The organism is uncultured Microbulbifer sp. (assembly GCF_913055755.1).
Classification (GTDB): domain Bacteria; phylum Pseudomonadota; class Gammaproteobacteria; order Pseudomonadales; family Cellvibrionaceae; genus Microbulbifer.
Genome location: NZ_CAJXKH010000011.1, coordinates 1 through 52732 on the forward strand (window position 1 = coordinate 1; position 52732 = coordinate 52732).

At 60.6% G+C, this 52732-nt stretch carries 49 protein-coding genes and 1 pseudogene; 32 read left to right on the forward strand and 18 right to left on the reverse strand.

Annotation, left to right across the window (positions count from 1 at the left end; translation table 11 throughout):
• Positions 1-1955 (forward strand): DUF6537 domain-containing protein (locus tag QZ511_RS03775; protein WP_295799170.1); only part of this gene is annotated, 1955 nt, incomplete at its 5' end.
• A gap of 96 nt (positions 1956-2051) precedes the next feature.
• On the opposite strand, the gene QZ511_RS03780 is transcribed toward QZ511_RS03775, so the two are convergent.
• The gene (locus tag QZ511_RS03780) at positions 2052-2738 is read right to left on the reverse strand and encodes a ChrR family anti-sigma-E factor (protein ID WP_295799173.1); all 687 of its coding nucleotides are present in this window, start codon (positions 2736-2738) and stop codon (positions 2052-2054) included.
• An 11-nt stretch (positions 2739-2749) separates the two neighbouring features.
• Positions 2750-3364 carry a sigma-70 family RNA polymerase sigma factor gene (locus tag QZ511_RS03785; RefSeq protein WP_295799175.1) on the reverse strand — a complete coding sequence of 205 codons (615 nt, stop codon included), beginning with the start codon at positions 3362-3364 and terminating at the stop codon, positions 2750-2752.
• 171 nt (positions 3365-3535) lie between these two features.
• On the opposite strand from QZ511_RS03785, the gene QZ511_RS03790 reads away from it, so the two are divergent.
• The 9 genes from QZ511_RS03790 to QZ511_RS03830 all read left to right on the forward strand — a co-directional run bounded on the left by QZ511_RS03790 (position 3536) and on the right by QZ511_RS03830 (position 10437).
• Positions 3536-4009: a nuclear transport factor 2 family protein gene (locus QZ511_RS03790; RefSeq protein ID WP_295799178.1), complete on the forward strand. Its 474-nt coding sequence runs from the start codon at positions 3536-3538 to the stop codon at positions 4007-4009.
• Positions 4010-4801 (forward strand): SDR family NAD(P)-dependent oxidoreductase, encoded by a 792-nt coding sequence (locus QZ511_RS03795; protein WP_295799181.1) that lies wholly within the window; start codon positions 4010-4012, stop codon positions 4799-4801. It abuts the gene before it with no gap.
• Positions 4801-6138, forward strand: a complete 1338-nt coding sequence (locus QZ511_RS03800; RefSeq protein ID WP_295799182.1) for an FAD-dependent oxidoreductase — start codon at positions 4801-4803, stop codon at positions 6136-6138. Before QZ511_RS03795 ends, QZ511_RS03800 begins: the two co-directional genes overlap by 1 nt.
• Positions 6101-6892 carry a DUF1365 domain-containing protein gene (locus tag QZ511_RS03805; RefSeq protein ID WP_295799184.1) on the forward strand — a complete coding sequence of 264 codons (792 nt, stop codon included), beginning with the start codon at positions 6101-6103 and terminating at the stop codon, positions 6890-6892. The genes QZ511_RS03800 and QZ511_RS03805 overlap by 38 nt, the downstream gene beginning before the upstream one ends.
• A complete protein-coding gene (locus QZ511_RS03810) occupies positions 6889-8154 on the forward strand; it encodes a cyclopropane-fatty-acyl-phospholipid synthase family protein (protein ID WP_295799186.1) in 1266 nt (421 codons plus the stop codon). The genes QZ511_RS03805 and QZ511_RS03810 overlap by 4 nt, the downstream gene beginning before the upstream one ends.
• A gap of 1 nt (position 8155) precedes the next feature.
• A complete protein-coding gene (locus QZ511_RS03815; RefSeq protein ID WP_295799189.1) occupies positions 8156-8674 on the forward strand; it encodes a DUF2878 domain-containing protein in 519 nt (172 codons plus the stop codon).
• Positions 8661-9353, forward strand: a complete 693-nt coding sequence (locus QZ511_RS03820; RefSeq protein ID WP_295799191.1) for a hypothetical protein — start codon at positions 8661-8663, stop codon at positions 9351-9353. The genes QZ511_RS03815 and QZ511_RS03820 overlap by 14 nt, the downstream gene beginning before the upstream one ends.
• 164 nt (positions 9354-9517) lie before the next feature.
• Positions 9518-9913, forward strand: a complete 396-nt coding sequence (locus tag QZ511_RS03825) for a glycine zipper family protein (RefSeq protein ID WP_295799195.1) — start codon at positions 9518-9520, stop codon at positions 9911-9913.
• An 83-nt stretch (positions 9914-9996) separates the two neighbouring features.
• Positions 9997-10437, forward strand: coding sequence for an OsmC family protein (locus QZ511_RS03830; RefSeq protein ID WP_295799198.1), 441 nt, complete (start codon positions 9997-9999; stop codon positions 10435-10437).
• 51 nt (positions 10438-10488) lie between these two features.
• On the opposite strand, the gene putA is transcribed toward QZ511_RS03830, so the two are convergent.
• A complete protein-coding gene (gene putA / locus QZ511_RS03835) occupies positions 10489-13635 on the reverse strand; it encodes a bifunctional proline dehydrogenase/L-glutamate gamma-semialdehyde dehydrogenase PutA (RefSeq protein WP_295799200.1) in 3147 nt (1048 codons plus the stop codon).
• A 149-nt stretch (positions 13636-13784) separates the two neighbouring features.
• Here putA and QZ511_RS03840 point away from each other — a divergent pair, with 149 nt between their 5' ends.
• The 3 genes from QZ511_RS03840 to QZ511_RS03850 are packed head-to-tail and all read left to right on the forward strand — an operon-like array spanning position 13785 to position 16443.
• Complete coding sequence (locus tag QZ511_RS03840) at positions 13785-14288, forward strand: Lrp/AsnC ligand binding domain-containing protein (protein ID WP_295799203.1); 504 nt, start codon at positions 13785-13787, stop codon at positions 14286-14288.
• A gap of 60 nt (positions 14289-14348) precedes the next feature.
• Entirely contained in the window at positions 14349-15257 is a 909-nt protein-coding gene (locus QZ511_RS03845) for a DMT family transporter (protein WP_295799207.1), read from the forward strand.
• 28 nt (positions 15258-15285) lie between these two features.
• The gene (locus tag QZ511_RS03850; RefSeq protein WP_295799210.1) at positions 15286-16443 is read left to right on the forward strand and encodes an acyl-CoA dehydrogenase family protein; all 1158 of its coding nucleotides are present in this window, start codon (positions 15286-15288) and stop codon (positions 16441-16443) included.
• A gap of 46 nt (positions 16444-16489) precedes the next feature.
• On the opposite strand, the gene greB is transcribed toward QZ511_RS03850, so the two are convergent.
• Entirely contained in the window at positions 16490-17005 is a 516-nt protein-coding gene (gene greB / locus QZ511_RS03855) for a transcription elongation factor GreB (RefSeq protein WP_295799213.1), read from the reverse strand.
• Positions 17005-18966, reverse strand: a complete 1962-nt coding sequence (locus QZ511_RS03860; protein WP_295799215.1) for a S9 family peptidase — start codon at positions 18964-18966, stop codon at positions 17005-17007. Before QZ511_RS03860 ends, greB begins: the two co-directional genes overlap by 1 nt.
• Before the next feature lie 292 nt (positions 18967-19258).
• Between QZ511_RS03860 and QZ511_RS03865 the strand changes: the two genes are divergently transcribed.
• Both QZ511_RS03865 and QZ511_RS03870 read left to right on the forward strand, forming a co-directional pair.
• On the forward strand, positions 19259-20137 hold the full coding sequence (locus tag QZ511_RS03865) for a 3-keto-5-aminohexanoate cleavage protein (RefSeq protein ID WP_295799218.1): 879 nt from the start codon (positions 19259-19261) through the stop codon (positions 20135-20137).
• 183 nt (positions 20138-20320) lie between these two features.
• Positions 20321-21826, forward strand: coding sequence for a sodium:alanine symporter family protein (locus QZ511_RS03870; protein ID WP_295799222.1), 1506 nt, complete (start codon positions 20321-20323; stop codon positions 21824-21826).
• A gap of 24 nt (positions 21827-21850) precedes the next feature.
• Here the strand turns inward: QZ511_RS03870 and QZ511_RS03875 are convergent, their stop codons facing one another.
• From QZ511_RS03875 to QZ511_RS03885, 3 genes are read right to left on the reverse strand one after another with little or no spacing between them, the layout of a single operon-like run.
• On the reverse strand, positions 21851-23920 hold the full coding sequence (locus QZ511_RS03875) for a biotin carboxylase N-terminal domain-containing protein (protein ID WP_295799225.1): 2070 nt from the start codon (positions 23918-23920) through the stop codon (positions 21851-21853).
• Positions 23917-25083 (reverse strand): acyl-CoA dehydrogenase family protein, encoded by a 1167-nt coding sequence (locus QZ511_RS03880; RefSeq protein WP_295799228.1) that lies wholly within the window; start codon positions 25081-25083, stop codon positions 23917-23919. The genes QZ511_RS03875 and QZ511_RS03880 overlap by 4 nt, the downstream gene beginning before the upstream one ends.
• A 31-nt stretch (positions 25084-25114) precedes the next feature.
• Entirely contained in the window at positions 25115-26722 is a 1608-nt protein-coding gene (locus tag QZ511_RS03885; protein ID WP_295799231.1) for an acyl-CoA carboxylase subunit beta, read from the reverse strand.
• A gap of 119 nt (positions 26723-26841) precedes the next feature.
• On the opposite strand from QZ511_RS03885, the gene QZ511_RS03890 reads away from it, so the two are divergent.
• Complete coding sequence (locus QZ511_RS03890; RefSeq protein ID WP_295799235.1) at positions 26842-27501, forward strand: TetR/AcrR family transcriptional regulator; 660 nt, start codon at positions 26842-26844, stop codon at positions 27499-27501.
• A gap of 219 nt (positions 27502-27720) precedes the next feature.
• Entirely contained in the window at positions 27721-30279 is a 2559-nt protein-coding gene (locus QZ511_RS03895; RefSeq protein ID WP_295799238.1) for a hypothetical protein, read from the forward strand.
• Positions 30280-30293: 14 nt separating this feature from the next.
• Here QZ511_RS03895 and yciH read toward each other — a convergent pair whose 3' ends face one another.
• Positions 30294-30617: a stress response translation initiation inhibitor YciH gene (yciH, locus tag QZ511_RS03900; RefSeq protein ID WP_295799240.1), complete on the reverse strand. Its 324-nt coding sequence runs from the start codon at positions 30615-30617 to the stop codon at positions 30294-30296.
• Positions 30618-30841: 224 nt separating this feature from the next.
• Between yciH and QZ511_RS03905 the strand changes: the two genes are divergently transcribed.
• From QZ511_RS03905 to QZ511_RS03940, 8 genes are all read left to right on the forward strand, one after another.
• Entirely contained in the window at positions 30842-31675 is an 834-nt protein-coding gene (locus QZ511_RS03905; RefSeq protein WP_295799243.1) for an ion transporter, read from the forward strand.
• A 91-nt stretch (positions 31676-31766) separates the two neighbouring features.
• Positions 31767-32912 (forward strand): serine hydrolase domain-containing protein, encoded by a 1146-nt coding sequence (locus QZ511_RS03910; RefSeq protein WP_295799245.1) that lies wholly within the window; start codon positions 31767-31769, stop codon positions 32910-32912.
• Between the two features lie 30 nt (positions 32913-32942).
• A complete protein-coding gene (locus QZ511_RS03915; protein ID WP_295799247.1) occupies positions 32943-33170 on the forward strand; it encodes a SlyX family protein in 228 nt (75 codons plus the stop codon).
• Between the two features lie 660 nt (positions 33171-33830).
• Positions 33831-34481 carry an OmpA family protein gene (locus tag QZ511_RS03920; protein WP_295799249.1) on the forward strand — a complete coding sequence of 217 codons (651 nt, stop codon included), beginning with the start codon at positions 33831-33833 and terminating at the stop codon, positions 34479-34481.
• A 65-nt stretch (positions 34482-34546) separates the two neighbouring features.
• A complete protein-coding gene (locus QZ511_RS03925; RefSeq protein ID WP_295799252.1) occupies positions 34547-35137 on the forward strand; it encodes a hypothetical protein in 591 nt (196 codons plus the stop codon).
• Between the two features lie 324 nt (positions 35138-35461).
• Positions 35462-35887, forward strand: a complete 426-nt coding sequence (locus tag QZ511_RS03930) for a hypothetical protein (protein ID WP_295799254.1) — start codon at positions 35462-35464, stop codon at positions 35885-35887.
• A gap of 109 nt (positions 35888-35996) precedes the next feature.
• Complete coding sequence (locus QZ511_RS03935) at positions 35997-36365, forward strand: STAS/SEC14 domain-containing protein (protein ID WP_295799258.1); 369 nt, start codon at positions 35997-35999, stop codon at positions 36363-36365.
• Positions 36366-36394: 29 nt separating this feature from the next.
• Complete coding sequence (locus QZ511_RS03940; RefSeq protein ID WP_295799261.1) at positions 36395-37192, forward strand: class I SAM-dependent methyltransferase; 798 nt, start codon at positions 36395-36397, stop codon at positions 37190-37192.
• Positions 37193-37204: 12 nt separating this feature from the next.
• Here the strand turns inward: QZ511_RS03940 and QZ511_RS03945 are convergent, their stop codons facing one another.
• The 4 genes from QZ511_RS03945 to QZ511_RS03960 form a co-directional block, all read right to left on the reverse strand.
• Complete coding sequence (locus QZ511_RS03945) at positions 37205-38590, reverse strand: L-serine ammonia-lyase (protein WP_295799264.1); 1386 nt, start codon at positions 38588-38590, stop codon at positions 37205-37207.
• A 281-nt stretch (positions 38591-38871) separates the two neighbouring features.
• Positions 38872-39849, reverse strand: coding sequence for a tRNA 5-methoxyuridine(34)/uridine 5-oxyacetic acid(34) synthase CmoB (gene cmoB / locus QZ511_RS03950; RefSeq protein ID WP_295799267.1), 978 nt, complete (start codon positions 39847-39849; stop codon positions 38872-38874).
• A gap of 18 nt (positions 39850-39867) precedes the next feature.
• Positions 39868-40608, reverse strand: coding sequence for a carboxy-S-adenosyl-L-methionine synthase CmoA (gene cmoA, locus QZ511_RS03955; protein ID WP_295799270.1), 741 nt, complete (start codon positions 40606-40608; stop codon positions 39868-39870).
• Between the two features lie 25 nt (positions 40609-40633).
• Positions 40634-43546 carry an insulinase family protein gene (locus tag QZ511_RS03960; RefSeq protein WP_295799272.1) on the reverse strand — a complete coding sequence of 971 codons (2913 nt, stop codon included), beginning with the start codon at positions 43544-43546 and terminating at the stop codon, positions 40634-40636.
• Between the two features lie 265 nt (positions 43547-43811).
• Between QZ511_RS03960 and QZ511_RS03965 the strand changes: the two genes are divergently transcribed.
• The 3 genes from QZ511_RS03965 to QZ511_RS03975 are packed head-to-tail and all read left to right on the forward strand — an operon-like array spanning position 43812 to position 45592.
• Positions 43812-44516 carry a DUF599 domain-containing protein gene (locus QZ511_RS03965; protein WP_295799331.1) on the forward strand — a complete coding sequence of 235 codons (705 nt, stop codon included), beginning with the start codon at positions 43812-43814 and terminating at the stop codon, positions 44514-44516.
• Between the two features lie 21 nt (positions 44517-44537).
• Positions 44538-44816 (forward strand): nucleotide pyrophosphohydrolase, encoded by a 279-nt coding sequence (locus QZ511_RS03970; protein WP_295799275.1) that lies wholly within the window; start codon positions 44538-44540, stop codon positions 44814-44816.
• A complete protein-coding gene (locus tag QZ511_RS03975; RefSeq protein WP_295799278.1) occupies positions 44813-45592 on the forward strand; it encodes a methyltransferase domain-containing protein in 780 nt (259 codons plus the stop codon). Before QZ511_RS03970 ends, QZ511_RS03975 begins: the two co-directional genes overlap by 4 nt.
• A 22-nt stretch (positions 45593-45614) precedes the next feature.
• Here QZ511_RS03975 and QZ511_RS03980 read toward each other — a convergent pair whose 3' ends face one another.
• Both QZ511_RS03980 and QZ511_RS03985 read right to left on the reverse strand, forming a co-directional pair.
• Positions 45615-46145 carry a molecular chaperone DnaJ gene (locus QZ511_RS03980; protein WP_295799332.1) on the reverse strand — a complete coding sequence of 177 codons (531 nt, stop codon included), beginning with the start codon at positions 46143-46145 and terminating at the stop codon, positions 45615-45617.
• Between the two features lie 64 nt (positions 46146-46209).
• On the reverse strand, positions 46210-47460 hold the full coding sequence (locus QZ511_RS03985; protein WP_295799281.1) for a hypothetical protein: 1251 nt from the start codon (positions 47458-47460) through the stop codon (positions 46210-46212).
• 348 nt (positions 47461-47808) lie between these two features.
• On the opposite strand from QZ511_RS03985, the gene QZ511_RS03990 reads away from it, so the two are divergent.
• Positions 47809-48285: a methyltransferase domain-containing protein gene (locus QZ511_RS03990; protein WP_295799334.1), complete on the forward strand. Its 477-nt coding sequence runs from the start codon at positions 47809-47811 to the stop codon at positions 48283-48285.
• Between the two features lie 213 nt (positions 48286-48498).
• Here the strand turns inward: QZ511_RS03990 and QZ511_RS03995 are convergent.
• From QZ511_RS03995 to QZ511_RS04005, 3 genes and pseudogenes are all read right to left on the reverse strand, one after another.
• Positions 48499-48735: pseudogene (locus QZ511_RS03995) on the reverse strand (SAM-dependent chlorinase/fluorinase); the annotation flags it as partial.
• Between the two features lie 44 nt (positions 48736-48779).
• Positions 48780-49835, reverse strand: coding sequence for a GGDEF domain-containing protein (locus QZ511_RS04000; protein ID WP_295799318.1), 1056 nt, complete (start codon positions 49833-49835; stop codon positions 48780-48782).
• A 110-nt stretch (positions 49836-49945) separates the two neighbouring features.
• Positions 49946-50110, reverse strand: a complete 165-nt coding sequence (locus tag QZ511_RS04005; protein ID WP_295799321.1) for a hypothetical protein — start codon at positions 50108-50110, stop codon at positions 49946-49948.
• A gap of 236 nt (positions 50111-50346) precedes the next feature.
• On the opposite strand from QZ511_RS04005, the gene QZ511_RS04010 reads away from it, so the two are divergent.
• From QZ511_RS04010 to QZ511_RS04020, 3 genes are all read left to right on the forward strand, one after another.
• Complete coding sequence (locus QZ511_RS04010) at positions 50347-50823, forward strand: MaoC family dehydratase (RefSeq protein ID WP_295799324.1); 477 nt, start codon at positions 50347-50349, stop codon at positions 50821-50823.
• Between the two features lie 47 nt (positions 50824-50870).
• Positions 50871-51875 (forward strand): bifunctional riboflavin kinase/FAD synthetase, encoded by a 1005-nt coding sequence (locus QZ511_RS04015; protein WP_295799326.1) that lies wholly within the window; start codon positions 50871-50873, stop codon positions 51873-51875.
• A gap of 18 nt (positions 51876-51893) precedes the next feature.
• A partial coding sequence (locus QZ511_RS04020; RefSeq protein WP_295799329.1) for a class I tRNA ligase family protein occupies positions 51894-52732 on the forward strand: 839 nt, incomplete at its 3' end.

Below are 52732 nucleotides of genomic sequence, written 5' to 3' on the forward strand. Positions count from 1 at the left end.
ATATTACCTACAAGATTCTGCTGAACGATGCGGTCGCCATGACCGGCGGCCAGCCTGCCGACGGCGAGGTTACCGTGCCGACCCTGTCGCGCCAGCTGCTGGCCGAAGGCGTCGGCCGCGTATGTCTGGTAAGCGAAAACCCGGATTTCTGGCGCAACAATCGCAGCGAATTACCCGCGGGTCTCGAGATCCACTCCCGTGACGATCTTGACGGAATCCAGCGCGAGCTGCGCGATACTGCCGGTGTGACTGCGATTATCTATGAGCAGGTGTGTGCCGCGGAAAAGCGCCGTCGCCGTAAAAAGGGCCTGATGGTAGATCCGGCCAAGCGCCTGCTGATCAACCACCGGGTCTGCGAAGGCTGTGGCGATTGCAGCGTGCAGTCCAGCTGTATCGCGGTAGAACCGCTGGAGACCGAATTTGGCCGCAAGCGCCAGGTCAACCAGTCCAGCTGTAACAAGGACATGCGCTGTGCCGACGGCTTCTGTCCGAGCTTTGTGACCGTCGAGGGTGGCGAACTGAAAAAGCCGGAACTGAACACCCTGGCTGCCGCCATCGACAGCGCCAGCAGTGACCTGCCGGCGGCGCCGTTGCCGCAGCTGGCGCAACCGCTGAATATTCTGGTGGCCGGTATCGGCGGCAGCGGTGTATTGACCGTCGCTGCGCTGCTGGGGATGGCCGCGCACCTGGAAGAGAAGGGCAGTACCACCCTGTACTTTACCGGTCTGTCGCAGAAGAACGGTGCCGTGGTCGCCCATGTGAAAGTTGCCAACGCGCCGGAAGAAATTACCACCGCCCGCATTCGCGACGGCGCTGCCGAACTGCTGCTGGGCTGTGACATGGTTACCGCGGCGGGGCAGCGCAACAAGTTTGCCACCGGTGAAATCCGCGCGCTGGTAAATACCGCGGAAGTGCCGGTGGCCGCGTTCGTGCGCAATAACGAACTGGCATTCCCGGCGGATGCCACCGCCGGCAGTATTGCATCCGTGGCCGGGGAGTACTTCGCGTTCGATGCCAACCGCTATGCGGAGGCGCTGTTTGGCGATTCTGTTGCTGCCAACCTGATGATACTGGGGTATGCCTGCCAGCGCGGTTTGCTGCCGGTGTCCCAGAGTGCACTGGAGCGCGCGGTGGAGCTGAATGGCGTTGCGGTGGAAAACAATCTGCGCGCGTTCCGCGCCGGCCGCCTGCTCGCGGTCAAGCCGCGAGCGGTAGAGCAGCTGCTGTCTCCCGCAGAGCCGGTAAAAATTGTCGAACCCGGCGTTTATGCGGGTTCGGTGGAGGGCGCCGAGGAAACCATCGCGCGTCTGGCGAAGGAGCTCACCGCCTACCAGAGCGCAAGGTATGCCAGGCAGTTTGTGCGCGCACTGCAGGCGCTGCTGCGGGCGGAACAAAAGCTCACCGGCGGTGATGGCAGCCTGACACGCGCTGCGGCGCAGAGCCTGTTCAAGGCGATGGCGTACAAGGACGAGTACGAAGTGGCGCGCCTCTACAGTGGGGAGGAATTCAGGAAGCAGCTGCGGGAAACCTTCAGTGGCGATTACCGGATCAAATTCCTGATGGCGCCACCGCTTATTGCGCGGCCGGATACCCGAGGCAAGGTGCGTAAAATTACCCTGGGCCCGTGGCTGGCAAAACTATTGCCGGTGCTGGCGAAGGGCAAGGCGCTGCGCGGAACGGTATTCGATATCTTCGGCTACACCAGCGAGCGCCGCGAAGAGCGCCGCTGGGCGCGCCAGGTCAGGGATGCAGTACTTCTGGTTGCCGCGGGCCTCGACGAAAGCAATCGTGAACAGGCCAGCATGCTGCTGTCTCTGCCACAACAGGTCCGTGGATACGGTCATGTTCGTGCAGAGAAGTACGCCCAGGTGCGCGGTGAGTGGTCGCGCCTGCTGGCCGGTTTTGGCGGCGGCGATAGCCGGCAGGGTGAAGGTGTTCTGGCCCTGGACGCCTGATAGGCCCTGCGCCGGAACCAAAGCTGGACTAACAAAAAGCCCGCTGGCAGCTTCTGTCAGCGGGCTTTTTCGTGCAGGTTGTATCCCGGGCTGGGGTTATCCGGGGCGGAATGACAGAAACGGGTTTACCAGCCAGCCCAGAACCCCGGTTACCGCTACCGGTGCTTCTACCACGGAGAAGCACAGGCACTCCTGATCTTCGGTGGCAATAGGGCGGTGGATTTCTCCCGGCCTGCGCACCAGGAAATCTCCCGGAACGTAGACGCCGTCGGCGTCGGAAAACCTGCCGTGCAGTACCAGTATCACTTCCTGCCCGCGGTGGTCGTGTTCCGCGGTGCGGCCGCCGCGCCGGATACGGTGGAAGGCCACTTCATATTGTTCCTGCCCGGTATTGAGGCGGGTCATTTTCAGCGCCGGAGATACCCGCTGCCATTTTAGCGGCAGGTTGTCTGCCACCAGCTTGCGAATAACCCTGGGCAGATTCACCAGTGCCGGATCGGCGGGCAGCCTGCTGTTGGCCTCGGACTGTTTCATTTCTGCCGGTGCGGATTCTGCCGCACTGCGATCAATCCGCTTCATCAGGCGCTCGAACGCCCCTTCATCGGGTTGTTCGCAGTCGCTGTCTTGCAGCAGGCTTCCACCGATGACGTTCAACTGCTCGTGCTGCTGGCGACAGCGCGGGCACAATTGCAGATGCGCAGCCACGGCGAGGCCCAGTGCCCACGGCAGTGTGCCGGCGGCATATTCGAGCATCATGTCTTTTTCAGGGTGGTGGCGAATCATACAGACCTCGTTCACTCGGGGCGCTTCAGCGCGCCCTGCAGCTTCTTCAGCGCCAGGCGGACCCGGGACTTGACGGTGCCCAGTGGCAGCCCCAGCTCCTGCGAAATTTCGCTGTGGGACTTTCCCTCCATGTAGGCCTTTTCGAGCACGTGGCTCTGTTCCGCTGGCAGGTTGCGCAGCCCCTCGGCAATATCGCGTTCGTTGCGTCGTTGCTGCAACACCGCAAACGGCTGGCTGTCGGGGGTCTCGTCCCAGATGTCGTCGACCTCGATGTCGCTCTCGGTCAGGTGTCGACTGTTGCGCCGCAAGTAGTCGATACGGCAATTGCGCATGATCGTATAGATCCAGGTACTGGCAGACGCCTTGCGGGCATCAAAGCTCGGGGCTTTGCGCCACACCCGGAACATCACTTCCTGTACCAGTTCATCCGCGGCTTCCGGGCTCATGGCCTGGTGGCTACGGCTGTAATGGAAGCCCTTGATCAGTGGCGCAAAGTGGTGAAACAGGCGCTCAAAGGCCGCCCGGTCGCGCTTGCTGCCGACCAGGAGCAACAGTGTGCTCCAGTCATCGTCGCGGTTGTGTTCCGACTGCACCTTGATTCCGTTTGTCCGTTGCTCCAGTGCCATCTTAGCCGTCTGCCTGTATTTGTCGATGGTTTCTACGTGCGCCGACCCCGGTCGGATCTCCCCGGGAAAAAATTTTTCTACGTGTTGTTAGCGGAAAATATTGTCCTTCCGGCTGATCCATTTGGCCCGAAGAGGCGTATTTCCTGACATCAGATCAATACGGGCAAGAACATGGCGGACCTGATCGGGGAACTTAGGGCGTATTACCGGGACTTTCTCGCCGGCGACCCGCAGCAACTTGAGCGATTTTACCGCGACGACCTGCTGTTCAGGGATCCCCTGCACGAGCTGCAGGGGATCCCGGCAGTGCGCCGCTACTTCGTTGGTATGCGAGACGGGCTTGCCCGCTGCGAATTCGAGTTTGATGACGCCTGTATCGGGCAGGGGAGTGCCTGCCTGCCGTGGCGGATGCATTTTGCCCATCGCGCCCTGAATGGCGGCCGCGTGATGACATTGCGAGGCTCCAGCCTGCTCAAGTTCGAGGGGCTAATTTACTACCACGAAGATTTTTACGATCTCGGCGCCATGGTTTATGAGCGCGTACCGCTGCTGGGCGCGCTGGTTCGCGGGGTCAAAAAACGATTGCAAAACCCGGGGGCGGGGGAGCTGAGCCACTCCGCTGACGCGGTCGCCGAGGAGCGCTAAATGACCATACAGATTCGCGACATGTCCATCTGGGTGACCGGCGCCAGTTCCGGAATAGGCCGCGCCCTGGTGAGCCAGTTGGTGGAAAGCAACAACTTCGTAATCGTCAGTAGCCGCAGTCGCGACCGCTTGCTCGAGCTGCAGAAGTTGTCGCCGCAGCGCATTCGCGTGCTCGAGTGCGATGTCGGCAGCGACGCCGATATGGATCGGGCGGGGCGAGTGCTCGCCAGCATGACAGATCAACTCGACCTGGTCGTCGCCTGCGCCGGCATCTGTGAATACGACGATGGTCTCCAGCTGGACTCTGCCAGCTACCGTCGGGTATTCGATGCCAATTTCTTTGGCGTGGTGAATACATTGCGCCAGGCGCTGCCCCTGATGTGTGGTCACAAGTCGTCATCCACTGCACCGGTGTTTGCCGCAGTGGGCAGCCTGTCATCGACCGTCGGGTTCCCTCGTGCGGAGGCTTACGGAGCGTCCAAGGCAGCACTGGGTTATTTCCTTGACTCGGTACGCGCGGATACGGCTCGCGTACCGCTGCGGATCGTACATATTCGTCCCGGATTTATTTCCACCCCGCTCACCGAACAAAACGACTTTGCGATGCCGTTCCTGATGACCCCGGAACGGGCCGCGGAGCGGATTCTTGCCGGGCTGGAGTCCGGTGCCGGGCTGATCGACTTCCCGCGACGCCTGAGTTGGCCGCTGCGTTTTCTGGGGTGTTTTCGCAGCCTTTGGTTTCGCTTTTGCGCACCGAGAATGACGCGTATTAACCAGTTGAGATACCCCTGATGCGTATTGCCATTATCGGCAGCGGAATTTCCGGCCTGACTGCCGCACACCTGCTGTATAGAAAACACGATATCACCCTGTTCGAGGCGGGCAGTCGCCTCGGTGGACATACCGCCACCATTGATGTGAATGAAAATGGTCGCGCACTGGCCATTGATACAGGGTTTATCGTATTCAATGACTGGACCTATCCGAATTTCATTCGCCTGCTGCGCCAACTTGGTGTCCGTGCGCAACCCACCGATATGGGATTTAGCGTGTGCGACCCGGCACAGGATTTCGAATATGCCGGCAACAACCTGAATAGCCTGTTCGCGCGCCGCAGCAACCTGTTCAGCCTCGGGCACTGGCGCATGCTAAAGGACATATTGCGGTTCAATCGCGAAGCGGTGAGAGACTGGGAAGCCGGCAAGCTGGACGAGACCATGACACTGGGCGGGTACTTGCGCGAAAACCATTACTCCACAGAGTTCGCCGATCGCTATCTCATTCCCATGGGGTCAGCTATCTGGTCCGCGAGTCTGGGCCAAATGCGTGAATTCTCCATTGGGTTTTTTATCCGTTTCTTTATCAATCACGGTTTGCTGAATATTTTCAATCGGCCGCAGTGGCGGGTAATACAGGGGGGATCACGCAGTTATATCGAACCGCTGGTTGCGCCGTTTCCCGACCGAATCCGCTTGCAAACACCGGTGCGCAGGGTTATTCGGAAAGGGGACTCCGTAGCGCTGGTTACCGCGCAGGGTGAGAAGTGTGAATTTGATGCCGTCGTGTTTGCCTGCCACTCCGACCAGGCACTGGCCTGCCTGGATGATGCAAGTGAGTGCGAGCGGGAAGTGCTCGAGTCCATACCCTACGCGCAGAACTCGGTTGTCCTGCACACGGATACCCGGCTGTTGCCGCGCAGGCGGCGCAGCTGGGCAAGCTGGAATTACCGCCTGCAATCGGGGCAGGATGAGTTGCCGGTGCTCACCTATAACATGAATATCCTGCAACGACTCGATTGCAAAAAGACCTACTGCGTGACCTTGAATGCCGATGGTGCAATCGATCCGGAAAAGGTTATCGGTCGCTTCGAATACGCCCACCCGCAATTTTCCGTTGCCGCTATGCACGCCCAGCAGCGATGGCAGGAAATCAATGGCGTCAACCGCACCTGGTTCTGCGGCGCCTACTGGGCCAACGGCTTTCATGAAGATGGCGTGACCAGCGCGCTGCGTGTGGCGAAGGCGCTGGGCGCGAGCCTGGAAGACTGCGAGACGCCGGTCGTTTCCGCTACAACCTCGGAGGCGCACGAACATGAATGTGAACTTGCCGCTGCGCAGCGCGATCTATAGCGGTTGGGTGCAGCACCGGCGCTTTACCCCGCGTCGCAACTGCTTTCGCTACCGCGTCTTCATGCTTTACCTCGACCTGGCAGAGCTCGAGCGGGTGCTGGCGCTGTCCAGGCTGTGGAGTAGCGCACCCGGTGCGCCTGCGCGGTTTTGTCGCAGTGATTTTTTCGGCGACCCGGAAATTGGCCTCGACGAAGCGGTGCGACAGCGCGTGGAGCGCGAATTCGGGGTACGGCCGGCAGGCCCAATCTGCATGCTCGCCAACTGGCGCTATTTCGGCTTTAACATGAACCCTATCTCTGTTTATTACTGTTTCGATACATCGGGCGAGGAAGTCCGGTGGTTATTGCTGGATGTACACAACACGCCGTGGAATGAGCGTCACGGATATGTACTGGATTGCCGGAATAGCTGCCGCGTACAGCGTGCGGAGTTTTCCAAGGCCATGCACGTTTCCCCGTTTATGGCAATGGAACAAAGCTACAGCTGGCGCAGCACCACGCCCGCTGAGCACCTTTCCATATATCTTAAAAATATCGAAGGTGGCGACAGAATACTGGATGCGACGCTCAGTCTTTCGCGGCAGGAACTGACGGCCGAATCTATGCGCCGGGTGTTGATCCAGTATCCATTGATGACCGTAAAAGTAGTAGCTGCGATTTACTGGCAGGCATTGAAGTTGTGGCTCAAGCGCGTACCGGTGGTCAATCACCCGCGGCGTGATGTGCGGGCCGAATCGGGAGAAAACCGCGGATGAAATCTATGAATCAGGCGATATTGACAGGCAGTGCGCCCTCAAGCCAGCACTGGCTGACACGGCTCGCGCGGAAACTGGTGTTGCGGAAATTCCGGGAACTTGAAACCGGCTGCCTGGTAGTTGAGGAACTACAGGGCGGGCGATATACCTTTGGACAACCAGAAGCACAAGCGCGCATCCATGCAAAAATTCTGGTGCGGGATCAAAGCCTGTATGCCCAGGTGTTGCTCAACGGGTCTATTGGTGCCGGTGAATCTTTTATGCAGGGCGCCTGGAGCTCCCCGGATCTGGTGGCAGTCGTACGCCTGATGGTTGCCAACATGTCACTGCTGGACGACATGGATTCCCGCTGGAGCTTTGCTCACAAGGCGTTTCTCCGAGTGTTGCACCAGTTCAATAGCAACAGCAAAAACGGATCCCGGCGCAACATTGCCGCGCACTACGACCTCGGCAACGACTTCTTTAAGTTGTTCCTGGATCCGACCATGCTGTATTCCTCTGCGGTCTTTCCTACAGAGGCCGCCAGCCTGCACCAGGCGTCGCTACATAAACTGGAAAAAATCTGCGAGAAGCTGCAGTTGACGGAGCGGGACCACCTGCTGGAGATCGGTACCGGTTGGGGGGGGATGGCAGTGCACGCAGCGAAGCATTACGGTTGTCGAGTTACCACCACCACCATTTCCCGTGAACAGTACGAGTACGCCAAAGCCTGGGTCGAAAAAGAGGGGTTGGAGAAGCGCGTTACCCTGCTGATGCAGGATTACCGCGATCTGGAAGGGCAGTTCGATAAAATTGTTTCCATCGAGATGGTGGAGGCGGTGGGGTACCAGTATTACCGGAATTTTTTCAGTCGCTGCAGCCGCCTGCTGAAGGATGATGGCCTGATGGTCATGCAGGCCATCACTATCCAGGATCAGCGTTTTCACAGCTATCGCAAGCAGGTGGATTTTATCCAGCGATATATATTCCCCGGTGGTTGCCTGCCATCCAACCAGATTATCGCCCACCATGTTGCCGCAGACACGGATATGCAAATCGTGGCACTAGAAGACATCACCCATCACTATGCGCGGACGTTGCGTGCCTGGCGGGAAGCCTTCTTCAATAACATTGAGGCTGTACGGCGACAGGATTTTGACGAATCATTTATCAATATGTGGGATTTCTACCTTTGCTATTGCGAAGGCGGCTTTCTCGAGCGTGTGATCAGCACCGCACAGTTTGTCTTTGCCAAGCCTCACTGTCTGAAACGCGAGTTCTGAAATGTGGCGGGTGGTTGCCAGTGCAGTGCAATTCCAGATCGCCTGGCTGTTCTGTGTAGTGGTAGCCAATCCCATTGCTGTCGCGCTGTTTACGCTGTGCAACCTGTGCGTACATCTGCGCTACGTCGCAAACTTGCCGTATGAACCTGTGTGGATATTGTCCGTGGGGTGTGCGGGTATGCTGCTGGATACGGCAATGTTCGCAAGTGGGGTGCTTTCCAGCAGCGGTGGTCAGGCGTTTCCGCCGATATGGCTGCTACTTCTGTGGCTCAATTTCGCAATGGCACTGCGCTACTGCTTTGCGTTCCTGCAAAAAAGTCTCTGGCTTTCCGCGGCGGCAGGATTTTTTGCCGGTCCGGCTAGTTATTTTACGGGTGCTTATCTCAATGGCGGTGTTGTCCTGATGTCGCCGCTTTTCCTGGGGTTGTTAGTGCTGGCGGCCACCTGGGCGATTTTCCTGCCTCTGTTAGTCGCTCTGGCGCGTGTAATCCACTTCAGACGGAGCCATGAAAATGCTTAGCGGACTGTTACTCGTTGCAGCAACGGTTTCGGGGTGTGGCTATGAAGGGGCAGTGTTCGCTCAGGGTTTCGCCTCAAAGCCGGAAACCGGCGAGTTGGTTTACTGCGAATACCACCTGCCCGCGGATGGCGACCGTCGAACTGTGCTCTATTACGCACCTCAGGGAGTTCGCATTGGGGAGAAGCAGATTGTTGGCATCGAGCGATCAACGCCGGAGGTGATGCAACGGGATTTTCGTCACGGTGAGGAAAGGAAGGTTAGCCGCGGCACAAATGTGCTGGAGATGTCGTATCGGGAAACGGGCGAGGGGGCGTATGAAAATGCAGTCGTGCCCGATGACGCGGTAGATGTAGTCGATGCGGGCTTTGATGTTTTTATTCGAAGGCACTGGCGGGGGTTGATTTCCGGTCAGACGGTAACTTTTCGCTTTGCCTTACCACCTCATGGAAGGGCAGTTACCTTGCGTGCGCAACGGGTGCCCTGTGCGGCGCAGTGGATGGACGCCCTCTGTATCAAGGTAGATCTGGCTCAACCGCTGTTGCGACTGTTCGCCGGTGCGTTGAACCTCATATACGACCGACCTGGTCGCAGGCTCCGAGTTTTCGAGGGAATCAGTAACTTGCTGGACGAGCAGGGTAGCAGCCAGCGCGTACGTATCGAATACGATTATCCCGAGTGATTCTCCCTCTTATTCCGCTCTGAAACTTCGCATGCAGTGACATTGGCAATCGGCACTTGGCTGGACTGTTCAGTCGAAGTTTTTTCTGTACTCGCTGGCGTAAATATCAACTCACGGCTAAACCTAAAGAGGATATGGGCGACAAATGTACAGAGGAGCGCCAGATGAAGTTCAAGATGCTGGCCGCTGTGGGCCTCAGCGCAGCAACCCTGTTCGGGTGTGCCTATCAGCCTGAACAGGTACCTGGAGCGGGCAATATCGTCATCGATACCCGGGGCGTCAATATGAGCCAGTACCAACTGGATCTGGCGGACTGTCGGGGCCTGTCTTATGCCGCGCGCAATGATGCCGGCCGGCGGGCGGCCACCCGTGCTGCCGGCGGCCTGTTGCTAGGTGGCGCTCTGGGCGCAATCATCGGAGATACCAGCAGTGCAGCTGCCGCAGGCGCCGGCGCCGGTGCGCTGATCGGTGCGGTGACTGGCGCTGGTAGTGCCTCTGCCGAGCAGCATTACATCGTCCGTAACTGTCTGCGCGGCCGCGGCTACCGCGTATTGAATTAACGCAAGTCCGTATTCGGCAACTCACAGGACTTTGCTTGGCCGGGGTATCATTCCCCGGCTTTTTTTGTTTTGAGGAATTCCCTATGAATGCACCGGTACCAACCGTGGTCAATGTGGAAGAATCCGGGGAGGGTCGTTTCACCCAGAAACTGCAAACCGGACCGCACCAGTTGATCGCCGATGAGCCAGAAGATGTCGGCGGCGATAACCGGGGCCCAGGGCCTTATGAGTATTTGCTGATGGGGCTGGGGGCTTGCACCAGCATGACCATTCGCATGTATGCAGACAGCAAGAGGATCCCGCTGGAAAATGTGCGGGTAAAACTTTCTCACCAGAAGGTACATGTGCAGGACTGTGCAGATTGCGCCTCCAAAAATGGCAAGATTGATGAAATCGTGCGGGAGATAACCCTCGGGGGGGAGTTGACGGGTGAGCAGCGGGAGCGGTTACTGGATATCGCCAATCGCTGTCCGGTGCACCGTACGCTTACTTCTGAAATCAAGATCAGAACACGTTTGACCTGAAAAAACGGCCCCGAGTGGGGCCGTTTTTGGTGTCGCGCATTACACAGGGGCTTATTCGCCCAGGGTAAACAGCTGTGTATTGCCGCCGGTGGCGACGATATTGACGGTTTTGGTTTTCTCGTTGGCAAACCGGAACAGGTAGTGCGGGCCACCTGCCTTGGGTCCGGTACCGGACAGGCCCATACCGCCGAACGGGTTGACGCCCACAACCGCACCGACCATGTCGCGGTTTACGTAGCAGTTGCCGACGTCCACGCGCTTGAAGATGGCGTTGGCGCGACCTTCGATACGGGAGTGCAGGCCGAAGGTGAGACCGTAACCGGTGGCGTTGATGCGGTGGATCACATCTTCGAGCTCTTCCGCCTTGAAGCGCACCACGTGCAGGAACGGGCCGAAGACTTCGCGCTTGAGCAGATTGAAATCTTCAATCTCTACTACCTGCGGGCCGAAGAAGGTGCCGCTCCCCGGCTTTTTGGCTTCGTCAAAAGCGAACAGCGGCTTTGCTTCCAGTTGCATGCGCTCGCGATGCTTCTCCAGCATCCCGAGGGCTTTTTCGTCGATCACCGGGCCGATATCGGTGTCCAGTTTTGCCGGATCGCCCAGGGTCAGCTCTTCGCAGGCACCTTTCAGCATGTTCAGCAGGTTGTCGGCGATGACGTCCTGCACGCACAGGATGCGCAGCGCAGAGCAGCGCTGGCCGGCACTCAGAAACGCGGACTGAATCACATCGTCCACCACCTGCTCGGGCAGTGCCGTGGAGTCGACGATCATCACGTTCTGGCCGCCGGTTTCCGCGATCAACGGTACGATGGGACCGTCTTTTGCCGCCAGCTGCATATTGATGTGCTTGGCGGTTTCGGTGGAACCGGTGAAGGCAACGCCGGCAAGGTTGGGGTTGTCCAGCAGCGGTTTGCCCACGGCGGCACCGGTGCCGGTGATCAGGTGCAGGATCTTCTGCGGAACACCGGCTTCGTGCATCAGCTGAATTGCACGATGGGCGATACACGGTGTCTGCTCGGCGGGTTTCGCCAGTACCCCGTTGCCGGCCGCCAGTGCCGCCACTACCTGGCCGGTAAAGATCGCCAGCGGGAAGTTCCACGGGCTGATACACACAAACACCCCGCGGCCACTCAGGCTCAGTTCGTTGCTCTCGCCGGTAGGGCCGGGGAGGGCTGTCGGTTCGGTAAAGTGCTTGCGCGCACCGTTGGCGTAGTAGCGGCAGAAGTCCACCGCTTCGCGCACCTCGGAAATACCGTCGTTCAGGGTGCGGCCGGCCTCGCGACAGATGATGGCTACCAGCTCATCCATATGTTCTTCGTAAAGGTCGGCGACCTTGTCGAGAATCTTTGCGCGCGCTTCGCCGCCGAGTCGATTCCAACCGCGCTGGTTTTCCACGGCAGACGCATAGGCTTTGTCGATCAGCGCTTCTGAGGTATCCGCAGTGTGGCCGACGAGGGAGCCACTGGCGGGGTTGACCACGGCCTGGTCACCTTTGCTGGCAATGCCGTCCACGATCGGGCCGCCGGAAAACTGCTTGTCAGCGGACTCCTGTACCGCCCGCACCAGCGGCTGCAGCGAAATGGGGTCGGTGAGTTCGATACCGTAGGAGTTCTTTCGCGGCAGGGACTCAAAGCCCAGGTAAATATCCGCCGGTACCGGGATCTGCGGGTGGCGGTACGGGTTGCAGGCTTCGCTCTGTTTCAGGGTGTCCTGCACCAGTTCCGTGACCGGTGTTTTCTCGTCCATAAAACGGTTTACGAAGGAGCTGTTGGCGCCGTTTTCCAGCAGGCGGCGCACCAGGTAGGGCAGCAGGTCTTTGTGTGCACCCACCGGTGCATACACGCGTACCGGCACGCGCTTGCCGTGCACCGCTTCGATCTGGTCATACAGCAGGTGGCCCATGCCGTGCAGGCGCTGGAATTCAAAGCCGCCGGACTCTCCGGCCAGTTCCAGGATCAGGCCCACGGTGTAGGCGTTGTGGGTGGCGAATTGCGGATAGATCGCATCGCGGGCATCCAGCAGTTGTTTCGCACACACCTGGTAGGACAGGTCGGTGTGGCACTTGCGCGTGTATACCGGGTAGTCGCTGAGGCCCATTTGCTGGGCGTGCTTGATCTCGGTATCCCAGTAGGCGCCTTTTACCAGGCGCACCATGAGCTTGCGGCCGGTATCGCGGCCGAGCGCAATCAGCCAGTCCGCCACGTGCGGTGCACGTTTCTGGTAGGCCTGCAGGACAAAGCCGAGTCCCTGCCAGTCTCTCAGTTCCGGATCGCGGGCCAGGGCTTCGAAAATATCCAGGGAAATGTCGAGGCGCTCGGCTTCCTCCGCATCGATATTGAGGCCCATGTCGTACTTTGCCGCGGCCAGACACAGCTCTTTGACTCGGGGCAACAGTTCGTTCATTACCCGCTCGCGCTGCAGTTCGCTGTAGCGCGGGTGCAGGGCGGAGAGTTTGATGGAAATGCCGTTGGCCTCTACCACGTCGCGCTTGTTGTTGTCGGCGCCGATCGCCTCGATAGCCATCATATAGGCATCGAAGTAGCGCTGGGCGTCGGCCATGGTGCGCGCACCCTCGCCGAGCATATCGAAGGAGAAGCGGGTACCTGGCTGGTTTTCTGCCGGTCCGCGCTTCAGGGCTTCCTTGATGGTGCGGCCGAGTACGTACTGGCCGCCCATGATCTTCATCGCCTGCATCATGGACGCGCGCACCATGGGCTCACCCATGCGGCTGACCATGCGCTTCATCCAGCTGGAAGGCTTCTCGGTAATGTCCGGGTCCAGTTCCACGATGTTGCCGGTCAGCATCAGGCCCCAGGTGGAGGCATTCACGAACAGGGAGTCAGACTGGCCGCGGTGGCTGGACCAGTTGCCGGAGTGCACCTTCTCTGCAATCAGCTTGTCCGCGGTATCGGCGTCCGGTACCCGCAGCAGGGACTCGGCGAGACACATCAGTGCCACGCCTTCCTTGTTGGACAGGCCAAACTGCTGCAGGAATGCATCCAGGGTGCCGCGCTTGCTGCGGTGTTCCCGGGATTTGACCACCAGCTCGCTGGCGGTTACCAGGATCTTCTCCCGCAGGGCCTCTCCCGGACGGGGGGCCGCCAGCAGCTCACTGACGCATTCGTTTTCGTCGGCGTGCAGGTACTCTCTGGCCCGCTGGCGGGCGTTTTGCAAATCTCCGGCGAAGTTTGTAGGCATACTTTTTCCCTCGGTACTCCCTGGCGAAAATGGTTGCAGGATAAAAAACCGGATTATGTGGGAAAGGTCCCAGAATTAATCGCCATATTGGCGAAGAGTGTGGTTAAATATAGGGCTTATGTGCTTAATCACCAGTAGGGTATTTTGTCATGTCTAGGAAGTTGGAAGATCTGGACCGTATCGATCGCCAGATCCTGCGGATTTTGCAACGTGCCGGCCGCCTGCCCAATGTAGAGCTGGCCCGGCGGGTCAATCTCAGCCCGACCCCGTGTCTGGAGCGGGTAAAGCGCCTGGAGCGGGAAGGCTTTATCCGCGACTACGTCGCGCTGCTGGATCCTCTGAAAGTACACGCTGGCCTCGTGGTCTATATCCAGGTGTCGCTGAACGATACCGCGACCGAAGCCCTGGAGGCCTTTAACAGCCATGTTTCCAGCCTGGAAGAGGTGCAGGAGTGCCACATGGTGGCGGGTGGCTTCGATTACCTGGTGAAAATTCGCATCAAGGATATGCTCGGCTACCGCCAATTCCTCGGTGAAAAGCTGGCCTCGGTGCCCGGGGTGCGGGAAACCCACACCTACGTGGTCATCCAGGAGGTGAAAACCGATACCTCGGTGGCGGTGCCGGACCCGGAACCGAAAACCGGCAAGCGTTAATACCCTCCGCAGCTTAGTCCCCGATTCCAGAAATACTAATATGCGTAGGTAGGTGTATCAGTGGGAAGCGTAAGCGGAGTAAATCGTCGCGCGACAATCTATGCGCTGGCTGCGGTGGCCTGCTGGTCTACCGTTGCCAGTGCGTTCAAGCTGTCACTGCAATACCTCACGCCACTACAACTGGTGACGATCGCCTCGGTGGTCTCCACCCTGTTTATGGCGGGGGTGATTTCCTGGCAACACCGCTGGGGTGACCTGGCGGACAACTGGCGCCGCAAGCGGGGTTGGTACCTGGCGCTGGGTTTCTGCAATCCCTTCCTCTATTACCTGGTGCTGTTCAACGCCTATGCACTGTTGCCGGCGCAGCAGGCCCAGCCGCTGAACTACACCTGGGGTGTGGTCCTGGCGCTGTTATCCGTCCCGGTACTGAAGCAGAAGTTGCGCCGTCAGGATCTGCTGGCGGGCCTGATCTGTTATACCGGTGTGCTGGTGATCGCCACCAAGGGGCAACCGCTGGCGCTGGAGTTCGAGCATCCGCTGGGCGTTGCCCTGGCGCTGCTCAGCACCCTGATCTGGTCCTGCTACTGGCTGCTGAATACCCGCATCGGCGGCAACGCCGCGGTCAACCTGTTCCTGACCTTTGTCTGCGGGCTGCCCTGGCTTTTCGGGCTGGTGTGGTGGCAGGGCGGCTGGCAGTGGCCACCGGTGGAGGGCTGGTTCGGCGCGGTCTATGTTGGCCTGTTTGAAATGGGAGTTGCCTTCCTGCTGTGGCAGGCGGCGATGATGACCTGCGACGATACCGCCCGTATCAGCAATTTCATTTATCTCTCGCCACCGCTGTCGCTATTGCTGATCGCGCTGCTGGTGGGGGAAACCATTCATCCGGCAACCATTGCCGGGCTGGGGCTCATCCTGCTGGGAGTGGCCATCCAGCAGGGGGCGCTGCGCCGCCTGCTGACACGACATTAAAATAACGACCTGAATAGCGAGATGTACGATGAACTTTGAACTGACTGACGAGCAACAGATGATCCAGGACGCTGCGCGGCAGTTTGCCGACAGCGAACTCAAGCCCGTTGCTGCGGATTTTGACAAGACCGGCAATCGCCCGCTGTTTCTGGAAAAACTCAAGCAGCTGGCGGAGCTGGGTTTTATGGGGATCAATATCGATCCGGATTTTGGCGGTACCGGTGCCGGCACCATCGCCTTCAGCCTGGCGATTACCGAACTCGCCCGCGGTTGCGCCTCTGTCGCCACCACCACGTCGGTGACCAACATGGTGGCGGAAGTGATCCAGGCCCAGGGCACCGACGCGCAGAAAAATTACTTCCTGCCGAAAATCTGCAGCGGCGAATACTCCGCCGGTTCTTTCTGCCTCACCGAACCGGGCTCAGGCTCCGATGCCGCCGCCATGCGCACCCGCGCGGTACAAGACGGTGACGACTATGTCTTGAACGGCAGCAAGCTGTTTATCAGCAGCGCAGAATTTGCCGGTGTGTTCGTGGTGTGGGCGGTAACCGATTCCGCTGCGCCCAAGGGCAAGGGCATTTCCTGCTTCCTGGTGGAAGCCGGCACCCCGGGTCTGGTTATCGGCAAGGCGGAAGAAAAAATGGGGCAGAAGGCTTCTGTCACCAATGAAGTTTCCTTCGAGGACTGCCGCATTCCCGCCAGCAACATGCTGGGTGACGAGAACCGCGGTTTCCGCATCGCCGCGGGCGAGCTGGCCGGCGGTCGTATCGGTATCGGTTCACTGGCACTGGGCATTGGCCTGGAAGCGCTGGATTGCGCCCGTGTTTACCTGCAGGAGCGCGAACAGTTCGGCAAGCCGCTGGCGCAGTTCCAGGGGTTGCAGTGGCAGCTGGCCGATAAATATACCGAACTGGAAGCGGCGCGCCTGCTGCTGATGCAGGCAGCGTGGCAAAAGGATGCGGGGCAGAATTTCGGTCCCGCCGCATCCATGGCGAAACTCTACGCTTCTGAAAAAGCCAACGGGGCCTGCTATGTGGCGCTGCAGATGCACGGTGGGGTGGGCTACACCCGCGAGTTCCCGCTGGAGCGGATGTCGCGGGATGTGCGCATTACCACCATCTATGAAGGTACCAGCGAGATCCAGCGCCTGATCATCGCGCGCCACCTGCTGGAAGGCGTGCGCTGATTTAATTGTATTGGCCGTGCTAATGGCTCTTGGCCATATCGGCGGATCAGCTGTCCGTTGATATGGCCGGGTATTCGATCTCGCAGATGTAATAGGTCACCCACTGTTCCATCTGCTGGATTTCCACCTCGTCGTCCAGGCGCTTGCCCAGCAGGGCGCGGGCGACGGGGGAGTCCATGGAAATCAGACCTTCCTTCACATTGAATTCATCCGGCCCGACGATGCGGTATTTCACCGTCTTGCCGTCGTCATCTTCCAGGGTTACCCAGGCACCGAAGAAAATTTTTTCCCGCTCGTCGGGGATGCGATCCACCACGGTAATCTCTTCCAGACGCTTGGTCAGGAAGCGTACCCGGCTGTCGATTTCCCGCAGTCTTTTCTTGCCGTAAATGTAATCGGCATTTTCCGAACGGTCGCCGAGCTTTGCCGCATCGCTCACCGCCTGGGTGACCCGGGGGCGTTCCTGTTCCCACAGGAACTTCACTTCCGCGCGCATGCGCTGGGCGCCCTCGGGCGTAATATAGCGGGAGCCCCGGGGGCGGGGTGGCCTCCATCTTCCCATCAGGTAGTGCCCCCGGTGTTGTTGTCCAGGTTCGCGATGTCTATACCGGGGCCGGGTTCCGGCAGCGGGAAATGGAATGTGCGGCTGTAGAATTCCAGCTCGCCCTCAAGGGCCATCTTGATGCTGCTGGCGCTGCGGAAACCGTGACCCTCTTCGGCAAAGGTAATATAGGCCACCGGCAGCCCGCGCTGTTTGAGTGCCGCGACCATGGCCTCGGCCTGGTTTGGCGGCACCACCTTGTCTTCCAGCCCCTGGAAAAAAATCACCGGGCAGTTCAACCGTTCGATATGTTCGATGGGTGAGCGCGCCCGGTAAGTGGCCTCTGCTTGCGGCCAGGGCCCCACCAGTTTGTCCAGGTAGCGGGATTCGAACTTGTGGGTATCCCGGGCGAGGCTGGTGAGATCGCCGACGCCGTAGTGGCTGGCGCCCGCAGAAAACGTATCGTGAAACGCGAGGGCGGCGAGCACGGTGTATCCGCCGGCACTGCCGCCCTTGATCAGCAGGCGCCTGGGATCAGCGAGGCCGCCGCGCACCAGGTATTCCGCACCGGCACACACATCTTCCACATCCAGAATGCCCCAGTTGTCCTGCAGGCGGTCGCGATAGGCGCGCCCGTAGCCGGTGCTGCCGGAATAGTTCACGTCGAGGATGGCGAAGCCGCGACTGGTCCAGAATTGCACCTTGAGGTTGAGACCCGCGGATGTGGCCCCGGTGGGGCCGCCGTGGCTGAATACGATCAGCGGTGGCAGGTCTCCCTCCGGCGCCCGGAACGCGGGATTGCACGGCGGGTAGTAAAAGCCGTGAACGGTGCGGTCGCCCACGGCGAACTCCACCGCCTGGGCTTGTGACAGTAATTCCGGTGCGAGGGCAGTAGTGCTGCTGCTCGCCAGTATCTCAAACGTGTCGAAAGCGCTGTTGTAGCGGGAAACCGCGGGGAATTCTGCGGGGGCGGCGCTGATAAATACGGCGCGGCCGTCGTCGCAGCTGATACTTTCAAAATCGCAGCCGGCATGGGGCAGCGGGGTCGCTTGACCGTCTTCCAGATCGATTGTTGCCAGCTGCCAGCGGCCGTTTTCGGTAAAAGTGCAGAATATTTCCCGCGGGTTCAGGAAGCCGTAGGTGGACATGCCGAACACCCACTGCGGGGTGGCGAATTCTGCCTGCTTTTGCCAAACCGGCTGCGCATCCCCGAGGCGGTACAGGTTCCACCAGTTGTTGCGGTCGGAGACAAAATACAGCTCGCCATCGGGGGACCACTGGGGCTGGAAGATGGATTCATCTCCTTCGCCGGCCACTTTCTCGGGGGGCTGGAGTGCGCCGCTGCTATCGATGGTTGCCAGCATCAGTTCGGTTGCGTCCCACGGCATATCGGGATGGTGCCATTGCAGGAAACTGAGTTGGTCCCCCGCGGGGTTCAGCGCCGGATTGGAATAAAAATCGGCCCCCTCTACCAGCACCTCGGGGAGTTTTTCGCCGCTCAGGGCTACAGAGACGATTCTCGCGATCGCCTCGCGATCTTCCCGGCTTTCGTCTTCCTGCACGCAGATCAGGCGGTTGCGCCCGGAATCCACCACCAGGTCGGCGTAGCGGAAGTTGCCTTCCGGTGTCAGGGGCTCCGGCACACTGCCGTCCAGGGGCATACGGTAGATGCGCTGGTCCGCGGCGAGCACAAAATACACCCAGCCATCCGCGACGGTATAGCTGGCGCCGCCGTATTCGTGCGCCTTTGAGCGCACACTCAGCGGTGCGGGCAACAGGTCGCGGCGGCCATTGGCGTCACTGAGCTCCACCAGTGCGGAACGGCCTTTTTCCGAGGGGCGTGATTCCAGCCAATAGGTGCGGCCATCAAGCTGGCGGGCTTCGCTGAGGCGGACATTACCGGTGGTCAGCAGGTCGGCACTGATGAGGGAGCGCCAGCTGCCATAGGGGGCTTGCACGGGAGCTTTGTCGGGCTGGGACAATGCGGGTTCTCCTGTTCGCATCGAAAAACAAATTCTTGCCTGAGCGGCGGCATTGTACGCCGGCACCCTCCGGTAGTGGCAAGATAGTAGCGGCAAGACTGAAGGCCGGAGTCGCCGCGAGAGGCCGTGGCAAGAGGTGCTGTTGCACACTTTGCCACTGTGCTAGGCTCGGAATCACGTCTTGAAACCAAGCAAGTGCTTGGTTGATTGGGTCGGGGGCTAAACGGTGGTGATCGCTGCCCCCCACTTGCTGAAAATAGACACAAAACCTGTAACTTGCCGGAAGATTCCCATGTCAGACATTTCCCCAGCTCCCCATGCCGACGAAGTGGTTGTCACCTGTGCGCTCACCGGGGTGCTGACCAACCCGCAGCAACACCCGGTTCCGGTGACGCCGGAGCAAATGGCTGCGTCGGCAAGCGAGGCATTTGACGCGGGGGCTTCGGTGATGCACATCCACTTTCGTGCCCAGGAGCCGAACCGGGGGCACCTGCCCAGCTGGGACCCGGAAGTGGCGCTGGCCATCGCGGAGGCGATTCGCGCGGCCTGTCCCGGGGTCATTCTGAACTTCACCACCGGCACCATCGGCCGCGACCAGCAGGGTGCGCTGGAGTGCCTGCGCGCCGGGAAGCCGGAGATTGCCGCGTGCAATGCCGGTAGCCTCAATTACCTCAAAGTCCGCGCCAACGGTGAGTGGGCATGGCCGCCGATGTTGTTCGAAAACACGGTAGAGAAAGTGGAGGAGCTGCTGGCAGTGTGCGGGCAGGAGAACATTCGCCCGGAATTCGAATGCTTCGATGTGGGGATTGTGCGCTCGGTGGGCATGTTTGCCGATGTGGGGCTGGTAGCCCGGCCGAATTACAACCTGGTGATGGGGGTCGCCTCCGGCATGCCGGCGGACCCGGAATTACTGGAAATACTGCCCCGCTATATGAAGCCCGGTGCACTGTGGCAGACAACCCTGATCGGGCGGCAGGAAATCTGGCCTGTGCACCGCAAAACCGCCGAACTTGGTGGCCATTTGCGTACCGGTATGGAAGACACTTTTTATCTGCCGGATGGCGGGCGTACCACGGGTAATGGGCAGCTGATCGAGGCGCTGGTGGCCGTCGCTGAACAGGCGGGGCGCAAAGTGGTGTCGCCGGCAAGGGCTCGGGAAATTTTTCTGTAGTCAGTACTTCCCCGACAACACAATACTCCGCGGCTGCTAGTCTTAGAGAGACTGCGTCATTTGATGCCAGCGGCCTGTACCTGTCCGAGTGCCTGGCGGGCCTGGGCGGGTTGCTGACATATAGCTGACAGGTCGCTGAAGAGCACGGCAGAGTAGGCGGCGAAACGCGCGGCGGAGAACGGCATGCAGGGTTTACTGGACGTCCTGGGTTCACTGGTCAGTTGGGGTAACAGTCTGACCTGGGGCGGTTTGGGCGGCTACTGGTGGCTGGGTATCCTTATCGCGGCGCTGTTGCCCGCAGGCATCTACTTTACCGTCCGCACCCGCTTTGCCCAGTTCCGGGCCTTCGGCCATATGTTGCGTGTGATGGCGCACAGCTTTCACAAGGAACACTCCGATTCGGTGTCCGCGTTCCAGGCATTTGCGACCAGCGCCGCGGCCCGCGTTGGAACAGGGAATATTGCCGGTGTCGCGGTGGCCATTACCGTCGGCGGTCCGGGCGCGGTTTTCTGGATGTGGGTGGTGGGCATGCTGGGGATGGCCACCAGTCTCATAGAAAATACCCTCGCGCAGGTTTTCAAAGAGCAGGGCGAGGTACACGGCACCTTTCGTGGCGGCCCCGCTTACTATATCGACAAGGGTCTGGGCAGGCGCTGGAAGTGGCTATCGATACTGTTTTCCGTTTTTCTTGTCATCTGCTTCGGGTTTTTCTTTAACGCGGTACAGGCCAACGCGATGGCGGAGGCGATTCACGCGGCCTGGGGGATTAACCCGCTTGTAGTTGGGGTGCTGGTTGCCATTCTCGCGGGAGTCATCGTTTTTGGTGGCATTCAGTCCATCGGGCGATTTGCCGCGATTGTGGTGCCGATCATGGCGCTGTGTTATATCGCTATCGCACTGTTTGTGATCTTCACCAATCTTCCACGTATTCCCGAGGTATTTTCTCTGATTTTCAGCAGTGCCTTCGGCGTGCGGGAGGCGGGCGCTGGCGCCTTTGGTGCGGTGGTGGCCAATGGCATCAAGCGCGGGCTGTTTTCCAATGAAGCGGGTATGGGGTCTTCCCCAAACGTGGGCGCAGCGGCGGATGTCAAACATCCGGTGGTGCAGGGGTATGTGCAGATGGCATCGGTATTTCTGGATACCATGATGATCTGCAGCTCCACCGCATTTATTATTCTGTTGAGTAACGTTCAACTCGGTGGCGCTATGGAAGGCGTGACCCTGACGCAGACCGCGCTGGCGAGTGAGGTGGGTAGCTGGGGCAACAGCTTTGTTGCGTTTGCGCTGATCTTCTTCGCATTCACCTCAATCATCGCCAATTATTACTACGCGGAAACCAATATTTTCTATCTCTGGCACACGCGGTTTTCGATTTTCTGCTACCGCTTCCTGTATATCGTTTTTATTCTGTTCGGGTCCTGGGTAGCCTGGAGCGGTAGCTCGGCGAATTTCCAATTGCTGTGGAATATGGCCGATATGTCCATGGGCTTTATGGCGTCGGCCAACCTGCTGGCGATCTTGCTGCTGTCCGGGGTGGCCATTAAGGTATTTGCCGATTACGAGGCCCAGCTGGCACGGGGAATTGCAGAGCCCGTATTCGACGCCAGTAAGCACGATATTCCGGGTATTGAGGCGGACGTATGGCGCGGCGGCCCGCATATTCCTGGCGAGCATACACAGGAGCCGTGAAAGACCTGTAGGCCCTATTGCGGTTCAATCCGGTGAAGCGGCTTCCTCGACCGGCTCCTTGGCAACCTGGATCTGAATCAGGGGCTGGCCACTCTTGACCTGGCTGCCGGCGCTGCTGTCAATTGCGCTGACGACGCCGTCGCAGTCGGCCTTCAGCGCGTGTTCCATTTTCATTGCCTCCATGGTCGCCAGCAGGTCACCGCAGGTTACGGTTTCTCCCACCTCCACGCAGATTCGGGTCAGGTTGCCCTCCATGGGCGCGCGGATACAGCCGTCACTCTGTGCGTGCTTGGCTCGTGCGGGTGCATAGGTGACATCCCGAAACGTCCACTGCCGGCCCTGAAATATCAGCACCAGCGCCCGCTCAGCCAAATGCCACTGTGCACGTTGTTGTATGCCATTCAGTGTCACACAGGTGAGACTCGCACACGAGGGAGTAATCGCAGCGCTGGACAGGTCGACAGCTATCTCCAGGCCGCTCGGCAGCCGCGCGAGGTAACCCTGGGCGCCCGCTGTACCGAGCTCAACCTGCTGGCAGTCGTGGCCATCGTCGATGCGGTAATGTTTTGGCATTGCCATCCCATTGCTGTGCCAGTTGGCGCGTCCCGCACGCCTTTCCAGCGCGGGAATTGAGAGGTGGTGCAGCAGCGCTACGCCCAGCGCGCGGGCAACATCTCTCGATGACGGTGAAGCTTCTGCTGGCGTGAATTGTCCGTTGAGAAATCCGGTGTGGGCGGCGCCAGCGGAGAACACCGGATCTTGCATGATCTGTTGCAGGAAGAAGCGGTTGTTGCGCGGTCCTATCAATGGCAGCTCACCCAGGGCTCGGGACAAAACGCCGCGCGCACAATCCCGGCTTTCGCCCCAGGCCATCAGTTTGCCCAGCATGGGGTCGTAATAGGGCGATATTTCCAGTCCTTCCGCCAGGGCGTGGTCGAAGCGCATCCGCTGGGTGGCTTCGGACTGGTGGGCGAAGTTTGCGGGTGAATGCCACTGCAGGATTTTCCCGCTCTGGGGCAGGAAGTTTTGCTCCGGGTCTTCCGCGTACAGGCGCACTTCGATTGCGTGCCCGTGAATTTGGATATCCGCCTGGGACAGGGGCAGCGCCTCGCCGTGGGCCACCTGTAGTTGCCAGGCCACCAGGTCGGTTCCGGTGACCAGCTCAGTGACTCCGTGTTCCACCTGCAGGCGGGTGTTCATTTCCAGGAAGTAAAAGTTTTCCTCCGCATCCAACAGGAACTCCACGGTGCCTGCGCCGGTATAGTTGCAGGCTTGTGCCAGTGTCACCGCGGCCTGTCCGAGCCTTTCCCGCAATGTCGGGCTGACCGCAGGGGAGGGGGCTTCCTCCACGACTTTCTGGTGGCGACGCTGAATGGAGCAGTCCCGCTCGCCGAGGTGAATACAGTTTCCGTGGCGGTCGGCAAATACCTGGATTTCGATGTGGCGGCTGTTATCGAGCGCCTTCTCGAGAATGATTTCATCGCTGCCGAATGCCGCCAGGGATTCGGCGCGGGCTGATCGGAGTTGTTCCGCGAGTGTTTCGGGACCGCGCACGACGCGCATTCCGCGACCGCCGCCACCGGCGGCGGCCTTCAGCATCAGTGGGTAGCCGACTTCCGCTGCGCGGGCTGCGAGCTCGCTATCGCTGCCGGTTCCCTGATAACCCGGGATACAGGGCACGCCCGCCTGCAGGGCAAATTCTTTCGCACGCCGTTTGTTGCCCATCAACTCGATCACTTCCGGTGACGGACCGATAAATGTGAGCCCGGCGTCGCTACAGGCGCGGGCAAAGTCGGTGTTTTCCGACAGGAAACCATAGCCCGGGTGCACGCAGTCCGCGTTGCCCTGCAGTGCAGCCCCGATCACTTTTCCGATATCCAGGTAGGATTCCTGCGGGGTATTGCCGCCGATGGGTATGGCTAGGTCCGCCGCCAGTACGTGGGGCGCGCCGCGGTCCGCATCGCTGAATACGGCCAGGGTCCGAAAGCCCATCTGTTTGGCCGTGCGCATGATACGCAGCGCGATTTCTCCGCGGTTGGCGATCAACAAGGTGGGCATGGCTGCGCCCCCGGCGTGTGTTGTGGTCGCTTTCATGGCTGGATCTTTTTGCGCGATGGCAGAATACCCATCAACTTGCAGATAATACCGAGCATTACCTCATCGGCGCCGCCTCCGATGGCGGTCAGGCGCAGGTCGCGGTAGGCGCGGTTGATCGGGGTCTCTTCCATGTAACCCATGCCGCCCCAGTACTGCAGGCACTGGTCCGGGATGCTGCGGGTCAGGCGCCCGGACTTGAGTTTCGCCATCGATGCCAGGGTGGTGACATCTTCGCCTTGTATATAGGCGGTCACCGCGCGGTAGGTGAGGGCGCGCAGGCATTCCACTTCGGTCTGCATTTCCGCGAGGGAAAAATGTACTGTCTGGTTGTTCAGCAGCGGCGCGCCGAAGGCCTCCCGTTCGCGCACATAGTCGATGGTGGCGGTAATACAGTTTTCCAAACCCATCAGTGTCAGGGCGGCACCGGCAAGGCGCTCTTCCTGGAACTGCAGCATCTGCAGCAGGAACCCACTACCTTCCTCACCGATCCGGAAACGCTTGGGAACCCGCACATTGTCGAAAAATACCGGTGCGGTTTCCGACGAGCGCATGCCCATCTTGTGCAAACGGTTGCCCACCCGCACGCCGGGCAGCTTGGCCGGAACAATGATCAGGGATTTGTTGCTGTGTGCCTTGTCGCCACCGGTATTGACCAGGGTGCAGAAAAAGTCGGCGTGGGGCGCATTGGTGATCCACATTTTGCTGCCGTTGATGATGTAGTCATCGCCATCGGCGACCGCAGTGGTGGTAATTGCGGAAACGTCCGAGCCGGCCCCCGGTTCTGACACGGCGATGGAGGCAATGGCCTCGCCGCGCACTGCGGCACTCAGAAATTCTTCCTGCAGCTCTTTGTGGGCGAAGCGCGCCAGTGCGGGGGTGGCCATGGCGGTCTGTACGGAAATGGACAGGGGGACACCGCCGCAATGGGCTGCACCCAGGGTTTCAAGGAAAACCGTCTCGTAACTGAAATCGAGTCCCAGGCCGCCGCAGTGTTCCGGTTTGCTGATCCCCAGTAATCCCAGCTCGCCCAGGCGCTCGAACAGGTCGCGAATGGGAAAACTGCCTGCGGCCTCCCACGCATCCGTGTGGGGGTTCAGTTCCTGCTCTACGAAATGGCGAACGGTGCGCTGCAGTTCCCGGTGCTCGTCGGTCAGCTTCATGGGTGTATTTCCGCGGGTTATTGTTTTGATATTAAAGTCGGGCGACGCCAAAAGTATTTTCGCGCAGTTTCACACGCTCGGCGTCGCCGCAGATTTCCAGCAGCAGGCCCAGCAGGGTACGAGTATCCCGCGGGTCGATGATGCCGTCGTCCCACAGGCGCGCACTGCAGGACAGCGCGTCGGAGCCCGCTTGCATAAATGCCGCGGTGTCTTTCTCCAGCGCGTCGAGAGCCGCGGCATCCACCGCGCCGCTGCGCTGCATCTTCTGTTCGCTGACAATACGCATAACCTTGCCGGCCTGGGCCGCGCCCATTACTGCGGTGCGCGAGTTGGGCCAGGCGAAGATAAAACGCGGATCGAAGCCGCGCCCGCACATGGCGTAGTTGCCCGCGCCGTAAGAGCCGCCCACCACGATGCTGAGCTTGGGCACCCGCGCGTTGGCAACCGCCTGAATCATTTTGGCACCGTGTTTGATGATGCCCTGCTGTTCCACCTCGGTGCCCACCATAAAGCCGGTGGTGTTGTGCAGGAACAGCAGTGGTGTGCCGCTCTGTTCGCAGAGCTGGATAAACTGCGCGGCCTTGTTGGCACCTTTGGGGGTAATGGGACCGTTGTTACCGATGACCCCGACGGCGTGCCCCTGGATACGGATATGACCGCAATAGGTTTGCCGGTCGAATTGCGGTTTGAACGGCAGTGCGGCGGAGCCATCGGCGATGCGCGCAAGGACCTCTTCGACCGGGTAGGGGGTGCGGCTGTCTGCCGGCACAACCCCGAGCAGTTCATCACAAGGATAGAGTGGTTCCTGCCATTGCCGCTGAAACGGTTCCGCACAGGGGGAGGGCAGGGTTGCGACAATTTCACGGGCGAGGCGGATGCCGTCGCGGTCATCTTCCGCCAGGTAGTCGCCGGTGCCGGCCGTGGCGCAATGCATTTCGGCGCCGCCCAGTTCCTCTTCCGTGGCGATCTCGCCGGTGGCCGCCTTTAACAGTGGTGGGCCGGCCAGGAACATGCCGGACTGATTGCGCACCAGTACCACATAATCTGACAGCCCCGGCTGATAGGCACCGCCGGCGGTGGCATTGCCGTGCACCACGGTGACCTGCGGAATACCCGCGGCGGACAGGCGCGCCTGATTGGCGAAGCCGCGCCCGCCGGGGGCAAAGGTTTCATTGGCGTACATCAGATTGGCGCCGCCGCTCTGGGCCAGGGTCACCAGTGGCAGGCGGTTTTCCAGGGCAACCTGCTGGATACGCAGGGCCTTGTCCATGCCCGCCGGGGAGATGGTGCCGCCCTTGACCGCGTAATTGTCCACCCGCACCAGGCAGCGGCGGCCGCTGACGGTACCGATTCCGCAGATGGCGCCGCCGCCGGCGCCGGTGCCATCGCGGTCGTCGTAGAGTTTGTAGCCCGCCAGTGCGCAGAGTTCGATAAACGGTGTGCCCGGGTCGAGCAGGTGGCTCAGCCGCTCCCGCGGCAACAGCAGGTTGCATTGATGGTAGCGCTCGGCCTTGGCCTGCTCCGCGTCGACCACCTTTTGCTGTGCCTGGCGAAAACCGGCGAGGGCCCGCTCCATGGCGGCACGATTGTGATGGAACTCTTCGCCCTGGGTGTTGATATCGGAGCCAATGGGTTGCACGGTCTGCCGCCTCTGTAAATAATGCGCTCTACGCTACCAAGCAAGCGCTTGGTTATCAACCGGGTTGTCAAGCGAACCGGCGCGAATGGCAAGTGGGGAAGTCTTTGAACAGTGAATCCGTGAAAAAAGCAGTGATGAACGAGGCCAGCGCCAAGGCGCGAAAGGGTACCGCCAGTGAGCGCAAGCTGGTGGCGGGCCTGGTGGCCACCGGCGAAGTCAGCGATCCGGATGGTCCCCGCGGGCGCCTGTTACACGCGGCGGCGCGCCTGTTTCAGGAGAAAGGCTTTGCCCAGACCACGGTGCGGGATATTGCCGCGGAGGTGGGCATTTTGTCTGGCAGTATTTTCCACCACTTTCGCAACAAGGAAGAGCTGCTGTGCCAGGTGATGCTGGAAGTTTCCCGGGTGGCGACGGCGCGCATGGCGGCTGCGGCGCAGGAGAGTCCACAGGCACGCCTGCTGGCCTGTATCCGCTGTGAACTGGAAGCGATTCACGGCCTTGCGGTACCGGGGTTTCCGATTCTGGTGAGTGAGTGGCGCAGCCTGTCGGCGGAAAGCCAGCGGCGGGTGCTGGACGAACGCGAACACTACGAATCCATCTGGATCGCAGCGTTGCAACGGCGCCCCGCCGGCGTCGGTATCGCGGATTCGCAGCTTGCGCGCAAGCTGTTACTGGGGGCCCTGGTCCACAGTCACAGTTGGTTCAAGCCCCGCCGGCGCGGCCTGACCCTGGAGGCGCTGGCGGGACAGGTGCTGCTGATGGTGTGGCCGGACCAATGACCGCGACCGGCAAGCGGAGAGGGGGAATCTCCTATTGAGACCCTGTTCTCTCGCCAGCTGTGAACCCGGTTGATAATCCGGCAAGGTGTTACGCCCGTCCAAATTACCTGAGAACCAGTGCGCAATCAGCGCTAGAGGAATATTTTAATCTTCCGGCAGACCGCGCTCGGACACCGGGCGCGGAGCAAATTGGGGTTAAAGGGATTTTGGGGGCAAACCATGTCGGGCCAGCAAAAGTTTCAGATTGTTTCCGCAGGTAAAACACTGCGCGCCAAGGAACCGGGAGAGGTTCTGGCGCAGGTAACCAGTACCTTCTCGATTTCGGCGCAACAGGCGCGCCGGTTGTTACTGAAGGGGTGGGTAATCAAGGATCAGCTGTCACCGGGACAGGTGGTGCAATACCGCACCCAGCTGCAGCAGATTGGACTCAAGATCGAAGTGCACCCGGCGGGCAAGTTCGACAACCGCGCGCTGTTGGCGCGCATGCAATTTGCCCAGCAGCGTCGCGAGCGCAAAGAGGCACCTGCGAAGGTGGTGGCGTCGTCCCCCGCTGTGGTTGAGGAGAGCGCCAGGCGCGAGCAGCAGGATAAGCCGGCAGCGCCGGAAAAGCAGGCACCGGCAAACCCGACACAGGTAGATCACAAAAAGCCGGCAGCCGAGGCGGCCTCGACTGCGCGCGCGCGGGAGCAACTGGCCGCGCTGTTTGAGGATGACCGCAGTGGGGCAGGCGGCCCCTCTGCCGCCGAGCGCGCGCGCCTGCTCGCGGCACTGCCGGCGGCCTGCCTCGTACCCCTGGTGTTCCTGTCACTCGCCGTATTCTGTGTTTACCAGGCGTGCCTCGCCCTGTGGCGTATTCCCGAGGCGGTTATGGCCGGGTCCCTGGGCGCTGGCACCCTGATCGGCAGCGGTTTGACACTGCTTCTGCTGGGGTTGTTTGCCGCACTGTTCCTGATTCCTTATTACCGCGCCCGTCGCGATTCCGGCAGTCCGGGGATTTCCCTGGGCAAGGCCGACGCACCGGGGCTGTTCCTGCTGCTGGAAATACTTAAAGGCAAGCTTGACGGGGTTGTCCCCACGGCGGTGCAGGCCAATCCGGGGGCGGATACCCTGGCGCGCAGCGAGGGTTTTGTTGCGCACTGGCGCGGCGAAGTCACCCTCTCCCTCGGCCTGTCCGCAGCTGCCACGTTGAACGGGGGCGATAACCTGGCACTTATCGCGCGTGCTCTGTCGTTCCACCAGACTCGCCTGATTCGGGTCGCCAGCTGGTTGCAGCTGGTGCCGCAGCAGCGACTGCAGGCCATGCAGGAAGCGCTGGAGAGTGAGAGTACCGTGGTGTCTGCCGGTGGCGAAGCGAAGGGGCCGGCGCGCGCCCTGCACAAGTTGCTTGCAATGTCCGGCCTTGCGCTGGTGCCGGTGATCGAACGCCTGCACGGGCTGCATCGGGGGCTGAGCAAGGGGCTGGGAACCCTGCTCGAGCGGCGCGCTGATGGGATTGCGGCGAGCGTGCTTGGCAGCGATGCCTGTGCCGGATTCGCCGCCCGCTGGCACCAGCTGGTCCACGCGGATCTGGTTACCAGTGAAATCAATCGCGAAGCGCAGCTGATGGGTAAGCGCTTGAGCGACTATCCCGCCGCGGTGGGCTGGCTGTATCGCAATCTGGATTCTGAAACTCGTTCCAGCATCGAACTGGCGATGGATGAGGATTCCGATGTTTGGAACCCCGCTGAGCCCGCCAACCACAGCCGGGTGGCAGAAATGGAAGAGCGCCAGCTGCCGTCGATGTTGGCCCGCAGCGATTTCAGCCTGGCCAAGCTGTTTGCGGAGTTCCGCGAACTGAGTAGTCGTGTCAGCCGCTTGGGGGTCGATGAGCATTGTCGTGCGGTAGACAACCACCTGTTGATGACCGCCAACAAAGAGGTGGAACAGGCGCAGGGGGTACTGGCGGAGTATTTCAACCGGGTCATGCCGCGGGAACTGCTTGCGCTCAAAGTGCCGGCCCATGAGGAATTGCAACAAATGGACCTGCAGCAGACCGTGGACTGGCTGCGCAGCCGTCTGGTGGACCTGCGGGAGCAGGAGCAGCGCCATGCCACCCTGCAGTTGGCCGCTTCCCGTATCCAGCTGGGCGCCGCGCTGTTGCGCAGCAACTGCAAGGTGGATCCGGGCAAATACCACCTCAGTGGCGTCACACCAGCAGCCGCCGACGAGTCCCGACGGGACAATCGCGAGCGACTCAAGGAATGCCAGCAGCAACGCCACAGGATATGGCAGATGTTCTACCAGCGGATATTGAAGGCGCTGGAGACACTGGATGTATCCGAGCACAGCCGCAGTCAGGAACTGCTGTCGCAGCTTGCCGCATTCGACCGCCTGCGGGAGCCCCTCGCGTCCCTGGAGCAGTACGGCGACCTCGTCAGTGAGGCGATAGAGCAGATGGCGGAAGAAAAAATACCGGAGCAGCTGCTGCAGAAATATACGGCGCTTATCCTGAAGCAGATCGACCAATTGCTGGCCCTGGTAGAGGATCACGGCGAGGCCATGGGCGCCGCGCTTGCGCAGCGCGTTGCGGTATTTTCCGAGTCGCGGTCGTTTCTGGATGGGCAGCAAGCGCGGGATGAACGCGGTCGCCTGCAGGCGGTCGAGCTCCGCTGCAAGCACGTCTGCGCGCTGGTTGTGGAGTGCTACCAGCAGGTGCTGGCTGAGTTGCTGGAGCTGTGCCTGGCGGAAGAAAGGCGGCGCAACATCAGGCCGTTGCGCCTTGCCGGCGTGCTCTCGTAACCGGCTCTGGCCGGTCAGCCGCCGGCCAGTTTCACTTTCAGATTCTTTGCTTCCAGTGCTGTCTTGATCTCGCTGCGCTTGTCACCCTGGATTTCGATAACACCGTCCTTCAGGGTGCCGCCACAACCACAGCGCTTTTTGAGTTCCGCCAGTATCAGCTTCAGTTCGCTGTCGCTTCCCTCCAGTCCGCGCACGCAGGTCACGCCCTTGCCTTTGCGCCCGTTGGTCTCCCGCTGGATACGCACGATGCCATCACCGCTGTGGCGGGTTTCCGCCCGCGGTTCCTCTTTGATTCGGCCGCGGTCGGTGGAGTAGACGAGGCGGTTCTTTTCGCGCATGGGAGTTCCTGATAGCCGGTGGATCTGTGGCTCATAATTGAAGAGGGCGCAAGGATAGCGAAATCCCCGGCGACTGTTAATGCGTCGGCAGCGCATCGTGGCACTTAATCTCCCGCTAGGGCTCGGCTAGAATGTGTGCCACTGCATTGCATGCTCCCCGGTCGGACCGCGAATGTCGCCGGGGCTCATACCAGCCTTAGGGAAACAAATCAGGATCAGATTGCATGGCATTGACTGGCACCAGGAAGCTGCTCAACGAGGTGATTTTCGGCACCGACACACCGGCGGGAAAGAACTTCGATGTGATTTTGATCTGGACCATCCTGCTGAGTGTGGCACTGGTGATGTTGGCCTCCATCGAGAGCTGGTCCGTGCGCCATGGCGAGCTGTTCATTACCCTCGAATGGATTTTTACCGCGTTGTTTACCGTGGAATACCTGACCCGGATTTACTGCGCGACGGACCGCAAGGCCTATATTTTCAGCTTCTACGGCATTGTGGACCTGCTGGCGATCCTGCCCAGTTACCTCGCGCTGATCTTTACCGGCGCCACCTACCTGATGGTGATCCGACTGTTGCGGGTATTGCGGGTGTTCCGGGTGCTCAAGCTGGTGCGCTACCTGAGCGACGCCAACCTGTTGATGCGTTCCCTGTGGCAGGCGCGCCGCAAGATTTTGGTGTTTTATGCAAGCGTGCTGGTGCTGTGCATCATTTTCGGCTCCATCATGTTTCTGGTGGAAGGGCCAAAGCACGGCTTTACCAGTATCCCCACCAGTATTTACTGGACCATCGTCACCATCACCACCGTCGGCTTCGGCGACATTACTCCACACACCGTCCTGGGACAGACCATTGCCTCCATGACCATGCTGATCGGCTACTCCATCATCGCGGTGCCCACGGGCATTGTGACTGCCGAGCTCGCCCACGAGCTGGGCAAGGAGAAGACTCTGGCCCGCTGTGCCAACTGCGGCCGCGCCGGACACGACGCGGATTCCGAGTTCTGCAAGCACTGCGGCTACCGGCTGGAAGATTTTGAGCCCACCTCCGCGGATTGAGCCCCAGGGTGGGGTTTGCGCCAGCCCCGGGAAGTCATTACTCTTGCCGCCCACCGCTGACACCCATCCTTGCCACAGGTAGTCGAGATCAATGGATATTCAGGGATATTGCGCGCCCGGATTCGAGGCGCTGTACGACGCATTTGCCACCAATTTTCGCGAACACGGCGACGTGGGCGCCGCTTTCTGTGCGATCCAGCACGGAGAAGTGGTGGCATCCCTGTGGGCCGGCAGTGCGGACCGGGGGGGCGAGCGGGCCTTCGAGGAAGACACCCTGGTCAATGTGTTCTCGTCGTCCAAAGGGGTGCTGGCGCTGCTGGCACTGCAGCAGGTGGCCGCAGGCAACCTCGACCTGGACCGGCCCGTGGCGGACTACTGGCCCGAGTTTGCCGCTGCCGGCAAAGCGGAAATCACCGCCCGTCAGCTCCTGTGCCACCGCTCCGGTGTCATCGCCTTTCGCGAACGGGTGGCCGACAGCCTGATCTATGACTGGCAGGCTGCCCTGCAGCAGGTGGCGGCGACGGAGCCCTGGTGGCAGCCGGGCTCGGCACAGGGCTATTCCCCGTTTCTTTACGGTTGGACCCTGGGGGGACTGATAGAGAAAGCCAGTGGCGAACCGCTGATGACACTGTATCGCCGGCTGATTGCGGAACCGCTGTCACTGGATGGCGGTTTCGGTGCAGTTGGCCACCGTTCCTCCTCGGTTGCCGATGTGGGGCCGCTGAAAAAGCCGTTGCCGGAACTGCGCGATAACGCAATCGGTCGCTCCATCAAACAGGATCGCCAGGGCGCGGTGGCCACCGCATTTACCAACCCGGTAACCCTGATGATGGGGACCAATGGCGACGAGTGGCGCAGCGCTTTGATCCCCGCTGCCAACGGGCACTTCAGTGCGCGGGATCTGGCCACCATATATGGAGACCTGTCAGCGGACACGCCCTCATTGTTACCCGCCACAGTACTGGCGGACGCGACCACCGAGCAGAGCAGGGCACAGGATCGTATTCTGCAGGCGGATGTGGCGTTCGGCTGCGGATTCATACTCTCCGGTAATGCTGAGGATCTGCACTTCGGCAGCGCTGCCGGTTTCGGCCATCCCGGTGCCGGCGGCAGTATCGGTTTTGCGGATCCTGCAGCGGGTATCGGCTTTGGCTACGCCACCTCCCGCATGGGGCAGAGCCTGTTTATGGACCAGCGCGCGGTGGGGCTGGTGAACTGCCTTTGCCGTTTGCTCTGATCTCCGGTTTTCGACATTGAGGTTGTACTAATGAGTGAAAGCAATACCGAGCTGGCGGCGCGGGTGGATGAACTGGAAACCCGGTTGGCGTTTCAGGAGGATACCCTGGCGCAGCTGAATGACCAGATTGCATCGCAGGATGCGCAGATCCGCGCGCTGATGAACCGCTTGCGAGAAGTGTCGGGCAAATACCAGGACCTGATTTTCGAGATGCACAAGGGTGCAAGTCCCGGGGATGAAAAGCCGCCGCACTATTAACCTGCGGGCTGGGTGGCTGGTACGCCGGGGATAACCCGGCGTAATTTTTGTTCGCTGCCACCCGCGCATTCCTCCCTTTCTGCACCCCTTGCGACATTGGCGCACGCTTCCTTTTGTCGACGGCAAACGCCGCCGGATTTTTGATTGATCCGCTGCAAGTCAAGCCTTGACAAGTTTTTTTCCACATGTTCCCGGCACAATTTTTCGTGGCGCTGGCCACTTCGGGAATTGGTACGCTGCGCGCAAAAAAGTCGCTAACCTATTGATTTAAAAGCTTTATTATAAAGGGGTCAAAAAGTGCGCAAAATGCTGGGGGCCAGTGTTGTCGCCGCTTGCGGTCCGGTTTTACAGAATCATGCACAGAGTTATCCACAGATCTTGTGGACGACCAAATTACACGCAATTACAGCAGGCTTTCGCGACGCTGACAGGCCGGATCGGCCGAGAGACCGAACTTGATCGAGGCGTCAAAATGCGAGCTGAACGGTAGACCTGATCACACTTTCCGAATAGTCTTCCCGGCCATGGCGAGCACGGTTCAGCTTCCAGTCAGGAATTGCCTGTGATACTGCGTGCATCGACCCCAGATACCACTTTCGGTAGACCGGGGGTTGGCCGAATTCTCACCCGTCATAAGTACAAGCGTTAGGAGAAGCTTCAATGAAAAAATGGGTAGCCATTCTTGCTCTGGGTTCGCTGGTAGGTTGTACCACCCTCGACCCGTACACCCAGGAGAGCAAAACCAGCAACGCCGCCAAGGGCGCTGGTGCTGGGGCAGTCGCTGGTGCCATCATCGGCGCCGCAACTGCCAGCAAAAAGGACCGCAAGAAGGGGGCCATTACCGGTGCTCTCGGTGGTGCGGCCATTGGCGGTGGTATCGGTTATTACATGGACCGCCAGGAAATGGCCCTGCGCCAGCGTCTCGAAGGCACTGGTGTGCGGGTGCAGCGTGAAGGCGACAATATCCGCCTGATCATGCCGGGCAACATTACCTTTGCCACCAACCGCTATGAAATCCGTAGCGATTTCTACGACACGCTGGACTCCGTGGTGCTGGTACTGAACGAATTCGACAAAACAGCGATTCGCGTCAGCGGTCACACCGACAGCACTGGTTCCGATGTTACCAACCAGAACCTGTCTGAGCGTCGCGCCCAGTCTGTCGCCAATTTCTTCGCCCAGCGTGAAGTGGCTGCCGGTCGCGTGCAGGCGGTAGGTTACGGTGAACGTTACCCCATCGCTTCCAATGACTCCGACGCCGGCCGTCAGGCCAACCGTCGGGTTGAGCTGGAATTGCTACCGCTGCAGTAGCAAGATAAGAGGGCGCTTCGGCGCCCTTTTTTATTGCCCGATAAAAACACGCCAGGGAGTAGGAGATGTACGCAAGACAAGCCATGGAAAGACTGGGTTCGGTTAGTGTCACGATCGAGAAGCTGGCGTTGCGCCTGGCGGTGACCGTTATTGCATGCCTTGTCAGTACGACAGCAGCGCTGGCCGGCAACAACGTCGACGACAGTGCCGACGACAAAGCGATGCCCGTGTCGGAAGCCCCACGGGTGGCGGGGCGCAATAGCGGTGACGAGGATTTTCAAAAGGTCTACGAGCGCATTGACGACAGTGACGTGGCTCGCCAGTTCGAACACGCCGAGTGGGTGGCGCAGGTCAAGATTACCGGTGTGCACCGGATGGTGGACAACGCGCTCTCGGAGCCAGGCATGGTAGCAATCCTGGGGTACGTTTATTCCGGTGTCGCACAGAAAGTATGGAAGGGCGAGCAGGGTGAGCTGGTGGCATTCCGGATCACACTGGATGCCTGCGACCGCAAGTTGGTGCGCGGTGAGCAGTACCTGCTGTTTGCGGAAACCGATACCGATGGGCGGCTGCAGATCGCCAGTTGCCAGGGCGTAATGGCCGGTGCTGACGCGGCATCGCTGCTGGCCTATCTACAGCCTGAAAGCCAGGGCTGAGAAGCTCATATAGATCTCAACCTAATAAAAAGTGGCACTGATACAACCATAAACACTGTAAATTGGGAATAATGTTCCTTGAAGTGCGGCAATTGAAGATTATTCTTATCAGTATTGGCGCTGACTTCTTCCGTAGAAACACATGCTGTGAAGAATGCTGTGGCTCCAACGGCGAGACCTGGGCAGTTTGGTGCTGCACATCAAGTCTCTGCAAGCTGTGCCCGACCGGGTTGATCCGCAAGGGCACATTCGCCGGAACTGGATGCCGCCCGCACGGGTCTTGCTCCGACACATTTACTGCAACCACCAGGGGTCATTGGGTTTATGAAAAAACTACTGTTACCACTGATTATCTTACTGCTCATCATCGGCTACTTCATGTCGCAGAAATCCGACAAGGCGGTCGATGATCAATACGACCAGATGGAGCAGCCCAAGAGCGAAAGCATGGACGATTCCATGCCGGATACCACTACACCGCCGGACATGGATTCGGATCCGACCATGCCACAGGAGAGCGACGACGTAGCGCCGGAAACGCCGGATACCGGTGAGCCACAAACGTCCGACAGCCTGTTGGATGAGACCAAGGAAGCGGCTTCTGAGGCCGGTGACGTCATCGAAGATGCGGCGAAAAAAGCCGGGGATGCCATCGAGGACGCCGGTGAGGCCACTAAAGATGCCGCCGAAGACGCGATGGACAAACTCAAGGGTGAAGATTCCACAACCGAGGACGAGCCGCAGCAGTAACTGCGTCTCACTGGAAGCGCACATTTGCGCAAGCCAAAAGGCCGCGACTGGTTCGCGGCCTTTTTGTTTTCTAAGCTTAATGTGTAGTAGTTGTACTGGTTACGCGGCCATGATCGAGCACTGCTGGCATCACAATCACGATATCCTCGAGATCCGGCCGGTTGCGCATGTGAACCCCGCCGAGTTTCGCGCGCTTGCCGCGCAGGTGGACCCGGTGATTAGCCAGCAGGGTGGTCTCCAGGGGTTGCTGATCGACGCCCGCCATTTCACCGGTTGGCAGAGTTTCGCCGATCTGGTTTCCCACTGCGTGTTTATTCGCAATCAGCATCGCCAGCTGCACAAGATTGCAATCCTCTCTGACAACACCCTGTTGCGTTTTATGCCGCAATTGCTCAACCATTTCGTTGCGGCGGAAGTGCGCCCGTTTCGCGGTAGCGAATTGCAGCCGGCACTGGATTGGTTGAGTCAGGCCGGGTAAATTCAGCGCTTTTCAGCGGAAATTTCCCCATGCAGTTGGCCGTCACCGCCGCGCAAGCCGAATTCAATCCGAGCGCTGAGGCGCTTGCCGCCAGCCTGGCGCTGCCATTTCTGGGTAGTGCTTCACCAAAAGACATCGAGGAATTCCCGTTTGTGCTGGAGTTCGGTCCCGCATTGCAGCTCTGCGCTACCGGTCGCAAGGCGCCGGGTCCGGTACTGGTGGATTTTGTCAGCGGCGCTGCTGCCCACCGACGCAAGTTCGGCGGCGGCAAGGGGCAGCAGGTCGCCAAGGCGGTGGGTATTCGCGGTGGCTTCTACCCGCAGGTTATAGATGCCACCGCCGGGCTGGGGCGGGACGCGTTTGTGCTGGCCTCACTCGGTTGCAGTGTGCGCATGCTGGAGCGCAACCCTGTGGTCTATGCATTACTGGAGGATGGCTTGCGGCGGCTGCAGGAAGCTGCGCTGGAGGACCGGGAGCTGGCACCGATTGCCAAGCGCCTGGTGCTGGAAGAGCGGGTGGGCAGTGCCGCGGGCTGGCTGGCGGCGCAGCCGGAAGAATCGCTGCCGGTGGTTTTTCTGGATCCGATGTTCCCCAGTCGCGACAAAAGCGCCAAGGTGAAAAAAGAAATGGTGGCGTTCCACCAGCTGGTGGGGGCGGACGAGGACGCGAACCAGCTGTTGGCGCCGGCGCGCGCCGCCTGTTATTACCGCACCGTGGTCAAGCGACCGCGGCTGGCGCCCTATCTGGCGGATACCAAACCCAGCCTGTCCCTGGAGGGCAAGTCCGGGCGTTTCGATATCTATACCCGGCACGGGGTGCCGGGCTGAAGGTGTGCGAGATCAGCAGTTCACCGCGTTTACGGCAAGGCCGCCGAGGGACGTTTCCTTGTACTTGCTCTGCATATCGATACCGGTCTGGCGCATGGTTTCGATCACGCTGTCCAGGGGCACGATATGCGCGCCGGTTCCACGCAGGGCCAGGCGCGCGGCATTGATCGCCTTCACTGCGCCCATGGTATTGCGCTCGATGCAGGGCACCTGCACCAGTCCCCCGATGGGGTCGCAGGTGAGCCCCAGGTTGTGCTCCATGCCGATCTCCGCGGCGTTTTCGATCTGCTGGTTGCTGCCGCCCTGGACCGCGGCGAGCCCCGCGGATGCCATGGAGCACGCGACGCCGATCTCACCCTGGCAGCCCACTTCGGCGGCGGAAATGGACGCGTTTTTCTTGAACAGCATGCCGATGGCACCGGCGGTCAGCAGGAATTCCACTACCTGGTCCTTGAGGTCGCCGTGGATTGCCGGGTCGTGCACAAAGCGCACATAGTAGGCAACGGTGGCGGGGATCACCCCGGCAGCGCCGTTGGTTGGGGCGGTGACGATACGACCGCGCGCGGCGTTTTCCTCGTTTACCGCAAGGGCGAACAGGCTCACCCAGTCGAGGATCGCCAGGCCCTGACGGCGCTCTTCTTCGGTCTGCTTGCTGAGTTCCCGGTAGTGTTCTTCTGCGCGTCGGCGCACCCCGAGGCCTCCGGGTAGCACGCCGCGCTGATGGCAGCCGCGCTCGATGGAGGCTTCCATTACCTCCCAGATCTGCCACAGGCCAGCCTTGATTTCCTGTTCGCTGCGGAACGCCTTTTCGTTTTCCATCGCGAGCTCGGCGATGGTCCAGCCGCGCTGTTCGCAGATTTCCATCAGTTCCTGGGCGGAGCTGAAGTCGTAGGGCAGAACCGTGGCAATTTCTTCCTTGTGCTTGAAGTCCTCTTCCGACAGTACGAAGCCGCCGCCAATGGAGAAATAGCTGCGTTCAAACAACAGGTTGTCTCCGGCGAATGCGCGGCAGGTCATGCCGTTGGAGTGCTGTGGCAGAAATTCTTCCTTGTGAAACAGCAGGTCGCGCTCCTGCTCGAACTGCACCGAGTGGGAGCCACCCAGCGCCAGGCACTGCTGCGCGGCGATATCAGCCAGCTTGTCCTCGATGGTGTTGACATCAATGGTGTCCGGGGCTTCGCCCAGCAATCCCATCAGTACCGCCATATCGGTGCCGTGGCCGACCCCGGTGAGCGCGAGGGAGCCGTACAGGTGCACCTCCACGCGATCGGTTTGCGGTAATTCTCCACGGGCGGTCAGATCGGATATGAACTGTTTTGCCGCAACCATGGGGCCGACGGTGTGGGAGCTGGATGGGCCGACGCCGATCTTGAACAACTCAAAAATGCTGATGCTCATAGCAGGCTTGTGAAATCTCTCGTCATTGGCAGTTGGACCCGTTGCCCCAGGGGCGACGCGACTGCCGTAAGTGTAGTTTTATAGTATGTAACCGCTGGCCGTGTGCGGGTCGGGAGGCCGTTGGCGGGCAGCGGCCGACAACTTCGCCGATGCCGCCAGCCGGTGCAAGAAGGGGGCGGGAAATCGAGATTTTATTTGGTTGGACTCATGCCCCGTGCAACAAACAACTACACAGGGCGCGGCAGACAGAGGGAATGTTGCGAATAATCGGGCAACTTTGGTCAGGGTGCCGTGGCTACCAGTGTCGCCCTCAGCGGTGCGGGGTGCCCCTCGAGAGTTTTGCGGTGATCTGCCGGGTCGAGGAAATCCACCAGTGACTCGAAGCGCATCCAGTCGGTACTGCGCTGTTCCTCGAGGCTGGTGCGATCCAGGTCCACGGTGCGGGGCTCGACGAATCCCACCTTGCGCAGCCAGCTCTCCAGTGTGGCGGTGGTGGGGAAGAACCACACATTGCGCATTTTGGCGTAGCGGCCCTCGGGCACCAGACACTCCCCCGGATCGCCGTCGATCACCAGGGTCTCCAGCACCAGCTGGCCGCCGGGGCGCAGGGTTTCCCGCAGTTCCCGCAGGTGATCCAGTGGCGAGCGGCGGTGATACAGCACACCCATGGAAAAGGTGGTGTCGAACGCCTGCAGTTGCGGCGGTAGCGCCTCGATACCCAGCGGCAGTACATCCACCGGCCGGTGCATACCGAGATATTTTTTTGATGCGTAAAACTGGGCGACAAATTTCGCCGAAGGATCTATGCCAACCACGCGGCGTGCACCGGCTCCGTACTGGCGCCAGCAGTGGTAACCGCTGCCGCAGCCGACGTCGAGCACCAGCCGGTTTTGCAGCGGCGCCAGGTGTGGCGACACGCGATCCCACTTCCAGTCCGAGCGCCACTCGGTGTCGATGAAAACATCGAACAGGTTCCAGGGGCCCTTGCGCCAGGGGTGCAGTTTGCGCAGCTGGGCTTCCAGTTGCTGGCGCTGCGCCGGGGTGGCGTCGTCGGTATTTCCGGCGCGCACTTCGCTGTCAAAGGTGACGGAAGAGGGGGTGAGGTCCGGCAGTCCCGCCAGCACCGCTTCCCATTCCGGAAGTTCCCCCCAGCGCTGGGGATCCAGTCCCTGGGCTATCTGCTGCGGCAGGCTGGTGAGCCAGGGCCGCAGCTCGGGAATGTGATGCAGGCCCGCATAGAGCTGGGTGTAGTCGATCATGGGGTAAGGTTAACCGGTTCAGCTGTCGCGCTGTTTGATGGCGATCATGGAGGCAAAATTGAAGCACTGGAACCAGACGTCAACACTGCTGAACCCCACAGACTTGAGGCGCTCGCGGTGGTCGAACAGGGTCTCGGGGATCAGCACGTTTTCCAGCGCGCTGCGCTTTTGCGCGATCTCCAGCGCACTGTAACCGTTGGCGGCCTTGAAGGCGTGGTGCAGGTCGATCATCAGCTCCTGGTGGTCGCTGTCGGAAAACGCCACTTTCTCCGACAGGATCAGCACACCTCCGGGGCGCAGACCCGCGTAAATCTTCTGCAGGATATCCCGTCGTTCCGCGGTGGGGATGAACTGCAGAGTGAAATTCAGCACCACCACGGAAGCATCTTTGATATCCACATTCTGCAGATTGTCGCAGACCAGTTGCACCGGCAGCTGACCGCTGTCGGCGGCAATCACCGTGCGGGCGCGATCGATCATGGCCTGGGAATTGTCCACCGCGATGATCTCGCAGTCGGCCGCGGGTATCCGGTGGCGCATCGCCAGGGTTGCCGCACCCAGGGAGCAACCGAGGTCGTAGCAGCGGCTGCCGGCCTGGGCGAAGCGCTCGGCGAGGGTGCCGATCATTGCCACGATGGTGCTGTACCCCGGCACCGAGCGCTGGATCATGTCCGGGAAAACTTCCACTACCGACTGGTCGAAAGTGAAGCCGGCGACGTCACCCAGCGGCCTGGCAAAAATATCGTCTTTCTTGCTCACGTTACTGTTCCCGCTTACCGCCCGCTCACAGTTTTTCTTCGTGCAGGTCCAGCGCGACGCCGGCCTCGCGGCCCTGACTGCCGGTGACCACCGCGGTGTTCGCCTTCTCCGGTTGCAGGTAGGTTTTGCCCACCCGTTGCAGATCCTGCAACGTGACTTCGGTCACCTTGCGGCGAAATGCCTGGCGCACCTCGTGGGTGCGGCCGTACAGCGCGGAGTGGAAGGCCTTTTTCGCCTCGCCGGCCGGTGAGCCAGGTTTGTCCATGCCGCCGACGACACCGAGGATCGCTTCCTCGACCTGGGATTCCTCGTGCCCGCTGCCCAGCAGCCAGTCGATGGAATCGTCGAAATCTTTCAGTGTTTCCGCCATGCGCGGGTCGCGATAGGAATAGAAGCGGAATGCGCCGATATTGCCATCGTGACTGGCACCACCGCCGTAGGCGCCACCCTGTTCGCGAATGGTGCGGTGCAGGTAGCCGTTGCGCAGGAAACCGCCAAGCACTGCCAGTGGCGCGGCATCCGGGTGTGACATGGGCACGGTGGGGTAGGCCTTGGCGCAGAAGTTGACCTGGCTGTTGGCCACCCAGACTTCCTGTACCTTGCGGGGCTCGAACGGCGCTGTGGGACTGGCGGGAGCGAGGTTGCCGGTGTTCGCCAGCGGTTGCAGGGCCGCGGTGAAATCAGACAGCTTGTCGTCTTCGCCAATCAGCAGGAACTGGCGCTCACAGCTGACAATTTTCTGGTGAATCGCGGCAAATTTGCCGGCCAGGGTTTCCAGCCCCTCGTTGCTGTCGAGGGTGCGCACCAGTGCCTTGAGCTGGCGCAGGCCCTGCAGGCCTCCGGACTCGTGGCCATCGGCGGCGGCACGGTTGAAGCCGGCGCTGGCGGCAGCCATGGCGAGTGCGTGCCCGCTGCCGACCACCGACTGCTCGCGCCGCGCCAGGGTTTGTAGAAGCAGTTCCTTGATGCGGGGCAGTTCGTCGAAGCGTACCTGTTCCACGGTGGCCTGCATCAGTTCGGTCAGTGCCGCCTGGTTTGCCGCCAGGGCCTTGCCGGACAGGATAAAGTGGCCGGACTGGTTTTGCAGGTTGTCGAGTTCCGTGCGGTGGCTGGTAAACCCGTGGATGGAGCCGGCCACGGCCGCCTGCCATTGCTGCACCGCCAGGTAATCCTTGTCGCCCAGGCCCAGTTCACACAGGGACTGGCAGTAATAGGGCAGCAGCTGGCGCTCTTCCTCGGTAAATTCCGGCAGGGTGGTAACCAGTTGCTGGTACACCAGGCCGTTGGTGCCGGCGCTGTAGCGGGTTGCCTTGCTGCTGGCCACGGCGACGGTTTCCCCCTCGACCTTCGGCAGTTCCGGCGGAATGTCCTCCACCCCGACCTTGGGTAGGATGGACTCGTCGTCCTTGCGCTGCTGACGCTCCGCCAGCGCTTTTGCGGTCTGGATGATCTGCTGCCGTTCGCCGTCAGTCAGGGAGCCCTTGATCTCGGCGAGGCGGGTTTTTTCCGCCTGCTCGTCGCGGCTGGCCAGTTCGGTATCCGGTGACAGCACCAGGCGCACGCGGTGCTGGTTGTCCAGCAACAGTTTGCGCGCGGTGTTGGCAATGAATTTCGGGTCCTTGATCTGCTCCCGGAGCTTTTCCAGGGTGCTGTCGATATTCAGCAGGCCGATGGCATCGCCGCGGTGGGTAGCGCCGGTGAGTGCGGTGAGAATCAGTTGCAGGCCGTAGGGGAAACCGTCGCCGCCAATTTCCCGCTGCTGCAGTTCCAGCTGGTGTAGCGCTGCCGCGACCTGCTCGTAGGGCACGCCGTTTTCCGCCACGTCCTCGAGCACCTTGAGTACCTGCTGCTCCAGCTCGTCGGCGCGCTCGCGCTCGCTGCCTTCGATACCGCACACGAACACCAGCTCACGCTGCGAGTCGTCGAGGCCGCAGAGCGGGGAGGGCGAGTGGCCGAGGTCGGTGGTTTCCAGCAGCTTCATCAGCGGCGAGGCGCTGTTGTCCAGCAGTACCCCGGACAGCAGGTGCGCGGTGAGCGCCTCTTCCAGGTCGGTGACATCGCCCAGAAGCCAGCCGAGAACGATATGGGTTTTCTCTGCCTGCTCCTCTTCCGCGGGCAGCGGGTACTTTTCCTCTACCCGCACCGGTGACAGGTAGCGCTTTTCGCGGCCTACAGCGATGGTTTTCTGCAGCTCGTCAAATTTATGCAGGGCTTTCTCTTCAAACACTGCCTGGTGTTCGGCGGCATCGATATTGCCGAACGTCATGAAAATTGCATTGCTGGGGTGGTAGTGGCTGCGGTAGAAGCTGACCAGCTGCTCGTAGGTGAGTTCGGGGATATCCGACGGCTCGCCACCGGAGTTGAAGTGGTAAGTGGTGGTGGGGAACAGGTATTTGCTCAGGGATTGCCACAGGCGCGAGGTCACCGAACTCATGGCACCCTTCATCTCATTGAAGACCACGCCCTTGAATACCAGCTCGCTCTCCGGGTTTTCCGGTTCCGCGAACTCCAGCCGGTGGCCTTCCTGAGCAAAGTCCAGTGGGTCCAGGCGGGCAAAGAATACCGCGTCCAGATAGACGTCGAGCAGGTTGTCGAAATCCTTGCGGTTCTGGCTGGCGAACGGGTAGGCGGTCCAGTCGGAACTGGTGAAGGCATTCATAAATGTGTTCAGGGAACGCCGGATCATCATGAAGAAAGGATCGCGCACCGGGTATTTGTCACTGCCGCAGAGCGCGGTATGCTCGAGTATATGGGCGACGCCGGTGGAGTCCTGGGGCACTGTGCGCAGGGCAACCAGGAACACGTTTTCGGGGTTGTCGGCGGCAATGTGCAGGTGCTGGGCGCCGGTATGGCGATGGCGGTATTCTTCTACCCGCACGCCGAGGGATTCGATCTCGGCACTGGTGATGGGCTCGAAGGCGGGGTGTACGTTGCTCAAAGGACAGCTCCAGTAATTCGGTTGCGCACTCAATTGCGGGCCCGGAGCCAGTCTGTGGTCCGGGCAAATCGGCGGCCATTTTAGCGCTCCGGGGCAGCGAAAAGACAGGGTTGACAGGAGAGTGTTGACACTGGCGCCACTGGTGCGAAACTGCACCGCGCTCGGACTCGGTTAATCTTATGTCAGCGCCCGATTCATGGACTTTCCGCAGCTGTCGGAATCACCGCACTAAATGTAGACGAACAGGGGGATCCCGTTGAACTGGATGGATATTGCCAGCCTGGCAGGCTTCTGCCTGACCTGGGCGGGCTACACGATCTTTGCCCGCCGAAAGGCCAAAACCGCCTGGTGCCTCGCTTCCTCGATGCAGTGGTACCGGGTGGAGTGGATGCTGCGGATGCTGGAGCGGGATATGCGCATGCCGGATGCGGCTATCCTCAGCAATCTCGAACGGGTGATCGGTTTTTTTGCGTCCACCAGCATACTGATCCTTGCGGGTCTGGTAACCGCGCTGTCTTCCAATACCGCGGCAGTGGCGGTACTCAGCAGCCTGCCGTTCGCCCAGACCACCACCATTGCCCAGTTCGAGCTCAAGGTAATGGTGCTGATCCTGATCTATATTTTTGCCTTCTTCAATTTCACCTGGTCCCTGCGTCAGTATTCATTTGCCAATGTGCTGCTGGGGGCGGCGCCGGCGGTGGATGAGGAAGATGTGAGCCGGGAAGAACGCCGGCGCTACGCCATCAGTGCCGCCAAGGTCATCGACCAGGCAGGGCACAGCTACAACTACGGCCTGCGCTCCTTCTACTTTTCCATGGCGGTGATGGGCTGGTTCCTGCACCCGCTGCTGTTTACCCTCGGCTACCTGCTGGTAATCTGGGTACTGTATATGCGCGAATTCCGCTCCCGTACCCTGCAGGTGATTCTCGCCGCAGAAGGGCGCTCGCTGGATCAGGTGCGGGACAAGTAAGTGGATGTTTGCGGGATTCTGATGGAATTCGACAGGCTCGCCCGGGACAAGGGGTGGCAGCAATTGCACACGCCCAAAAACCTGGCCATGGCACTGGGCGTGGAGGTGGCGGAACTGCACCGGCACCTGCAATGGCGCAGTGATGCCGAAATCGCGCAACTGATGGTGTCGGATGCCGGCGCGGAAGTGGCGGCGGAGCTGGCGGATATCCAGATGTACCTGATCAAACTGTCCGCATCCCTTGGTGTGGATCTGGATCGGGCGGTGGCCGACAAGATCGTGGAAAACCGCCGGCGATGAACGACCGCAATTTCGACGACCTGGCGCACCGCTTCCGCAAGCGTATTTACGGCGGTCTGAAAGGGGATATACGCCTGGCGGTGCTGAATCGCGATCTGGCGCCGGTACTCGCGGCTTCGGCCGCTGAGTACCTCAAGATCGTGGATGCCGGTGGTGGCCAGGGGCAGTTTGCGCTGGACCTCGCAGGCGCCGGACATCGCGTGTGGATTGCCGATATCTCTGCCGACATGCTCGGCCTTGCCGAAGAGCAGGTGGCAGAACGCGATCTGGAGGACCGGGTAGCGCTTCTGCAGCTGCCGCTGCAATCCCTTGCCGAGGACCAGCGGGTGCCGGTTGCCGATCTGACCCTGTGTCACGCGGTACTGGAGTGGCTGGTGCAACCCGCAGCGGCGATATTGGCGCTGGCGGCCTGTACCCGTCCCGGTGGTTATATCTCCCTGACTTTCTACAATCGCCGCGCGCTGGAATTTCGACTGTTGCAGCGGGGCTGTCTGCGCCAGTTGGATCGCAATCGCACAAGCGGGGACTGGAGCGGCCACCCCGGCAGCCTGACACCGCAGAATCCACTGTTACCTGAAGAGGTACTAAACTGGGTGGCGCAGGCCGGGTTGTCGGTCGTGGCACACAGCGGAATCCGCTGCTTTCACGACTTCATGACACCGGAAATGCGCGACAAGCTGCCGCCCGCGGCCATTGTGGAAAAAGAACTCGAATACTCCAGGGTCGACCCTTACCGCCAGCTGGCCCGCTACGTGCACCTGTTGCTGCGCAAGTGATTGCCCGGGTCGGGGCGCAGGTTCAATGATCCAGCTGTTTCAGCAGCAGTGCCTTTGCCGCATTGATTCGCGATGCCAGGTAGTCGTTGCCACCGCGGTCCGGGTGGAATTTCTGGATCAGCCTGCGATGGGCACCGATGATTTCCTCCCGGCTGGCGCTGGCGGAAACACTCAGGATCTGCCGGGCTTCCGCGACTGTCAGCTGCGGTTCCCGCGGTGGCTTCTGCTGAGATTCGTGCTGCTGTGATTCTTGTTGTTGTGTTTGGGTATTTTCCCGGTTCTGGCGGGCCTGGGCTCGCTTGGCGATCAGCGGCGCTATCCAGGGTAGATGTTTGCCGAATACCCGCCACAGGCGGTTCAGCACCGGAAGTACCACCGCAATTGCGGCGCCCACCCAGTGCAGGCGGCCGCTGATGGCGAGGACAACGGCGGCGAATGCCAGTGCAATCAGTGTCCACTGCAGAATCAGCTTGCGCCGCTGGGAGGGCGGGGTGGATTTGAACTTTTGCAGTGCCAGCCAGGCAAAAATGCCGACGGCCACCAGCAGAATCATGCGACCCAAATGTGTTTCCTCTCAATCGGGAGACGTCTCAGACCGCAAGCCTAACAGATGCGCTTCAGATGTCGATTCGAATGCCGACAGCCATAAAGTCGTCGATAACCGGCGCCGCAACCACGTTGCTGTCATTGATGCCGTTTTCCCAGTAGAGTCGGACACGCTCATTCCACAGGTATTGAAAGCCGATGTAGTACTCGGCCAGGCGGTACTCGTCGTCTTCTACCAGTGCCGCTTCAAAACCGGCATCGTCGGACAGCATGATGTTGTAGCCACCGTAGAGCGAGTAGCAGTTGTGGGCGCCCCAGGTGTAGCTGACGAAAGCTTCCGAACCCTTGGCATCAAAGAAGTTGGTGATTCCGGTGACCGAGCCGGGAGGTGCCAGCTCGTTGTTCTGGGAGCGGTTGACCACCAGCGCCGCATATAAGCCCTTCTGATACGCACCTTTACCGTAATAGGCGCCGAATGCGGTGGTCCAGTCGTTGCTGCTGGCATTGAACGCGGTGTCGTCGCTGATCAAAACCGGACGAATCCCGGAGGTGTCGTAAATGAGCCCGTGCTGGCTGGCGATATCCATCTTCACCCGGTTGTAAGCCATGCCTACAAACAGGCCCTCGCCGATATCCGCACGGTATGTCAGGGAAATGCCGTGGTTGATGCCGTATTCACAGTCACCGACCGGGCATTCCAGCAGCGTGTTGGGTCCGGCAAAGTCGGTGACCCGAATCTCCAGATCGGCAGCGTGTGCGGCATATTGCAGGCCTACCTGAAACTCTCCGGCTTCGAACTCCCAGCGCTTGCGCCAGGTAACGGCGCTGTCGGCGCGACCGGTACCGGTAATGCCGCCATCGGTGCCCAGGGCGTAAGTGCCGCTAGCAAGGCCGCCGGATACGTTGTACCAGTCGGTGATATAGGTGACGTCGTAATAAACCGCCCACTGCTTGCCGGCGATAAAATCGCCCCACTTTTGGTGTTTGGCAAACAGGTGTCCCTGGCGCAGGTAGAGAGACTGCTGAGCCTCCCCTGGAGAAGCCTGCTGGTTACCCTGAATAACCACGTTTTGCGCGGAGTTGATCGCCCTAATACCCCACTCGAGATTGAAACCGGTATCCCACTTGTCATAGGCCGGCACATTGAGCCCGATGCGGAGGCGCGATGCACCGTCCTGCATCTGCGTGTCGCCATAGGTATTCACCATATGGGCGAGGAAATACCCTTCCATATACAGCGTGACTTCATTGGACTGGTAGATGGGCAGTGCGTTTGCACTGGCGGCGCCCATACCCGTCACGGCAATCAAGCTTCTCAGCAATGCGTTATTCATTGGAGCTGGTCTCGACAATCCGTTGCTTGCTCTGGATTCGGAAAACTTTTGTTTCCAAGCAACATTAGACCAGTTGGCTGAAGTCGTTTATGAGAAAAGGTACACTGATGCCAAATGGCGGTTGCTCCGCTATTTCGCAAAGTATTTGTAATTAAAATATTCCGAATCGTTTGATAAATGGAGGCGGAAACCTTGGCCGATGCCAGTTCTCTGAGTCGCAGGATGTTCGGCTTGACCGTCAGGAAAAATGCCCATCCGGATATGCGCCGGCTGCGTCGAGAGGCTGGGGATGCCAGCCTGCACGGGAACAAGTTCTGGAGAAGCTCCTGCCTGACCATGGATTACCTGAAAAAGCATCCGCTAGAAAAAGGGGCTCGGGTGCTGGACCTCGGGTGTGGCTGGGGCCTGGGCGGCATCTTCTGTGCCAAGCAGTTTGATGCCAGGGTCACGTCCCTGGATGCGGATCCCAGCGTATTTCCGTTCGCCAAATATCACGCTGAATTGAACAATGTCGAGATCGAAACCTGGCGCTGCCGCTATGAAAAAGTGACGCAGAAAGACCTGAGTCGTTTCGATGCCGTGATCGGCACCGATATCTGTTTCTGGGATCAGTTGGAGGATCCACTTTACAACCTGACCCGGCGGGCGTTGCGGGCCGGGGTCGGGCGCGTTCTGCTGGTAGACCCCGGGCGCTCCCCGTTCCGGCGCCTGGCGCAGCGGGCAGCTGAAAAGCTCGACGCGGAATACTGCGAGTGGCAAACTCTGCGCCCGATCAAGGCCAGCGGTTGCATTATGCGTGCAGGTCCGGCCTGATCCCAGTTCCCCCATGGTTCCCGAGAGGTAATTTCCATGCAATTTGATAAATCCCGGCTTCCAACTGCAAACGAGGCGCTTCCAGGCCGCTCCGAGGCCATGCCCATCAGCGGCAAGCATTTCGTTTCCGGCCACACCATGGTGGCGCCGTTTCCCGAGGGGCTCGAACAGGCCGTTGTCGGGGCCGACGAACCGGCGCCCGTCGGCGGTGGCGATGACCGGGGCCCGGTCGCTGCCCACGCCCGGATCGACGACGCACAGGAACACTGCGTCGTCCGGGAACGGCGCGATCAGCGCGGCGAGAAGATAGGCGGCAGAGCGGGGCGAAAATGCCGGTGCGTCGTGCATCAGGTCGATCACGGGAACGGCCGGCGCCTCGCGGGCGAGGACGGCCTTCATCTGGCCGACATACGGGCCGTCCGTGCCGAAATCGGTGAACACGACGATCATGGGATCAGTATGCCGCCCGCGTCGGGGCGGCGGCAAGCGGGGCCTCAGGTCCCCGTGGCGGCGCGCTCCGCCGGCGTGCCGGCACAGACGACCTGGTTGCGCCCGCCATCCTTCGCCGCGTAGAGCGCGCGGTCGGCGCGTTCGAGGAAATCGGACAGGTCCTCGCCCGGGGCGAACGTGGTCACGCCGAACGACATCGTCACGGTTCCCATGCCTTCGTCGGACCGCTTCGTGACGATGCGTTTGGATGCGACCTTGTTGAGCAGGGTCTGCGCGACGTCGACGGCACTGTCCGTGTTGGCTTCGGGAAGGACGATCGCGAATTCCTCGCCGCCGTAGCGGGAGACCATGCCCAGGTCTCCGAGGCCGTCCTCCAGGGTCTTGGCGATCAGGCGCAGCACCTGGTCGCCGAGTTGGTGGCCGTAATTGTCGTTGAACGATTTGAAGTGGTCGAGGTCGGCCAGGATCAGGGACAGCGGCTTGCCCTTCGCCGTCGCCTTCGCCATGGAATCGTAGAGCGTCTGGTCGAAGCATTTCCGGTTGGGGATGCCGGTCAGGCCGTCGGTGAGCGCGTCGCGGCGGGAATCCTCCAGGGCCTTGCGCAGTTCGCTGATCTCGCGGGCGGAATCCTGCACCCGGCGGCTCAGCTCCTTCGACTGGGCATCCATGGAATCCGTGCGCTCCATGATGTCGCGCACCAGCTCGCGGACATGGTCGACGCTTTTGGCGTTCTCGAGGCCGCCGGAGAAGCTCTGCAGCGCTTCGCCGTATCCCTCGGCATTTTCCTGGGTGGTCGACAGCGCCTCGACGATATGCGTCGCGATGGCGTCGATCCGCTCCGAAAAGCCGCCGTCGCGCCCGGTATCGGCGCCGGCGGCGATGTAGCGTTCGTAGATTTCGGCGGAACTCTGATCGTCGAACGCCTTCTTCGTCGACAGAACCGTGTCGACGGACTTCTTCAGGTCGTTGTTCTTGCCCGCGTAGTACTCATACCAGATGGCATAGTTTCTCGGGTTCGCGGCAATCCCGAGCTTCTTCATTCGCTGAAGCGCGGAAAGGGCGAACTTCGTCGCGGTATCGACGGGTTCAGGATAATGCATGCGGCATTCAATCTCTTAAACCAGCGGGCGTAAGGGATTGTGTCCTCGAACCCTTAAAAAGACGATAAATGTCATGCGGTTGTGATGCATGGTGCTGCGCACGGCATGCATCAATCGTACGGCACGACCCTTACGATGGCCGTCTTGTTCAGCAGATGGACGGTTTCCGTGTCGTCCACGAACGGCATGAAGGGATTGCCATCGTTCAGGAGGTCCTGAATCCGCGACGTTGCCTCCACGAAGACATAGCCGTTGAGGACGATTCCGTCGCTCATCGTGATCTCCGCGTGTTCCCGGACTTTCGGGACTTTCGGGGTGAATTGAGGCATCCCAGGCATGTTGCGGATTGTATCCCGAGACCCTTAATGCGCCCTTAAATCCGGCCCGGACAGCGGCCGCCGGGCCCGAGGATGTTGCCGCCCTTTTGGCGGATTGGTATATTGCGCCGCAATAGGGCATTTTTGCGTTGCAATACCGGCGTTCGGACCCCCAGAAATCGGAAAAAAAGCATATGGATCAGCAAGTTAGGCCCGCTGCCATCATCGCCACGATGGAAGAGCTCCACGGTTATTTTATCGAGGACCTCGAACCAGGAATGACGGCGGTCTACGTCCGCACCGTCACCGAGACGGATATCGTCCAGTATTCGCAGATTTCCGGGGACGATAACCCGCTGCACGTGAACGAGGAATTCGCCAAACAGACGGTTTTCAAGGGCCGGATCGCCCACGGAATGCTGACCTGCGGCTATATTTCGGCCGTCCTCGGCACCAAGCTGCCGGGCCCGGGCTGTGCCTATCTGAACCAGAACCTCAATTTCCGCGCACCGGTTCGGATCGGCGACACCGTCCAGACCCGCATCACGATCAAGGAGGTCGAGATGGAGACCAACAAGGTCGTCTGCGAGGCGGTCTGCTCGATAGGCGAGAAGGTGGTCATCGACGGCACCGCCACGCTCTGGGTGCCCAACCGGCGCAAGAAAGACTGACCGTTTCCCGCGTCCGCGCGGGGAATGGTTTGACTTGACCCGGCGCCATGGCTACGAAGACCGCCGCCATGCGCATATTCAGACACGTTGCGGGCCTCCCGGATTTCGTGCGGGGGACGTCCGTCGCCATCGGGAATTTCGATGGCGTCCATCTCGGTCACCAGGCGGTGATTTCCGAGGCGGCGGCGCATGCGACGGAACTGGACACGTCGCTGTCCGTGATCACGTTCGAGCCCCATCCGCGGCGCTTTTTCCGCCCCGACGAGGCGCCGTTCCAGCTGACGCCGCTGCGCAGCAAGGTCCGCCGCTTCCAGGCGGCCGGGGTCGACAACCTGCTGGTTGTGCATTTCGACGCCGAAACGTCGAAGCTGGGCCATGAGGAGTTTCTCGGGACCTTCGTCACGGGCGGCTTCCAGGCCCGCCACGTGACGGTCGGCTACGATTTCGTGTTCGGCTCCGGGCGCGGCGGCGACGTCGACTTTCTGCGGAGTTGCGCGGCGCGGGACGGGTTCGGCTTCTCGGCGGTCGAGCCGGTGAAGGACGCGAGCGGGACGATCTATTCGTCGACCAACATCCGCAACTGCCTGCGCGACGGCAATCCGCTCGGCGCGGCGCGGCTTCTCGGCCATCCGTGGGAGATCGAGGGACGCGTGATCAAGGGCGACCAGCGCGGCCGCCAGATCGGCTTTCCCACCGCGAACGTCTCGCTGGACGACTACGTGGAGCCTGCGCTGGGCGTCTACGCCGTGTGGGCCGGGGTGGAGGAAGGCGGGGTGACGACGTGGCACCCCGGCTGCGCCAATGTCGGGCGGCGGCCCACGTTCGACAAGGACGACGTGAACGTCGAGGTGTACATTTTCGACTTCACCGACGACATATATGACAAGTTGCTCCGGGTCGCGCTGGTCGAGTATATCCGCCCGGAGAAGAAGTTCGACGGGATCGCCCAGCTGCGCGAACAGATCGCACTGGATTCCCACGATGCGCGGGCGCTGCTCGACAGCATCGGAAAGGACGATTTCAGGCGCCCGCCCGAAGAGGGCCGGGGCTGAACGGAAAAGAACGGAAAAATGGCGACCGATTACAAATCCACCGTCTTCCTGCCGAAGACCGAGTTCGAGATGCGCGGCAAACTACCGGAGCGCGAACCCGGCATTCTGGCGCGGTGGGAGGAAATGGGCCTGTACCAGCGCCAGCGCGAGGTCTCCGCGGGGCGCGAGAAGTTCATCCTGCATGACGGCCCGCCCTATGCGAACGGCAACCTGCATATTGGCCACGCGCTGAACAAGATCCTCAAGGACGTCATCAACCGCTCGCAGCAGATGCTGGGCAAGGACGCGAACTACGTCCCCGGCTGGGACTGCCACGGCCTGCCGATCGAGTGGAAGATCGAGGAACAGTACCGCGCCAAGGGCAAGGACAAGGACGAGGTGCCCGTCGTCGAGTTCCGGCGCGAATGCCGCGATTTCGCCGATCACTGGATCGGCGTCCAGCGCGAGGAATTCCAGCGCCTGGGCGTCATCGGCGACTGGCAGAACCCCTACACCACGATGAACTATCCGGCCGAGGCGCAGATCGCGCGCGAGTTGATGAAGTTCATCGATAACGGTCTGCTGTACCAGGGCTCCAAGCCGGTGATGTGGTCCGTCGTCGAGAAGACGGCGCTGGCCGAGGCGGAGGTCGAGTATCACGACCACGAATCCGACACCATCTGGGCGAAGTTCCCGGTGAAGGGCGACGGAGAGCTCTCCGGTGCGTCGGTCGTGATCTGGACGACGACGCCCTGGACGATCCCCGGCAACCGCGCGATCTCGTTCTCGTCGCGGATCTCCTACGGCCTGTACGAAGTGACTGCTGCGCCCGACGAAAACTGGGCGAAGGCGGGCGACCGGCTGGTGCTCGCGGATTC

Coding starts and splice junctions, on each gene's coding strand:
- QZ511_RS03780 (WP_295799173.1), bottom strand. CDS start 2,738: ATGATTCGCCACCACCCTGAAAAAGACATGATGCTCGAATATGCCGCC.
- QZ511_RS03785 (WP_295799175.1), bottom strand. CDS start 3,364: ATGGCACTGGAGCAACGGACAAACGGAATCAAGGTGCAGTCGGAACAC.
- QZ511_RS03790 (WP_295799178.1), top strand. CDS start 3,536: ATGGCGGACCTGATCGGGGAACTTAGGGCGTATTACCGGGACTTTCTC.
- QZ511_RS03795 (WP_295799181.1), top strand. CDS start 4,010: ATGACCATACAGATTCGCGACATGTCCATCTGGGTGACCGGCGCCAGT.
- QZ511_RS03800 (WP_295799182.1), top strand. CDS start 4,801: ATGCGTATTGCCATTATCGGCAGCGGAATTTCCGGCCTGACTGCCGCA.
- QZ511_RS03805 (WP_295799184.1), top strand. CDS start 6,101: ATGAATGTGAACTTGCCGCTGCGCAGCGCGATCTATAGCGGTTGGGTG.
- QZ511_RS03810 (WP_295799186.1), top strand. CDS start 6,889: ATGAAATCTATGAATCAGGCGATATTGACAGGCAGTGCGCCCTCAAGC.
- QZ511_RS03815 (WP_295799189.1), top strand. CDS start 8,156: ATGTGGCGGGTGGTTGCCAGTGCAGTGCAATTCCAGATCGCCTGGCTG.
- QZ511_RS03820 (WP_295799191.1), top strand. CDS start 8,661: ATGAAAATGCTTAGCGGACTGTTACTCGTTGCAGCAACGGTTTCGGGG.
- QZ511_RS03825 (WP_295799195.1), top strand. CDS start 9,518: ATGAAGTTCAAGATGCTGGCCGCTGTGGGCCTCAGCGCAGCAACCCTG.
- QZ511_RS03830 (WP_295799198.1), top strand. CDS start 9,997: ATGAATGCACCGGTACCAACCGTGGTCAATGTGGAAGAATCCGGGGAG.
- putA (WP_295799200.1), bottom strand. CDS start 13,635: ATGCCTACAAACTTCGCCGGAGATTTGCAAAACGCCCGCCAGCGGGCC.
- QZ511_RS03840 (WP_295799203.1), top strand. CDS start 13,785: ATGTCTAGGAAGTTGGAAGATCTGGACCGTATCGATCGCCAGATCCTG.
- QZ511_RS03850 (WP_295799210.1), top strand. CDS start 15,286: ATGAACTTTGAACTGACTGACGAGCAACAGATGATCCAGGACGCTGCG.
- greB (WP_295799213.1), bottom strand. CDS start 17,005: ATGGGAAGATGGAGGCCACCCCGCCCCCGGGGCTCCCGCTATATTACG.
- QZ511_RS03865 (WP_295799218.1), top strand. CDS start 19,259: ATGTCAGACATTTCCCCAGCTCCCCATGCCGACGAAGTGGTTGTCACC.
- QZ511_RS03870 (WP_295799222.1), top strand. CDS start 20,321: ATGCAGGGTTTACTGGACGTCCTGGGTTCACTGGTCAGTTGGGGTAAC.
- QZ511_RS03875 (WP_295799225.1), bottom strand. CDS start 23,920: ATGAAAGCGACCACAACACACGCCGGGGGCGCAGCCATGCCCACCTTG.
- QZ511_RS03880 (WP_295799228.1), bottom strand. CDS start 25,083: ATGAAGCTGACCGACGAGCACCGGGAACTGCAGCGCACCGTTCGCCAT.
- QZ511_RS03895 (WP_295799238.1), top strand. CDS start 27,721: ATGTCGGGCCAGCAAAAGTTTCAGATTGTTTCCGCAGGTAAAACACTG.
- yciH (WP_295799240.1), bottom strand. CDS start 30,617: ATGCGCGAAAAGAACCGCCTCGTCTACTCCACCGACCGCGGCCGAATC.
- QZ511_RS03905 (WP_295799243.1), top strand. CDS start 30,842: ATGGCATTGACTGGCACCAGGAAGCTGCTCAACGAGGTGATTTTCGGC.
- QZ511_RS03910 (WP_295799245.1), top strand. CDS start 31,767: ATGGATATTCAGGGATATTGCGCGCCCGGATTCGAGGCGCTGTACGAC.
- QZ511_RS03915 (WP_295799247.1), top strand. CDS start 32,943: ATGAGTGAAAGCAATACCGAGCTGGCGGCGCGGGTGGATGAACTGGAA.
- QZ511_RS03920 (WP_295799249.1), top strand. CDS start 33,831: ATGAAAAAATGGGTAGCCATTCTTGCTCTGGGTTCGCTGGTAGGTTGT.
- QZ511_RS03925 (WP_295799252.1), top strand. CDS start 34,547: ATGTACGCAAGACAAGCCATGGAAAGACTGGGTTCGGTTAGTGTCACG.
- QZ511_RS03930 (WP_295799254.1), top strand. CDS start 35,462: ATGAAAAAACTACTGTTACCACTGATTATCTTACTGCTCATCATCGGC.
- QZ511_RS03935 (WP_295799258.1), top strand. CDS start 35,997: ATGATCGAGCACTGCTGGCATCACAATCACGATATCCTCGAGATCCGG.
- QZ511_RS03940 (WP_295799261.1), top strand. CDS start 36,395: ATGCAGTTGGCCGTCACCGCCGCGCAAGCCGAATTCAATCCGAGCGCT.
- QZ511_RS03945 (WP_295799264.1), bottom strand. CDS start 38,590: ATGAGCATCAGCATTTTTGAGTTGTTCAAGATCGGCGTCGGCCCATCC.
- cmoB (WP_295799267.1), bottom strand. CDS start 39,849: ATGATCGACTACACCCAGCTCTATGCGGGCCTGCATCACATTCCCGAG.
- QZ511_RS03965 (WP_295799331.1), top strand. CDS start 43,812: ATGGATATTGCCAGCCTGGCAGGCTTCTGCCTGACCTGGGCGGGCTAC.
- QZ511_RS03970 (WP_295799275.1), top strand. CDS start 44,538: ATGGAATTCGACAGGCTCGCCCGGGACAAGGGGTGGCAGCAATTGCAC.
- QZ511_RS03975 (WP_295799278.1), top strand. CDS start 44,813: ATGAACGACCGCAATTTCGACGACCTGGCGCACCGCTTCCGCAAGCGT.
- QZ511_RS03980 (WP_295799332.1), bottom strand. CDS start 46,145: ATGATTCTGCTGGTGGCCGTCGGCATTTTTGCCTGGCTGGCACTGCAA.
- QZ511_RS03990 (WP_295799334.1), top strand. CDS start 47,809: ATGGATTACCTGAAAAAGCATCCGCTAGAAAAAGGGGCTCGGGTGCTG.
- QZ511_RS04000 (WP_295799318.1), bottom strand. CDS start 49,835: ATGCATTATCCTGAACCCGTCGATACCGCGACGAAGTTCGCCCTTTCC.
- QZ511_RS04005 (WP_295799321.1), bottom strand. CDS start 50,110: ATGAGCGACGGAATCGTCCTCAACGGCTATGTCTTCGTGGAGGCAACG.
- QZ511_RS04010 (WP_295799324.1), top strand. CDS start 50,347: ATGGATCAGCAAGTTAGGCCCGCTGCCATCATCGCCACGATGGAAGAG.
- QZ511_RS04015 (WP_295799326.1), top strand. CDS start 50,871: ATGGCTACGAAGACCGCCGCCATGCGCATATTCAGACACGTTGCGGGC.